Raw genomic sequence first — 57,671 nt, 5'->3', positions numbered from 1 at the left:
AAGCTGATTACGCCGCAGCACTAAAAGGCGCCGGCCTGCCGGAAGGGTTCGCCGCCGCTATCGCATCGTGGGATGTGGGTGCGTCACAAGGTGGATTATATGAAGCGTCACATCAACTCTCCGCGCTGATTGGCTGCCCTACTACGCCGCTGTCCGTGTCGGTGGCATTAAAAGCGCTCTGATGTCACTCGTCCTGCCTTCTCGGCAGGACTGTTTGTGTAAACGACCGGCTATTCCAACGGGTTTTTCGCTGACTTCGGCGTCTGTTCCTGCAAAATGGCCGGTAAATTGACTTCTATCCAATCAGCCAGATCGCTTACCTTTTCCGCCGCTTCGCGCCCTAAGGGCGTCAGGGTGTACTCCACGTGAGGGGGAACGGTGTTATAAACGTGTCGATGCACCATGCCATCGACTTCCAGCCATTGCAGCGTTTGTGACAGCATCCGCTCGCTGATGCCCTCAATGCTGCGTCGTAATGCGCTAAAGCGCTGTGTACCCGGCAGTAACACAATCATCACCAACACACCCCAACGGCTGGTGAGATGCTTAAGCACCTCGCGTGAAGGGCAGTTTGCCGCCAAGACATCACCGCGATCGAGTTTCTCCGAGAGGGTGAGGGTTTGCCGATCGATATCGGCTTGTGGCACAGGAGATGTGGTCATTAAGCGCTTACCTGGGTGTTCGTACTAACTAAAAGTAATTGAATGCTACGCCAGTCTCTCCCCAAACGTCAATCTGACCAGAATCGGTTCAGATGCGTTTATACTGCATCACCGATCAATGCGTTTTTGACCGACAAAAGAAACTCATCCGACAATGCATCTCCGGCAGTAGCCCGCGCCAGTGTCAACGCCCCCAACAGTAGGGATAATTGCACCAACACGTGCTGTCTGCACTGTTCAGCATCCTGGATATCGGAAACAGACGCCAACCTTTCCAGCATTGCCTTAACGCCATCAATATAGACGTCGCGCACCGGTTTAGCTTCCCCCTCGCGGGCAACATCGCTGGCTAGCGCGGTTATTGGGCATCCATCCTTCGCCGCGTCGCGGTGTGTTGTGGAAAGATAGGCCTCCACCAACGTGCGAAGATCATCATGGTGGTGTGACTGATGCCTGACCTCCCGCCAGCGGGAGTCGGAGTCATCAAGCGCCTTACGGCTGGCAATCGCGGCCAGTTCATCCTTAGAGGAAAAATGCCCATAAAAACCACCGTGCGTTAATCCCGCTTCCGCCATCAGATCGTTCACACTGACCCCATTCAGACCGCGTTCACGAAAAAGCTGCGAGGAAACCTGAATAATCGCCTCTCGATTACGCGCCATCTGCTGTTTTGATACACGGGCCATGATGTTCTCCTTTTCAGTCAGGCATCATCTTAGGTGATGGAAAAATAAGACTCAATATACCCGTCATACTTCAAGTTGCAGGTGTGTTGGCTGCGTTCGCTCACCCGAATCACTTACCTGAGTAAGCTCATCGGGATTCACTCACTTGCCGCCTTCCTGCAACTCGAATTATTTAGGGTATAGATGATGCCTTTCATCAATAACCCGATCAGGCGCGTGGTGACCACGGCGTGTTATAGTGAGTGCCCTCACCGCCTTGCGCCCGAGGCCGCGTACCGGCAATCTGCTCATGTGGTGTACCCAAAGCGATTGCACTGACCTCATCCAACCGTGCGGCTTGCTCGTCGCTCAACGTGATATCCAAAGCCAGTAGCGTGTCGTTCAGTTGCGCCAGTGTGCGCGAACCTAGAATAGGAATCAGGCTGGTGCTGGAACGAGCCGCTTTATAGTGCAGCCAGGCGATGGCAACCTGTACCGGGATCGCGTTCAATTCTTGAGCAATGGCAAAGGCCGTATCCAACAAGGCGGTATCCTGCTCGACATGTATCAATCTTCCGCCAAACCCCTTCAGCCTCCCTTCTGCGCTTTGGCGGTATTTCCCCGTCAGAAGCCCCCCTCCCAGCGGTGACCACGGCGTAATCGCCAGCCCCAGCGCTTCTGCCATGGGCAGCAATTCCCGCTCTGCGGTGCGTTGTACCAGGCTGTATTCCACCTGAACGCCAGCAATACGAGACCAGCCCCGCAGCTCTGCTAGGGTGTCAACACGAGCAATGTGCCACGCAGGGAAGTTGGATAATCCGGCATACTGTATTTTCCCGCTCGGATAAGATCGTCGAAAGCACGAACGATCTCTTCGATAGGCGTCAGTTGATCGTCGAAGTGGGCCCACAGTAGATCAATACGATCGGTGCGCAGCCGTTTGAGGCTGTTTTCAACCGATAACATCATATTTTTACGGCTGTTACCGGTGCGAGAGGTACCTGCATTGGGCAAAGCGCTCAGGGTGTATTTTGTTGCTACGACGAAATGATCGCGATCAGCAGCGATAAACTCACCGACCATTTGTTCAGATTCGCCAAACTGGTAGGCATCCGCATAGCGATCGAAAACCTGTTTCGCTTGCTCTTTTTCAGAACCGTACCCCCACCCCGTGCCGAAGTTACCTGTGCCAAGCGCCAACTCAGAGACGCGTAAACCTGTGTTACGTCCAAACGTGGTGTATTGCATAAGGATGCCTCATTTAAATGTCGATTGACATTTAAAATATATATCATGCATCATCTATAATGCAAGCATGATATTCATCCTCTATTTATCAGACACGAGAGCACATTTATGAACACAGACCTTTCCGTTCTCATCACCGGTGCCTCATCTGGCATTGGCGCAACCTATGCTGAACGTTTCGCCCGTCGCGGACACAACCTGGTGTTGGTCGCCCGCGATCGTGTGCGCCTGGAAACCTTAGTCACCCGACTGCGGCAAGAGTATGGCGTTACCGTCGATATTCTACCCGCCGACCTCACCCAACCAGACGACCTCGCCGCCGTCGAAGCGCGACTGCGCGATGATGACCGCATCGGGATTCTGGTAAACAACGCCGGTATGAGTATCGCGGGTAGCTTTGTGGAACAGACAACCGACGGTATAGCAAGGCTGGTCACACTCAACACTACCGCCCTCGTTCGCCTTGCCAGCGCGATCGCTCCGCGACTGACGACAGTTGGCACAGAAGCAATCATTAATCTTGGATCGGTGGTTGGATTAGCGCCGGAGTTCGGGTTAACCGTATACGGTGCCACCAAGGCATTTGTGCTGTTTTTGTCTCAGGGGCTTAGCCTCGAACTGTCTCCGAAAGGGGTCTATGTTCAGGCCGTGCTTCCCGCCGCTACGCGTACGGAAATCTGGGAGCGTTCCGGTACTGACATCAATACGCTCCCTGCCGTAATGGAAGTCGATGAATTAGTCGATGCGGCGCTAATCGGTTTCGATCGTCGGGAACCAGTGACGATCCCACCGCTGCATCACGTTGAACAGTGGGAAGCCTATCAGGCGGCACGCGGGGCAATGCTGTCAGGCTTTGCGCAACAGCATGCCGCTGAACTTTATCGGGCCGTTCCCCACGCGGAATAAGGCATAAAGAAAAGTCGTCATCCTCGGCGTAGGCCGGGGAGCTTTGGCAGGATAAACGTGTCTCGCTTCGCTCGGCTCGAACCTGCGACCAATTGATTAAAAGTCAACTGCTCTATCGACTGAGCTAACGACCCATCATGGTGCTACTTCGGCGTTTTCACCTTGCCTTGGCAACGGCGGCATATATTACTAACTTATCCGCTCAGTGCAACCTATTTTCCTGAAAAACGGTTCAACTGCTTAATCATCAAACGACAAAGCACAAAAATCGCTCATGGCGCGCAATTTTTGTGCCTGGAAAGGGGTTAGAGCCCAGTCAGCCGTTTTTGTGCCTGCTTGGCGCTTTCGGTATTAGGATATTGTTTGATGACCTGCTGGTAGACAGCCTTCGCTTTATCCGTCTGCCCCTTTTCCTGCATGATCACCCCAACCTTGAGTAAGGCTTCGGAGCTTTTAGGGGACTTCGGGTAATTCTTGACCACATTCGCAAAATAGTAAGCGGCGTCGTCTTTCTTACCTTTGTTGTAGTTCAACTGACCCAGCCAATAGTTGGCATTCGGCTGGTAAGTTGAATCAGGATATTTTTTGACAAATGCCTGAAAAGCGGCAATAGCCTGATCGTACTGCTTTTTCTTTAGCACCAATGCCGCAGCAGCGTTGTAGTCGCTGTTGGCATCACCGGTACTGGCCGGTGCAGCAGCCACGCCCGCACCATTGCTGGCGGGGCTGGAGGTAGACGCCCCCGTATCCGTTGCTGGCGCAGAAGACGCCGACGGCGTTGACGACGAGGAGCCCATGCTATCCATTTGCTGATAGATTTGCTTCTGGCGTTCAATAACCTGATTCAACTGGTACTGATTTTCCTGAATCTGCCCACGTAAACTGTCAATATCGCGCTGCGTATCAGAGAGCTGCTGCTGAAGTTGAGTTAATAGCTGGCTATGAGCGTTAGAAATACGCTCCATTTGGGTGACACGGTCTTCCACCGAGCCAGAGCCGACATTACTGATTGGCGCTTGGGCAGTAGCGGCCCAAGGGACCGCTACGCCAACCAATAACGGCAGACCCACGAGATGACGTCTGAAGTTACTGTTCATGCAATGCTCTTAGTATACCAGGACCGCACGACGGTTTTTGGACCATGCAGCTTCATCATGACCCAGAACCGCAGGTTTCTCTTTACCGTAAGAAACGATAGAGATCTGATCGGAAGAAACACCTTTGCCTTGCAGGTACATCTGAACAGCGTTAGCACGACGTTCACCCAGGGCGATGTTGTATTCCGGCGTACCGCGTTCATCCGCGTGACCTTCGATAGTCACTTTGTAGGACGGGTTGCTGCGCAGGAAGGAAGCGTGCGCGTCCAGCATCTGAGCGAAGTCAGAACGGATATCGTACTTGTCCAGACCGAAGTATACGATGTTGTTGCGTTGCAGTTCTTGCATTTGCAGGCAAGCCTGCTCAGAAGAAGACATATTGCCGTTTTCATAACCGCTGCCTGCAGTGCCAACGGTAGACTGGTCATTGCAGTCTTTCTTGTGTGAACTACATGCGGCGATAGACAGCACCGGCAGAGCCAACATCAGGCCTTTCAGTACTTTATTGAATTGCATCTCTTATGTCCTTTGAAAAAATTATTTATGTTTATAAATACGGCGACCAGGCAGGGAATTTAACCTGTCCATCAGTTGCCGGAAGACGCGCTTTGAAACGTCCGTCAGTAGACACCAGTTGCAGCACTGAGCCCAGCCCTTGTTTAGAGCTGTAAATCACCATCGTGCCGTTCGGTGCGATACTCGGCGTTTCGTCCAGATAAGTGCCCGTAATGACTTGAACGGCCCCCGTCACTAGATCTTGTGTAACAATATGCTGAGCGCCACCGTTGGAGCTCACCATCACTAGCATTTTGCCATCGTCACTGACTTCTGAGTCCTGATTCTGCGCACCTTCCCAGGTGATACGCTGCGGGGCCCCGCCATTGACGTTAATTTTGTAGACTTGCGGACGTCCAGCCTGATCCGAAGTATATGCCAAAGCTTGGCTGTCGGGGAACCAGGTTGGCTCAGTATTGTTGCTGCGACCATCCGTCACTTGACGGATCTGACCGGAGCCGATGTCCATGACATACAGGTTCAGGCTGCCGCTTTTGGAAAGTGCAAAGGCCAATTTGCTACCATCCGGGGAAAACGCCGGAGCACCGTTGTGACGCGGGAAAGACGCAACCTGGCGGATTGCACCATTGGCCAACGTTTGAATCACCAGCGCAGAACGACCGCTTTCAAAGGTAACGTATGCCACTTTGCTGCCATCCGGCGACCAGGCTGGTGACATCAGCGGTTCCGGAGAACGGTGCACTACAAACTGGTTGTAGCCATCGTAATCAGATACGCGCAGTTCGTAAGGGAACTGACCGCCGTTGGTCTGCACCACATAGGCGATACGGGTACGGAAGGCACCTTTGATACCGGTTAGCTTCTGGAACACTTCATCACTGGCAGTATGCGCGGCATAGCGCAGCCATTGCTTGGTGACTTTGAACTGGTTTTGCGCCAATACGCTGCCTGGGTTACCCGAGGTATCAACCAGTTGATAAGAGATCACGTAACTATCGTCCACACCGGGCTGAACCTGACCCACGATGACAGAGTCAATCCCCAGTGCCGTCCAGGCAGCAGGCGTGACTTCCGAGGCAGAACCCGGCTGCTGCGGCATACGGCTGGGATCGATCGGATTGAATTTACCGCTGTTGCGCAGATCCGCACCAACGATACCGCCAATATCTTCCGGCGCTGCACCACCGCCAGCCCACTTGAACGGAACCACTGCGATAGGACGTGCCGAGTCAACCCCTTGGGTAATCTCGATACGCACTTCGGCGTGCAGCGCTGTGACCCACAGCATTAAAAAACCTAGTGCAACTTTACATGCCTGCTTCATTTCATCTCCCTTATCCAGAGGTATCGCCTCGGATAAATTAGCAGAATTTTAACAAACCGGTATCACCAAAACACAATACCCGTGGGTGGTGCTATCATCCTTGTCCTAAAGGTGCCATGCGGCACCGTTAGCATCGTACTTCACGCCACGATTATTGCGGTTTGAAATCAATCGGTGCGTTTTTGAAAGCTTCATACACATCCGTGCTTGGCGGCTTCGGTATTCTTGCCTGCTTGGCTGCAGCAATCGCTGCCTGACACAGTGCCGGGTCGCCACTTTCCGCTTCAACGGAAACGAGCAGACCGTCCGGTGCCAGTTTGATGCGCAATGTACAGGTTTTACCCCGATAAAGCTGCCAGTCATAGAATTTACTCTGGATCGCCGCGCGCACCTGGCCGCCATAACTGTCCAGCGCGGCACCTGCTGGCGCACCGCCACCTGATTTAGGCGTGTTTTTCGACGACGCCAAACCACCGAGCAGATCGTCAACGGAATCAGACTGTGCAGCGGCTTCTGCGGAGGCTTTTTTATCCGCAGCAGCCTTGGCTTTTGCATCTGCTGCGGCTTTGGCTTTCGCATCAGCAGCCGCTTTCGCTTTGGCATCGGCTTCCGCTTTTGCCTTGGCGTCTGCTTCCGCCTTCGCTTCTGCGGCCTTCGCTTTAGCATCGGCTTCAGCTTTCGCCTTGGCTTCTGCATCCGCCTTGGCTTTCGCATCAGCTACCGCTTTGGCCTTCGCTTCTTCTTCAGCCTGCTTTTTCGCGGCAGCAGCAGCGGCTGCCTGTTTCTTCACTTCTTCTTCAGCTTTTTTCTTCGCGTCAGCGGCTGCTTTGGCTTGTTGTTCAGCTTCAGCTTTCGCCTTAGCGGCAGCGGCTTCCGCCTGCTTACGCTGCTCGGCCTGCTGCTTGGCGTCCTCTTGCGCTTGAAAGCGTTCTTTCTCAAGCTCTTTTAAACGCTGTTGCTCAGCAGCCTGCTTTTTACGCAACTGTTCCGCGCGTTTTGCATCACTCTGTTGTTGCTGCTGGCGGTTGTACTGCTCAACGACGGCATTGGGATCAACCATTACCGCATCGATTGCCGAGCCGCCACTGGCATCCATAGATGAGTGGAATGAGCTCCACACCAACAAAGCAATCAGTATGATGTGCAAAACGGCCGAGACAATAATGGCGCGTTTCAACTTATCAGGTTTTTCGGTGGCCTTTAGCACAAGCGGTTCCCAAATACTGTGTTGCCGTAATAAACGATTGCCAGAAAAAACATCACGCTTTGACTGCAACGCATTGATTATATAGGCTGAGTCATCAGACCTACTGATTTGACCCCAGCCTGGCGCAGCAAGTTCAGCGTTTTGATGATCTCATCATAAGGCACGTCTTTCGCACCCCCGATCAGAAACACCGACTTGGGGTTTTCAGCCATACGCGCCTGGGCTTCCGCCACAATCTGCTCAGCGGGAAGTTGTTCCATCCGCTTTTGTTCAATAACCAGACTGTACTGACCGACGCCAGACACTTCGACAATCACCGGCGGATTATCGTTGCTGGAGACGGTTTTGGAATCTGTCGCATCAGGCAAATCCACTTCCACGCTCTGTGTGATGATGGGGGTCGTTGCCATGAATATCAGCAACAACACCAGCAGCACGTCCAGCAATGGAACAATGTTAATTTCGGATTTTAGATCCCGGCGACCACGTGAACGAGCCATGCTGCCTCCTGATTACTTACTACTTTCAGTGAAGGCCTGACGATGCAGGACAGCGATGAACTCTTCCATGAAGTTGTCGTAGTTCTGCTCCAGTTTATTCACACGCTGATTCAGGCGGTTATAGGCCATTACCGCCGGGATCGCCGCAAACAGACCAATGGCGGTCGCAATCAGTGCTTCGGCAATACCCGGAGCAACCATTTGCAACGTGGCCTGCTTAACCGCCCCCAACGCGATAAAAGCGTGCATGATCCCCCATACCGTACCGAACAGGCCGATATACGGACTGATAGAGCCGACAGTACCCAAAAACGTGATGTGGGTTTCCAGCATTTCCAGTTCGCGGTTCAGGGAAATGCGCATGGCACGAGAAGCGCCCTCTACCACCGCCTCTGGCGCATGGCTGTTAGCCCGATGCAAGCGGGCAAATTCTTTGAAGCCGGAATAGAAGATCTGCTCTGAACCTGCCAGCGAATCGCGGCGCGTCTGGCTTTCCTGATACAGTCGGGAGAGTTCAATGCCTGACCAGAATTTATCTTCAAAGGCTTCAGCTTCACGCGTGGCGTTGTTCAAAATACGCGTGCGTTGGATGATGATCGCCCAAGAGGCGATAGAAAAACCAATCAAAACCAGCATGATAAGTTTCACTAAAAGACTGGCTTTCAGGAACAAATCAAGGATATTCATGTCAGTCACTGCTTAAACTCCGCGACAATAGACTTAGGAAGCGCGATGGGCTTCATGTGATGTGGATCGATACAAGCGATCAATACGTCGGCCTGACTCAACAGATCGCCGTGAGAATTGAGAATACGCTGAGCAAACGTGAGAGAAGCACCGCGTATCACTGTGATTTCACTCTCTACGTTCAATAAATCATCCAGACGCGCCGGAGAAAAATACTGGACCGCCATACGGCGCACAGCGAAAGCCACATGCTCTTCCAGCAAGGCGAACTGATGAAAGCCGTGCTGGCGTAACATTTCTGTCCGCGCACGCTCATAGAAGGCGATATAACGGGCGTGTACACCACGCCACCGGCGTCTGTGTCTTCATAGTAGACACGTACAGGCCAACGAAACAACGTATTGCTCACTCTACATCCCGGTAATACAACGAAACACCGCTACTATACGCAAGAGAAATGAGGTTTGGAATGGGTTGTTTATAGGGAAATAAAATAATTATGGGTTGCAAGCAACCCATAACCAAACGGAATAGAAAGTAATACTAGCGAAAGAAGTAAATAAGCCCTGCGAGCAGGATCACAAAGCCAGGAAAAGGCGCAAAAATCACGCGCCACAGCAAGCGTTGCTGGCGAAACCCTACCCCGTATATCACACCGGTACAAACGGCCCATACCAGCAACGGGCCTTGCCACACTTCCAACGCGCTGGTGCGTGCAGCAAAGCGTGTCGGGTCCCACATCACACAGCCCGCCATCAGCAACGCCATGAGCAGGGCAAGAACCCGTAACGGGCCCTTGTCCATCAGTTGGTAGAGTTTATCAACCAGACTGCTCATTGCGCGTTGTCTTCTGCCGCTTTCGCTTTAGTTGCTTCACTCTGCTCTAGCGCCAGAGCGGTAATAATACCTAGCGAGCAAGCAAGAAGCGTTCCGAGTATCCAGGCAAAATACCACATCATTAAGCTCCTTACTTAGTACAGAGAGTGGGTGTTCTGTTCAATATGCTCTTTGGTAATGCGACCGAACATTTTGTAGTAACACCATGCCGTATAAGAGAGCACGATGGGTACAAAAATAATGGCGACGATCGTCATCACTTTCAGCGTGTACAGGCTTGAGGTGGCATTCCACATGGTCAGACTCACGTTCGGTTGCGTGATGGAAGGCATCACAAACGGGAACATGGCAACCCCAGCGGTCAGGATAACGCAGGCGATAGTCAGCGAGCTGAACAGGAAAGCCAGGCCGCCCTTGTTCGCACGTGCCTTCGCAATGGTCAGCAGCGGCAGCACAAAGCCTAGCAACGGGATAGCCCACAGTACCGAATGCGCAGTGAAGTTAGCCAACCAGGCCCCGTCCTGATGCACCACTTCTTTGTGCAGCGGGTTAGACTCAGCCGCCTTGTCCAACACGGAGGTAATGGTAAAACCATCAATACCGTAGATCACCCACACACCGGCCAACGCAAAGGTCACCATCATCACTAACGCCGACAGTTGAGCCGCACCTTTGGAGCGCACATACAGATCGCCATTGGTACGCATCATCAGGTAGGTAGCACCTTGCGCCAGAATCATGGTCAGGCTGACAACGCCTGCCAACAGGCCAAACGGGTTCAGCAGTTGGAAGAAGTTACCGGTGTAGAACAGGCGCGCATTGGCATCGATATGGAACGGTACGCCCTGCAACAGGTTACCGAACGCCACACCAATCACCACTGGCGGCACAAAGCTACCAATGAAGATGCCCCAGTCCCACATATTGCGCCAGCGCGCGTCTTCCAGTTTGGAGCGGTAGTCAAAACCGATCGGACGGAAGAACAGCGATGCCAGCACCAGGATCATTGCGATATAGAAACCGGAGAATGCGGCGGCATACACCATCGGCCAGGCAGCAAATAGCGCCCCGCCCGCGGTGATCAGCCACACCTGGTTACCGTCCCAGTGCGGAGCGATACTGTTAATCATGATACGGCGTTCTACATCATTACGCCCCATCACGCGCACCAACACGCCAACCCCCATATCGAAGCCGTCAGTGATAGCGAAACCGATCATCAGCACGCCAATCAACAGCCACCAGATAAAACGTAATACTTCATATTCAAACATAGTGGACTCCTGTTTACCGTGCGTCCTGAGCCAGCGTCAACGGCTGTTCAAAGTGGTAACGCCCTGTTTTCAGGCTGCTTGGGCCGAGGCGAGCGAATTTGAACATCAGATACATTTCGGCGACCAGGAACAGCGTATACAAACCGCAGATCAAACCCATCGATAGCAGGATGTCACCCGCCGTCAGCGAAGAGTTCGCTACCGCCGTGGGCAGCACTTCACCGATAGCCCACGGTTGGCGACCGTACTCGGCAACAAACCAACCAGCTTCAACCGCAATCCACGGTAATGGAATACCGAACAAGGCAGCACGCAATAACAGCTTGTTTTTACCGATACGGTTTCTGATAACGCTCCAGAACGACAGGCCGATAATCAGCAGCATCAGCACGCCACAGGTCACCATGATGCGGAACGAGAAGTAGAGCGGTGCAACGCGAGGAATAGAGTCCTTAGTTGCCTGCTGAATTTGTGCTTCAGTCGCATTAGCAACGTCCGAGGTGTAACGTTTGAGCAGCATGCCGTAACCCAGATCCTGTTTGGACTGGTTAAAGGCTTCACGCACAGCCGGATCGGTATTACCCGCGCGCAACTGCTCCAGCAACTCATACGCTTTCATGCCGTTGCGAATACGTACCTGGTGACCATCCATCAGTTCACGCAGCCCCAGTACCACGCCGTCCGTCGAACGCGTGGCAATAAGCCCCAGCATAAACGGAATGCGCACAGCGAACTGGTTCTCCATTCTCTCCTGATTGGGAATGGCGAACAGCGTAAAGCTGGCAGGTGCCGGTTGGGTTTCCCACTCGGCTTCAATCGCGGCCAGTTTGGTTTTTTGTACGTCGCCCATTTCATAACCGGATTCATCACCCAGTACGATAACGGACAGCACAGCCGCGGTGCCGAAGCTGGCAGCAATGGCAAATGAGCGTTTGGCAAAGGCCAAATCACGGCCCTTAAGCAGATAGTAAGCACTGATGCCCAGAATGAACATGGCACCCGTGGTGTAACCGGCAGCGACGGTATGAACGAACTTCACCTGCGCAACCGGGTTCAACACCAGTTGTGAGAAGCTCACCATTTCCATACGCATGGTTTCAAAATTGAATTCAGAAGCGATGGGGTTTTGCATCCAGCCGTTTGCAACCAGAATCCACAGCGCGGAGAAGTTAGACCCCAACGCCACCAACCAAGTCACGGCCATGTGTTGCACTTTGCCCAGGCGATCCCAGCCAAAGAAGAACAAGCCAACAAACGTTGATTCGAGGAAGAACGCCATCAGGCCTTCGATAGCCAGCGGCGCGCCGAAAATGTCCCCGACATAGTGGGAGAAATAGGACCAGTTAGTACCGAACTGGAACTCCATGGTCAGCCCGGTGGCCACGCCCAGCGCAAAGTTGATACCAAACAACTTGCCCCAGAACTTGGTCATATCCTTGTAGATTTGTTTGCCCGTCAACACATAGACCGTTTCCATGATCGCCAACAAAAACGCCATCCCCAGCGTTAATGGTACGAAAAGGAAATGGTACATCGCGGTTAAGGCAAACTGTAAACGTGACAGTTCGACTATTATATCAAACATCTTGACTCCTTGCTCCTCGCAGGAAGGTTTTAGCTTGTAAATGCAAACAAGCCGCTAAACACTCAAAAAGAACACAATAGAAAATTGCTTCAGAACCGGCTTTTATAAACAGCGAGAGTTCACCGTTAAACCAATAACACGCCAAAGAAAACACGTTAAAAATAGCTAAAAAAGATACCACAAACAGGGTAGCGGCTATATTACGCCTGTAATCCCCTACAATAAATAGGTTTTTACGTGACACAGATTGTGTTTTTGGTTTCAAATCAACTTTCCCCTTTCGGCGCACCTTTGGTGAAAATTGATGTGGCGCAATTTAAGCGTATTTCCCCACTGATAGCCAGCTTAAGATTTTGATCTGACGCAAATAGCATGCTCAATGTTAATTTCTGGTTTACCAGGTTTTCGCCATACGATTACTTGTTAAATAAATGTATAAATAGACTTAACAATAACATCAATTAGCAAACCAATTTTAGACTTGCTCGCGCAGATTTAATTTAACGCACTATCAAGCGTAGATGATTTAATCATAACCACATTGTTTAAATTGTTAATTTAATGTTGCTATTGTTAATATATTGAGCGATGAGTTAATAACGGTTCTTAATTATTTTTTGTTTTCATCTTTTATTACTGTACCGGAAATAAAAAAGGGCCATCCAAAGATGGCCCATGTTGCTATGAGTACAGCACGCACTTATGGCTAGGAACTAACGGGCCAACACAACTTTCACGGCATCGCCGATATCCGCCAGGCTGCGCACCGTTTTCACGCCAGCCGCTTCCAGCGCCGCGAATTTATCATCCGCCGTACCTTTACCACCCGCAATGATGGCACCTGCATGGCCCATGCGCTTGCCCTTCGGTGCCGTCACACCGGCGATGTATCCTACCACCGGTTTGGTGACATGCGCTTTGATATAGGCTGCCGCTTCCTCTTCCGACGTACCACCGATTTCACCGATCATCACGATGGCCTCGGTTTGTGGATCCTGTTCGAACAACGCCAGAATATCGATAAAGTTGGAACCCGGAATCGGGTCACCGCCGATACCGACACAGCTTGACTGACCAAGCCCGGTGTCGGTGGTCTGTTTCACCGCTTCGTAGGTCAGCGTTCCTGAACGAGAAACGATCCCCACCTTGCCCGGTTTGTGAATATGGCCGGGCATAATGCCAATTTTGCACTCACCGGGGGTGATAACACCCGGACAGTTAGGCCCAATCATCCGCACGCCGCTTTGTTCCAGCTTCACCTTCACGGTCAACATATCCAGCATCGGGATACCTTCAGTGATGCAGATGACCAGTTCAATTCCCACATCAATCGCTTCCAGAATCGAGTCTTTGCAAAACGGTGCCGGGACGTAAATCACCGAAGCCGTCGCGCAGGTCGCTTCCACCGCTTCGCGCACGGTATTGAACACCGGTAAGCCCAAATGTTCTGTGCCGCCCTTACCGGGCGTCACCCCGCCCACGAGCTTGGTACCGTAAGCAAGTGCTTGCTCAGAGTGGAAGGTGCCTTGGCTGCCGGTGAATCCCTGGCAAATGACTTTAGTGTGCTTATCAATCAGAATAGACATTATTTACCCTCCGCTGCCTTCACAACCTGCTGAGCTGCATATGTCAAACTGGTGGCGGCGATGATATTCAGGCCGCTGTCTGCCAGTTTCTTGGCACCGAGTTCCGCATTGTTTCCTTCCAGGCGCACCACCACAGGTACGTTAACGCCCACTTCGGCTACCGCACCGATGATGCCGTCAGCAATCAGATCACAGCGCACGATACCGCCAAAGATATTGACCAGTACCGCTTTCACGTTGTCGTCGGAGAGAATGATTTTAAAGGCTTCGGTCACACGCTCTTTGGTTGCACCACCCCCCACATCCAGGAAGTTGGCCGGCGCACCGCCATGCAGCTTGACGATGTCCATGGTGCCCATGGCGAGACCCGCACCGTTCACCATGCAACCAATGTTGCCATCGAGCGCCACATAGTTCAGTTCCCACTGTGCGGCATGCGCTTCGCGAGAATCTTCCTGGCTCGGATCGCGCATTTCGCGCAGCTCCGGCTGGCGGAACAGCGCATTGCCGTCAGCGCCGAGTTTCCCGTCCAAACAGACCAGATCGCCCTGCTTGGTGATCACCAGCGGGTTAATCTCCACCAGTGCCAGATCGCGTTCGAGGAACAGGGTCGCCAGCCCCATGAAAATCTTGGTGAACTGCACCACTTGCTTGCCTCTCAGCCCCAGTTTAAAGGCCAACTCACGCCCCTGATAAGGCTGTGGGCCGGTCAATGGGTCGAGCGCGGCTTTATGAATCAGTTCCGGCGTCTCTTCCGCCACTTTTTCAATTTCAACCCCACCTTCGGTCGAGGCCATAAACACCACACGACGCGTAGCGCGATCGACCACGGCACCGAGGTAGAGTTCTTGATCGATGTCGGTTGCAGCTTCCACCAGAATCTGATGCACAGGCTGGCCTTGCGCATCCGTTTGGTAGGTAACCAAACGTTTGCCCAGCCAATTTTCCGCAAACGCGCGGATATCTTCTTTGCTGCTCACCACTTTTACGCCGCCCGCTTTACCGCGGCCACCCGCATGTACCTGGCATTTCACTACCCACGGACCGGCACCAATTTTCGAGGCGGCCTCTTCTGCTTCGCGCGGCGTGGCGCAGGCATAACCGGTCGGCACCGGCAGGCCATATCGAGCAAAGAGTTGTTTTGCCTGAAATTCATGTAAATTCATGATGTTCTATCCATCTCGGTTTGAAGATAAGTCGCATGACTTTCTTGATATTATTGGATAACGCCGCCAAGGGCGGCTGCATAGCACAAAGTAAACCAATACCTTTACCGTATGACCACCGCTCGGCAGGCGGCGGCGGTCTACGCCATCACGCGCTATACATCAAGCAGCAGGCGTGTTGGATCTTCCAGCATCTCTTTTACCGTGACCAAAAAGCCCACGGATTCACGACCATCGATCAACCGGTGATCGTAAGAAAGCGCCAGATACATCATCGGCAGAATCACCACCTGACCATCCACGGCCATCGGTCTGTCTTTAATGGCATGCATGCCCAGAATCGCACTCTGTGGCGGGTTGATGATGGGGGTGGACATCAGGGAGCCGAACACACCACCGTTGGTAATAGTAAAATTACCGCCGGTCAGTTCTTCTACCGTCAGCTTGCCATCGCGCCCTTTTACTGCGAGATCTTTGATTTTCTTCTCAACGTCAGCCATGCCTAACGCATCAACATCGCGTAGCACTGGCATAACCAGACCGCGCGGCGTGGAGACGGCGATACTGACATCAAAATAGTTGTGGTACACCACATCTTCGCCGTCGATGGAGGCGTTCACCTCAGGGTAGCGTTTCAGCGCTTCGACCACGGCTTTGATGTAGAACGACATAAAGCCCAGACGCACGCCGTGGCGTTTTTCAAACGCTTCGCCGTACTGCTGACGCAAATCCATAATCGGTTTCATGTTGACTTCGTTAAAGGTCGTCAACATGGCGGTACTGTTTTTCGCTTCGAGCAGGCGTTCAGCAACCCGCTTACGCAGGCGCGTCATTGGCACGCGTTTTTCGCTGCGATGAGCCAACGCCGGTGCAGCATCTGCGGCTTTCTCTGCTTTTTTGTCGCTGCCGCTGGCAGCCTGCGCTGCCAGATGTTTTTCGACATCTTCACGCGTGATACGGCCACCCACGCCACTGCCTTTAATCGCAGCCGCATCCAGACCGTGCTCACCGATCAGGCGACGAATCGCCGGACTGAGCGCGTCGCTGTTCTCTTCGGTCAACCCTGCAGTATGGCGCTGGGCAGGGGTAGACTCTTTGCTCTGCGCTTTTTCGCTGGTTTCCTTGCCGGAGCTATCGCCACGGCGCAGACGCCCAAGAATTTGGCGCGATGTCACCGTAGCGCCTTCGTTTTCCAGCACGGCATCCAGCACACCCGCTTCTGGTGCAGGCACTTCCAGCACCACTTTATCCGTTTCAATTTCGACCAGCACTTCATCACGCTGGACGCTGTCACCCGGCTTTTTGTGCCAGGTCGCCACGGAAGCATCAGCTACCGATTCGGGAAGGTCAGGGACAAGAATATCTACGCTACTCATTATCTATCCTTTTATTTAATCAACGTTCAGCGTGTCGTTAACCAGATCTTGCTGTTGTTTCTGATGCACAGACATATAACCGACCGCTGGAGAGGCGGAGGCCGGGCGTCCGGCGTAACGCAAAGACGCTCCAAAGGGAATCACTTCGCGGAAATGGTGCTGGCTGCAATACCATGCCCCCTGATTGAGCGGCTCTTCCTGACACCAGACAAAATCATGTACGTGCGCAAACGGCGCTAACGCCGCCTGCACCGCCTGCTGCGGGAACGGGTAGAGTTGTTCGATGCGCACTATCGCCACGTTGTTCTGTTCATTCTTACGACGCTGTTCCAATAAATCATAGTAGACCTTGCCGGAACAGAGCACGACGCGCTTCACTCCTTGCGGATCAAGTTCGTCAATTTCACCGATAGCCGGCTGGAACGCGCCGTTTGCCAACTCTTCCAGCGAAGAGATCGCCAGCGGATGGCGCAACAGCGATTTCGGTGACATCACCACCAGCGGACGACGCATACCGCGTAGCGCCTGACGACGCAACATATTGTAAACCTGCGCCGGAGTGGACGGAATGCACACCTGCATGTTTTGCTCGGCACACAGTTGCAGATAACGTTCGAGGCGCGCTGAGGAGTGCTCGGGCCCTTGGCCTTCATAGCCATGCGGCAGCAGCATCACCAGGCCGCACATGCGTCCCCACTTCTGCTCACCGGAGCTGATGAACTGATCGATCACCACTTGAGCACCGTTGGCGAAATCACCGAACTGTGCTTCCCAAATGGTCAACGTGCGTGGCTCTGCCGTGGCGTAGCCGTATTCAAACGCCAGAATCGCCTCTTCGGACAACACCGAGTCCCACACGTTAAAGGTGCCCTGCGCATTATGCACATGTTCCAGCGGCGTGTAGCTCGAGCCATTCTTTTGGTTATGCACCACGGCATGGCGGTGGAAGAAGGTGCCACGACCACTGTCTTCACCAGAAATACGAATAGGAATGCCATCATCCACCAGCGTGGCGTAGGCCAGGGTTTCCGCGCCACCCCAATCGAAGGGTTTGTTACCCAGCGCCATTTCGGCACGATCGGCGTACACCTTGACGACGCGCGGATGCATTTCAATGGATTTCGGCACTTCACTGATGCGTTTTGCCAATTCTTGCAGGCGTTTCATCTCCACCTTGTGCGGATAAGGCTCATCCCACTCGTGGTTCAGGTAAGGCGTCCAGGTGAAGGATTGCATGTCCATTTCACGCCACTCTTCCACCACGCATTCTCCTGCATCCAGCGCGTCGCGATACAGGTTAACCTGCTCGGTGGCGTCCTCTAGCGTGATGCTTTTTTCCAGTTCCAGGCGATCGGCATACACTTTGCGCTGCGTCGGGTGTTTTTTGATCTTCTGGTACATCATCGGCTGCGTAGCACTTGGCTCATCCGCTTCGTTATGACCATGACGGCGATAGCAAATCAGGTCAATAAACACATCGCGTTTGAATTCATTACGGAAATCCAACGCCAGGCGCGTCACATAAGCGACTGCTTCCGGATCGTCAGCGTTAACGTGGAAAATCGGTGCCTGCACCATCTTGCCAATGTCGGTGCAATATTCCGTAGAACGAATATCCAGCGGGTTGGAGGTGGTAAAACCGATGCGGTTGTTGATAACGATACGCAACGTACCGCCCACTTCATAGCCGCGCACGGTGGACATGTTCAGCAGTTCCTGCACCACACCCTGCCCGCTGATGGCCGCATCGCCGTGAATGGTCACCGGCAACACGCGCGGACCGCTCTCACTGCTGAGACGATCGAGGCGTGCACGCACGGAACCGGTCACCACCGGGCTGACAATCTCAAGGTGCGAGGGGTTAAACGCCAACGCCAAATGCACCAGACCGCCTTCGGTGGCAAATTCGGACGAAAAGCCCTGATGGTATTTCACATCACCGGTACCGAGATGCTCTTTATGCTTACCGGCAAATTCATCGAACAAATCCTGCGGCTTTTTCCCCAACACGTTAACCAGAACATTGAGGCGGCCACGGTGCGCCATGCCCAGCACCACTTCACGCGTGCCGTTGTTGCCCGCACGGCGGATCATCTCTTTGAGCATCGGCACCAGCGCATCGCCACCTTCCAGCGAGAAGCGTTTAGCACCCGGGTATTTGGCCCCTAAATAGCGCTCCAGCCCTTCCGCCGCCGTCAGCTCTTTCAGGAAGCGACGTTTCTCTTCCAAACTGAAAGAAGGCTGGCCGGTAATGGATTCGATACGCTGCTGAATCCAGCGTTTCTCATCGGTGCTGGTGATATGCATGTATTCGGCACCGATAGAGCCGCAGTAGGTGCGCTTCAAGGCGTCATACAATTCACCGAGCTTCATGGTCTCTTTGCCGATGGCGAAAGAGCCCACGTTATAGGTGTCCTGAAGGTCATCAGTCGTCAGGTTATGGTAAGCCAGATCCAGTTCTGCAACCGGCGCTTGCGGGCGTAAATCGATCGGGTCTAGCTTGGCTTGCTGATGTCCACGGAAACGAAACGCGTTTATCAGCTGCAATACTTTGACCTGCTTGGCGTCAATGTCAGGATCGGTCACAGAGGAGCTAAAGCGCGAAGCGTCTTTCGCCAGACGACGGAAATAGTCGCGCGTTTTGGAATGCAGTTGATCGGGTTTGACCCCCGCCGTAGGCAACTGCTGGAAGATAGACCGCCAGCTAAGATCGATAGAATCCGGATCGGTTAAAAAATCTTCATAGAGCTGTTCTATGTAGGACTGGTTCGCGCCCGCCAGATAGGAGGAATCCAGCCAGGCCTCCATTGCTCCGTTCTGCATTATGATCCCTTAAGCTAATAAGCTTCAGTTTTCGCCGTGGTTAACATGTCCTGTGCCGTAAAAAAATCAGGCACCGTAAACGGTTCATTCCCTGTCAGATTCGCAGGGCCAGGGTGTCCTTCCCCTTTAAGGAACCTTTAAAAACCGGTTTGGCGCACAAGCCCGTTTTTAAAGGTTTCCTATCATCCCCCCCGCAGCGAGCCAGGGGGATAATCATGTTACGTCTTACCACTGCACAATACGGCAGTTTTACCTCTGCGCCGCGCCGTAATTTCTCTGCGCGGCGGCGCTTACGCTGTTTCGCGGTGCGCCTTAGGCACTGCGTTGCAACAACATCGATTTGATGTGACCAATCGCCCGCGTTGGGTTAAGGCCTTTCGGGCAGACATTAACGCAGTTCATGATGCTGTGGCAGCGGAATACGCTGAATGCATCATCCAGCGAATCCAGGCGCGGCTTGGTTTCCGTATCACGGCTGTCGATCAGGAAACGGTAAGCTGCCAGCAGCCCCGCCGGGCCCACAAATTTATCCGGGTTCCACCAGAACGACGGACAAGACGTAGAACAGCAGGCGCACATGATGCACTCATACAATCCATCCAGCTTGGCACGCTGGTCCGGTGACTGCAAATGTTCGCGTGCCGGTGTATTCTGCCCATTATTCAACAAGTAAGGCTTTATTTTCTCATATTGGGCATAAAACTGTCCCATGTCCACCACCAAATCACGGATTACCGGCAATCCCGGCAGCGGACGGATAACAATTTTACCTTTGGCCCGTTGCAGCGCCGAGACTGGCGTGATGCAAGCCAGCCCGTTTTTGCCGTTCATGTTAAGGCCGTCAGAACCACGCACTCCTTCACGGCAAGAACGGCGGGCCAGCGTAGGATCTTGCTCTTTCAGTTGGATCAGCGCGTCAAGCAGCATCATGTCGCGCCCTTCTTCCGCCTCCAGGGTGTAATCCTGCATGTGCGGCGCATCATCGACATTCGGGTTATAGCGATAAATTGAAAATTCAAGTTTCATCGTGCCATCTCCGCGACATTAATAAGTACGTATTTTCGGCGGAAACGCCGGACGTAATTTAGGCTGCATGTTCACCTCACGGCGCGTCATGCTCTCGTGTTGCGGCAAATACAACGAATGACACAACCAGTTTTCATCATCGCGATCCGGATAATCGAAGCGGCTATGTGCTCCGCGACTTTCGGTGCGGTAATTGGCGAAGACGGCCGTGGCATAGGCCGTTTCCATCAGGTTATCCAACTCGAGACACTCAATGCGCTGGGTATTGAACTCCGTAGAAGTGTCATCAAGGCGCGCATTTTTCAGACGCTCGCGAATCACCTTCAGCTCTTCCAACCCTTTCGCCATTGCATCCCCTTCACGGAACACCGAGAAGTTGTTCTGCATGCAGGATTGCAATGCCTTGCGGATTTCCACCGGATCTTCTCCGGTACGGTTATTGTTCCAGCGATTCAGACGTTCCAGCGCAGCCTCGACATCGCTGTCACTGGCATCGCGCAGTTCACCCTGCTCTTGCAATGATTCTTGTAAATGCATGCCCGCAGAGCGGCCAAACACCACCAGGTCGAGCAACGAGTTACCACCCAGACGATTAGCACCGTGCACGGAAACGCAGGCAATTTCACCGACGGCGAACAGCCCCGGCACCACCACATCTTCGCCCTTTTCATTGACCGTCAACGCCTGGCCGCTCAGCTTGGTGGGAATGCCTCCCATCATATAGTGGCAGGTGGGGATGACCGGAATCGGTTCTTTCACTGCATCGACATGCGCAAAGGTGCGCGACAGTTCCAGGATGCCCGGCAGGCGTGATTCTAGCACCTCTTTACCCAGATGATCGAGTTTCAACTTGGCATGCGGGCCCCATGGACCGTCGCAGCCGCGCCCTTCACGGATTTCAATCATGATGGAACGCGCAACAACATCACGCCCAGCCAAATCTTTGGCGTTAGGCGCATAGCGCTCCATAAAACGCTCACCGTGCTTGTTGAGCAGATAGCCCCCTTCGCCACGGCAGCCTTCAGTGACAAGTACGCCCGCGCCCGCAATCCCGGTCGGGTGGAACTGCCACATTTCCATATCCTGCACCGGCACACCGGCGCGTAATGCAATGCCGACGCCGTCACCGGTATTGATGTGGGCATTGGTAGTAGATTGGTAAATTCGGCCTGCACCACCGGTAGCCAGTACCGACGCGCGTGCTTTGAAATAAACCACTTCGCCGGTTTCAATACAGATGGCGGTACAACCTAATACGGCACCATCCTGATTTTTAACCAGATCCAGCGCATACTATTCAGAAAAGATGGTGGTGTGGTTTTTCAGGTTTTGTTGATAGAGGGTATGCAGCAGGGCGTGTCCGGTACGGTCTGCCGCCGCTGCGGTACGCGCTGCCTGCTCACCCCCGAAATTCTTCGATTGCCCGCCGAACGGACGCTGATAGATGCGACCGTCATCCAGGCGAGAGAAAGGCAGCCCCATGTGCTCCAGTTCCAGAATGGCTTCCGGGCCGGTTTTGCACATGTATTCGATGGCATCCTGATCGCCAATATAGTCCGACCCTTTTACGGTATCGAACATGTGCCATTCCCAGTTATACTCATGGGTATTGCCCAGTGCCACGGTAATACCACCTTGAGCAGACACAGTGTGCGAACGCGTAGGGAACACCTTGGACAGCAGCGCACAGGAAAGGCCCATTTGGGAGATTTGCAACGCAGCGCGCATACCTGCGCCGCCTGCGCCGATAACAACGGCATCAAATTGCCAATTGGTAAATTCATCACGCACCCCACACCACAACGGTTCCATAAATAACGTACACCAGCAGCGCCACCACGATGGCTAGTTGCAATATCAGACGCAACGCCAGCGGCTTGATGTAGTCAGTCAGCACTTGCCACATCCCTATCCAAGCATGAACCAGGATGGCGAACAGCATCAGCAGCGTGAACACTTTGGTGAGGGGCATCGCGAAGAAACCGCGCCAGACGGGATAGGTGATATCCCCCGCCGTCGCGATAAACCCCACGAGATAAATCACGTAGAGCACGATAACAATGGCAGAAGTGCGAATGAGTAGCCAATCGTGAACGCCATTACGTCCTAATGCAGAAGCATTGCTTACCATACGAGGACTCCAGCCAGTAGTGAAAGCACGACGGTAATGATAAAAGAGAGCCTTGCGGAACGATTTCCCGACACGAGCTCTTCTTCCAGAAAGCCAAAATCCATCATCAGATGGCGTAATCCGCCAACAATGTGGTAGGCCAGCGCGGTGAGGATGCCCCACAGAATAAATTTAACAATCACGCTATCCAGAATGGCCGCGGCGTACAGGAACCCCTCTTCTGAAGCAAGAGAGTGCCCGAGCAGCCACAGCAGGATGCCGACGGCCACAAAGGTAATGACGCCAGAGACACGGTGAAGAATTGAGGCTATCGCAGTTACGGGAAACTGAATCGTTTGCAGATCCAGATTAACAGGCCTTTGTTTTTTTAAAGAATTTCCCCACACGCCTTTATTATTTTTCGTTCCTCCGGACCTGTAACTAGGTCAGACAGCGCGAAGAATGCAGCCACATGCTTCCGGGTGATACGTTGGCCTTAACGTCAACATCCCATGTTAAACGGCATATGACTTATTCACGCTGGGTGCTCCTACTTCAGGGGGTTCCGGAGACCTGACGCGAGTATAAGTACTTCACAATCTTATTACAATTAGCCCACAAATTGTTTAGTGACATTTCGGCTAAACAGTGAGTGAGATCACTTATTTCACATTTTATATAAAATTAACCAACTAATTTGACATATATTAAACAATTAAATTACAAATAGGGCTGTAATCTGAAAGTCGCCCGTTAAAGAATTCAAGATAGGCTTTCCCAAGCGACATAACTTGTGTAACAGTGGAAAGTCGAATTCCACGTAGAAAGTCATGTTAATGAATAGAGTAGACTAGAATTTAGAGAATCGTTACTAACCAGAAGAACACGGTTTTCCTTTGATGGGGTGGTGAGCCCGGCCACTGCCCGATGCTGTACCCTGATAGATGCAAATGACAAGACTTCGGCGTTTGGCCGAGTTTCTCTGTTCGGTGTACAGGCATAACGGTATTTCTTCGGTGATAAATTTTTAAAATTAAAGCGCTAAAGAGACTGTAAATGGCTGATAAGAAAGCGACTCTTACCCTAAATGGTAAAGAGCCCATCGAGCTTGATGTGTTGTCCGGCACGCTTGGGCAAGACGAAATCGATATCCGTAGCCTCGGTTCCAAAGGCTTTTTTACGTTCGATCCGGGATTTACTTCCACGGCGTCTTGCGAATCCAAAATCACCTACATTGACGGTGATAAAGGCGTGCTGCTGCATCGCGGCTTCCCTATCGACCAATTAGCAGAGAAACCTACTTATCTGGAAATCTGCTATATTCTGCTGTTCGGCGAAGCACCAACGGCCGAGCAGTATGACACCTTCAAAACCACAGTAACCCGTCACACCATGATCCACGAACAGATTACGCGTCTGTTCCACGGTTTTCGTCGCGACTCTCACCCGATGGCGGTGTTGTGCGGCGTAACCGGTGCATTGGCGGCGTTCTACCACGATTCACTGGATATCAGCATTGAGCGTCACCGCGAAATCGCCGCGTATCGCCTGCTGTCCAAAATGCCGACCGTGGCTGCCATGTGTTACAAATACTCCCTCGGTCAGCCGTTCGTTTACCCGCGCAACGACTTGTCCTACGCCGGCAACTTCCTGCATATGATGTTTGCTACGCCGTGCGAAGAGTATGTGGTGAATCCGGTACTGGAACGCGCAATGGATCGCATCCTGATCCTGCATGCCGATCATGAACAGAACGCGTCCACCTCGACGGTGCGTACCGCAGGTTCTTCCGGCGCAAACCCGTTTGCCTGTATCGCTGCGGGCATCGCGTCTCTGTGGGGACCGGCGCATGGCGGTGCCAACGAGGCCTGTCTGCGTATGCTGGAGGAGATCAACTCAGTTGAGCATATTCCTGAATTCGTCAGACGCGCCAAGGACAAGAACGACTCTTTCCGTCTGATGGGCTTCGGCCACCGGGTATATAAAAACTATGACCCGTGTGCCACCGTGATGCGTGAAACCTGCCATGAAGTGCTTAAAGAGCTGGGCATGAAAGATGACCTGCTGGAAGTGGCCATGGAGTTGGAGCACATTGCGCTCAACGATCCCTACTTTATCGAGAAGAAACTCTACCCCAACGTGAATTTCTACTCCGGTATCATCCTGAAAGCGATGGGCATTCCGTCTTCCATGTTCACCGTGATCTTCGCGATGGGACGTACCGTCGGCTGGATTGCTCACTGAAACGAAATGCACGACGACGGCTTGAAGATTGCACGTCCGCGCCAACTATATACCGGCTACGACAAACGCGACTTCACCTCTTCGCTCAACAATCGCTGAGCATCATCAGCGCAGCAAATACTCCGAAAGCCGGGATTTTTCCCGGCTTTTTTACGTCTCAATGCTGGCAATGTGGGCACCAGAAAAACGGGCGCGACGAGAGCATGGTGCGCACGATGGGATGCCCGCAGCGCTCACAGGGTTTTCCTTCACGGTCAAAAACGTTGAAACGGAACAATGCGCCGTGATGGTGATTGTCATCCACCGTTCCCCGCGTGTGATAGGAAAGGCGCGGCAGTGATAATAACGCGTCGCTCAGTGCGGCCAGTTGCCCCTCATCCAACGTCATCGCCGTGTGCTGCGGTGACAGCGCAGCGTGCCATAAAATCTCCGCGCGCAAATAGTTGCCCAGTCCTGCTAAAAAAGCCTGATCGAGCAACAAGCCACTCAGGCGACGGCGGCGAAACCGCTCGCTTAACAATCGGGTCTGTACCTGCTGCGGTGTGACGCGCATATCGAGCACATCAGGGCCAATACGCTGCAAGAAAGGATGTGTCTCAAGCGCATCCGGCGTGAGCATGGCAATATCTGAGGCGCTATACAACAGAATCGCACGGTGTTGCGTTTCCAGACGAACGCGCAAATCGCGTTTGGTATCGGGCACCACGCCCGTATCAACGACACGCCACAGGCCATAAAGCTGGTTATGAGTATAAAGAATCCGCCCAGTAGAAAAGTAGGTGAGCAGCGCTTTACCGCGCGTTTCCAGCTTTTCAATCCGCTGTCCTGTCAGCTCTGTTTCATAAGGTTTTAATTCAGGGAAAGCAAACCACACCCCGGTTAACGGGTCCCCTGCCACCGCCGCGGCTAATGCGTCGGCGGCACGGCGGATCTCTGGCCCCTCAGGCATCAATATCTCCTTTCCCGTCGCGGAATTTTCCCCGAAAGTTAATGCGTCGTACCGCCAGAAATCATCGCGTCTTGCTGCTGGGTCACGGCGACAGCAATCATGGCAACCAACGCCTCAGTTACCATAGCAATCGGCATTGATGGCTCCCCGGGATGGCGCGCCGCCTGCTGCGGTGCATAAGGGATATGAACAAACCCACCGCTGGCCGCACCGGGACGTAGTGCCAGCGCGTGCAATAAGCCGTACATCACATGGTTGCACACGAAGGTGCCTGCGGTGTGGGACACCGAGGCAGGAATACCCTGCTCGCGTAATGCGTTAACCATCAATTTGATCGGCAAGGTGGAGAAATAGGCGTCTGGGCCACCTGCAATTACGGGAGTATCAATCGGTTGCTTGCCGTGATTGTCAGGGATACACGCATCGTTGATATTGATGGCAACCCGCTCGACGGTGATCTCGGCGCGGCCTCCGGCTTGACCCACAGCAAGCACGCAATCAGGCTGGTGCTCAGCCAGCGCGGCGTTGAGCTGCTGCAAAGCAAGGTCGAACACGCAGGCTAACTGGCAGGTCATCACCCGCGCACCTGCAATCTCACGCCCTTGTAATACCTTTACCGCTTCCCAGGAAGGGTTAATGGCTTCGCCATCAAAGGGTTCAAACGCCGTCACCAATACGGTTTTCATGATTGATATTCACTCATTTTGCTTGGGCTGCGTAATTACGCAGCCCTGACCTGAATCTGGTGCTCATTGAAACATTAACGCAACTTGCGCGCAAACAGCAGCGCATGATCGCCGTCGCCATGAAGACAAACCGTATCGGCCTCTACATCAACCCAGGTACCATCACTGGCCCGCACCCGGCAACGTTTAATCATCTCCAGCGTTTGCGCCAGCGCCAACTCATCACTTTTGATCAATGCGGCAGGTTGGTCGCGCGGCACCAGCGTGCCATCCGGCAGGTAACTGCGATCGGCAAACACCTCCTGCCGAGTTGCCAATCCCAGACGCAGCCCCGCGTGAATCAGTTCACTTCCCGCTAGCCCTAACAACCGCAACGCCGGATTCACCGATTTGACTGCACGCGCAATCGCATCGGCCAGCATAGGATCGCGCGCAGCCTGGTTATACAGCATGCCGTGCGGTTTGACATGCGTCAGCCTGCCGCCTTCAACCGCCACAATCGCACTTAACGCACCGAGTTGATACACCACCTGCGCGAAGACCGTGTCTGCGGATACCGACATCGCTTTGCGGCCAAAGTTTTCCCGATCCAGAAAGCTGGGGTGGGCACCCAGTGCCACGCCGTAGCACATCCCCCAACGCACCGACTGGCGCATGGTTTGAGCATCTCCTGCATGAAACCCGCAGGCGATATTGGCAGACGTGACTAACTGTAATAGCGCTTCATCATTGCTGCCGCCTTCACCCAGATCGGCATTTAAATCAATAATCATTGAGCCTCCACGCCAGTTGTTCCAGATAACGCCGCTGCGCCTCTGACGCACGCAGGGCATCGTCCAGCGTGCAGGGAATGAAATGTATCGGTTCACCGAGCCGAATCTGCGCCAGATGGAATAAATCCGCTTCAATCACACAGGCAATGCAATGCGTGGGTAGCCACCGGTGGTCTGCGCATCTGCCAGCAACAAGATCGGTTGACCACTGTGCGGCACCTGAATCACCCCCGGCAGTACGCCATGAGAAAAAAGCTCTCGCGGCGTTATGCGTGTCAACGCAGGTCCCTGTAGCCGATACCCCATACGGTTACTCTGCGGACTCAGTTGCCACCCTGTTCGCCAGAACGTGTCGCGCGCTTCTTCACTGAATTCATGATATTCCGGCCCGGGAAGCACCCGTACCCGATTACTGAACAGAATCTGCTTGATGCCCACAGGCTTATGCGGCTTGCGGTAGGCGGCCTTTTTCAGTGGAAGCGTATCACCATCCTGAAGCGGGCGACCAAGATAACCACCAAACCCGGCTTTCAAATCGGTACAGAGTGACCCAAGTACGTCTGGCAGTCCCAGGCCACCAGAAATAGCCAGATAACTGCTCATGCCCCGGCGCGGCATGCGCATCCTGAGCGTTTGACCCGCTTTCACATGAAAGCGCCAACCGGTCCAGACCGGTTTCCCGTCGAGCTCGGCGTGACAGTCAGCTCCCGTCAACGCAATCCAGCAGGGAGACGTAAAGGTCGCCGCGAGTTTTCCGAGCGTAATTTCCAGCCCAGCTTCGAACATCGCGTTACCCACCAACAAATTAGCGATGCTTAGCGCTGGTGTGTCCAACGCACCAGACTGACTGATGCCCAGATGCCGCAGATGATGACGCCCGGCATCCTGCACCGAAGTATGCAGCCCGGCATGAATGATCTTTAGCATAGGCCCTCCGGTTGCGGCACAAAGCGCACATTATCACCCGGGCGCAGCAACGTGGGTGGCTCCGCGCTCGGATCGAACAGCGCAACTGACGTTCGGCCAATCAACTGCCACCCTCCGGGGGTTGCCAACGGGTAAATACCGGTTTGTCGACCACCGATACCGACACTGCCAGCGGGCACACTCAGGCGCGGCTCTGCACGCCGTGGAGTATGAAGGTGCTCTGGCAACCCCGCCAGATAAGGAAATCCCGGTTGAAAACCCAGAAAGTACACCACGTAATGCGCCGCAGCATGCGCCTCCACCACCTGACGAGGAGAAAGCTGGCAATGCTCCGCCACCTGCAACAAATCCGGGCCAGCGTCGCCGCCATACACCACCGGAATCGTGATATCCCTCGCTTCGATCGTTACCGATTCACTCTCTTCCCACCAGCGCTGCAAACGTTCGATAGCATCGCGTGCCGCCTGCTGCAGGTGGGTTAACACCACCGTCAGGTTATTCATCCCAGGGATCGCCGCCTCAACCGCTTCATACTGTTGAAGACGTTCAGCCAGCCCCCAGATACGCTGTTGGCTTTGCAGTGACAGCGGACGCTCCAACTCCAGCACCACGGCCCGCTCGCCCAATAAGTAGCACCGCGCTCGTTGCACGCTCTTCTCCCCATCGCGGTAGGGCATTGCCATGCCGCCTTGATTCGCACCTCGCCCGACACTCTCTGGCGATAAGGTTTCTTAATAGACAAGCAAGAAAGATGCCACTTATTTCCCACTAAACTTTTTATATTATTTTTTAAAAAAATAGTGGGTTGATAAACACTAGGCGGGATTGGGGATATCAACAAAGGTCACATCAAACCCATGCTGCTGTGCCAACCACTCCCCTAGTGCCTTAATACCGCCACGCTCCGTTGCGTGATGGCCTGCCGCATAGAAATGCAGCCCCATCTCGCGCGCGATATGAATCGTCTGTTCAGATACTTCCCCGGTGATGAACGCCTCCACGCCAAAGCGCGCAGCTTGCTCAATAAAGCCCTGGCCACCACCAGAGCACCAGGCCAAGCGTGTTATCTGCGACGGTGCATTATCCCCACAATGCAGCACGGAACGCCCCAATCGCGTTTCCAGACGCTCACGTAACGCCTCACCACTCACAGGCTGAGACAGCTCGCCATAAGGCAGCAGTTGCTCAATCTCACCCAACACGGTGATGTCTAGCAACGCCGCCAGACAGGCGTTATTGCCTAGCTCGGGGTGCGCGTCCAACGGCAAATGATAGCCATACAGGTTGATATCGTTCGCCAGCAATGTTTTCAAGCGGCGCCGCTTCATGCCGGAAATAACCGGAGACTCGTTTTTCCAAAAATAACCGTGGTGTACCAGCACGGCATCGGCCTGTTGAGCAACGGCCACATCCAGCAATGCCTGCGAGGCCGTTACCCCGGTGATAATCCGTTGCACGTTTTCACGCCCTTCAACCTGCAACCCGTTAGGCGCATAATCCTGAAATGCAGCCACATTCAGTTGCTGATTGATCACTGTTTCCAATTCGCTGTTGCGCATAACGCTCCTTAATATGCCTGATACTGGCCTTTTTCCTGCGACGCTTTCGCAGCTTCAAAAGCCTCCAACGTCATTTGTCTGGCCTGCTTATGATCGACCATCGGCGTGGGATAATCCAAGGTCCGCCCTTGCCGCTCGGCCCAGCGATGCGGCTGGTGAATATCGCTGTCTGGCACCTCTGCCAGTTCAGGCACCCATTGGCGGATAAACGCCCCTTGCGGATCGAAACGCTCACCCTGAGTGGTCGGATTAAAAATACGAAAATAGGGCGCAGCGTCCGTACCCGTAGAGGCCGCCCACTGCCACCCGCCATTGTTCGCCGCCAAATCACCGTCCAGCAGTTGAGAAATAAAATAGCGCTCCCCTGCCCGCCAGTCGATAAGCAAATCTTTTACCAGAAAACTGGCGCAGACCATGCGTAACCGATTATGCATCCATCCGGTGCCGTTCAGTTGACGCATCGCGGCATCGACAATCGGAAAGCCAGTTTTACCCTGTTGCCAGGCTGTCAGCGCTTTTTCGTCTTGTCGCCATTGCACCTGCTGCGTCCACTCCACAAACGGGTAGTGTTTACACAAACGCGGCCAGGCAACCAGCAGATGGCGATAAAACTCACGCCACACCAGCTCGCTCAACCAGGTAAATGCCCCGCCGTCAGACTGCTCTAACAGAGTGGGATGCTCTGCACGCAGGCGATTAAAGCACTGGCGCGAGGAAAGGACGCCCAATGCCAGATAAGGCGAAAGCAGGCTGGTGCCTTGCTGTGCGGGATAATCACGCTGTTGGTCATAATCCGCCACGGTAGATTGGCAAAACTGGCGTAATCGTGCCAACGCGGCCTGTTCGCCCGCCGGAAACAGCGTCTCGTCAACCGCCTGTTGAGGGTAATCGAAGGGGGTCAACGCAGCCAATTTCCCTATGTCTACATTGGCGCGCTTTTTCGGCGCAGGGAAGCAGGTAACCTCCATCTCCAGCAAACGCTGAATAAACGCTTTGCGAAACGGTGTAAAGACTTTGTACATCTCCTGTTTTCCCGTCACCAGACTGCCTGGCGCTAGCAGTACGCTGTCATCAAACCCCTGACACACCACCTGCCCGCACAGTTTGGCTTCCAGCGCGCGATCCCGTTCACGTTCATTGATTTCGTACTGGTAATGATAAAACAGATGCGAAACATGCTGCTTTTTACAAAACGCATCAACGGCTTCAACTGCCTGATGAAAGTCGTCACATTGTTGATAAAACAGGGGAATGCTTTTATCTGCCAACGACTGTTGTAATGCCTGGAGATTCTGTAGCAAAAACGTCGCCTGTCGCGGAGCCATGCCGTGCGCTTGCCATTGGCCTGGCGTGGCAATATAGAGCGCGATGGCCTTGGCATCGGGGCTCTGACAGGCCGCATGCAGCGCGGAATGATCGGTAATCCGTAAATCATGGCGAAACCAGACCAGATGCGTGGTCATAATTGATCCTTACTGGAAAACATTAGTGGCCATAGCGTAAACGCAAAGCTTCGGGATAGGGGTCAAAGTAGCGCTGCTGCGCCAGATAATCATCAGGGTATTCGGTCATGTAATGACGCAACAGCGTCATCGGTGCCAGCAGCGGTTGCACACCTTGCCGATAACGATCGATTAAGTTGGCCAGCTCCTGACATTGTTGGGAGGTAAGGTGGGGACGAAAATAACCCTGAACGTGCATCAATACATTGGTATGGTTGCGACGCGATGCGGGATGCGATAACAAGCGCATAAAACGCAGCCGGTATTCCGTGGCAAAAGCTTCCAGCGTCGGCCATTGCGCCATGCCTGCGACAAAGGGTCCCAGTTCTCGATATTCGGGCTGCGAGTGCGCCAGTAACAACAATTTATAACGACTATGGAACGCCATCAGTGCACCACGCGACAACCCCTGCTGCCAGATCTGCTGCAATTCATGCAAGGCATAAACCCGGGCAATAAAGTTTTCTCGCAGTACAGGATCGCTCAAGCGCCCATTCTCCTCTAACGGCAACCACGGCATATGCCGTTTCAGCTCCTGCACAAACAGCCCTTCTCCACTTTTTCGGGCATTTTTTCCCTGACAGTCATAGACCTTTACCCGTTCCATTCCGCAACTGGGGGATTTGGCACACAGGATAAAACCGCATAGTTCGCTCAACGATGCCATTTTTTGCTCGGAAAACGCGAGCATCTCATCGGTGATATCGATGCCAGAACCGTTGCTGGCACAGAGCCGAATACCCTGCTTACCCGCGTTAACCAGTCGCAGCGTGGGGCGTGGTACCGGTAATCCGACCGCCATTTCGGGGCATACTGGCTGAAAATGGCAATAAGGCGCTAATTGATCAACAGCGAAGTCAAAGCGCTTATGCCCTCCGTCAAACCGCACTGGCGCACCGAGCAAACATGCACTTATTCCAACAGGAATAGGAGCTGACATCATAAACGCTCTCCCGTTCGTCAACATTCCCTCAGCATAGCGGATTTCAAGCGGCTACGGAGCACAACGACGAAGATCGAGCGAAAACAAAAATCAAGGCGTATCAGAGGGAAAAGGAAAGGGAACAAAAAACAGAGCTACTGACCGAGGGGATTTAGAGGTCAGTAGCGCACAATGATGTTTTTTACTTAATCGCAGCGCAGCTTAGAAAAAATCATCGGCTGCCGCTTCTGATTGCGCCATCCAGACTGGCTGATCGCTGGTTTTCAACCAAACACGGTGCAGATAGCTGTAAAAGCGGGCGCGATCGGTACGAAACAGAATCACAGGCAACGCCAGTAAACCGAAAGCAACAACAGCAACGCGACGCAGGAGAACGCGATACAAGGGATAAGCAGTATAAATCGACATAGCGATCCTCCTTCATCAGTGAGCAGCCACTGCAACGACCTTGCTCACAAAATCAGCATAACGATGAATAACTGCTCAAAATAGTACCGCTTTTGCTGAAACTTCACTACTCATCGGACCAGAAAAAGATCGTGTTTTCGTCATTTTTCCCGAACATTCTGTTATAGAGTTACAAAACGGTTAATGAATTACATTTAATGTATAAAACAATATTGCGTTTATTAGCTTTCTATCCGTTCCTGCTGCCCTGATCGCTTCCCATCATCCGAAAGGCTTTTGTCGCAAACGCGTGGAAATATATGATAGCGTCATAAAGTATCATTTAACGTCGTGCAGACGGCTCAACACCCGCAGCAATGAGACAGAAAGAGTAGATGCCCTGCTATCTGCTAGCGTTTTGATCATAGAAGATGAAAGAGAGATCCAGCACTTTGTACGCAGCGCGCTGGAAAGCGAAGGGCTGCGCGTTTTTGATGCACAGACCTTGCAACGTGGCCTGCTGGAAACCGCTACCCGCAAGCCTGATCTGGTGATTCTCGATCTCGGATTACCTGACGGTGATGGCACCCTTTACCTCCGCGATGTTCGCCAGTGGAGCAGCGTGCCGATTATTGTGTTGTCCGCGCGCGGTGATGAACGGGATAAAATCGACGCTCTGGATGCAGGTGCTGACGATTATCTCGCCAAGCCGTTCGGGATTGGTGAGTTACTGGCCCGTGTGCGCGTTGCACTGCGCCGCCACGGTGCTAACGCGATGGAAAGCCCGGTGGTGACATTCGGCAGCATTACCTTTGATCTCAGCCAGCGTTTAGTCAGCCGAGACGGCAAAACACTGCATCTGACGCCTACGGAATTCAAATTGTTGGCACTGCTGCTGGCGAATGCGGGCAAAGTGCTAACGCAGCGCCAACTGCTGGTACATGTTTGGGGACCCAACGCAGTGGAAAGTAGTCATTATCTACGCATCTATATGGGAAACCTGCGACAAAAGCTGGAAAGCGACCCCACACGACCTCGTCACTTTATCACCGAAACCGCCGTGGGTTACCGTTTTATGCCTTGAGCGACCGTACTGAATTAACAGCGGATAACACTGGTTATCCCCCCTGAGCAGGCGTAACATCCCACGCTCATTCTGTTGATCTCCCTCCTGAATTTTAATGCTGAGGCTCATCATGAGTAGCTGGTTACTTTATGCATTGCTCTCCTCCCTGTGTGCCGCCGCAGTGGCTCTGTTTGGTAAAGTGGAATTGCAAAATCTTGACGCCAATACAGCAACTGCGGTTCGTGCCGTGGTGATGGCGCTGTTTTTGGTGGGCGTTGTGGTAGTGCAAGGAAAAACAACCATGATCGGTGAAGTGCTTGCCAACAAAAAAGCATTGACATTTATTCTGTTAAGCGGAGTTGCAGGAGCGCTTTCCTGGTTATTCTATTTTTTGGCATTGAAAAGTGGTAATGTGGCTCAGGTTGCTCCCATTGATAAACTTAGCGTTGTGTTTGCTGTTATTTTGGCAGCCGTGCTACTTGGAGAGAAATATCGCTATTAGGCGGCGTTGGCGTAGCCATGATATCCGTTGGTGCACTACTGGTTGCATTAGGTTGAGGGTTTCCCTCAGCTTATGCAGAGGGCTTGTAAAAAGAAGGAACAACAGACCGTTAGCAACAGGTTTAGATTAAGAAAATCTCATCGTATGACAACCGAGGTTCCTTCTCTTTTCATGTAAGCGACATATTGAATAAAATATAAATTGAGAATGCTGTTTATCCCTGCCAGTGAAATAAAAATAAAGATCATATTTATTTCTCAAGCAATTTATTTTTTCTTTATAAACATGCGTCATCATTAAATAAAAAGAATCACTCTTTCTTTTAGTATTGATTTTTTTCAACGAACGAACTGCACATGATTTATACTGAATAAAAAAATTTTTTCTGTCCATATCGCTGTCCCATGAGATAAGAATTAAAAAAGTACTCTGCGGTATAACAGACTAACACTGTCATATACCAGTTGATGTTACTTTTGCCTGCAATTGACCTTACGTTAGGGGGACGGGCCTCAACCAGTATGCTTGGTACACGAACGCTGCACTGTGTACCAAGCATACGCAGGGAAAAGCCTTCTCAATACTGAGAGCGTCGGTTTTACCGTTAATGGTTACAAATATGCGTAATGATAATATCCAATAAACGATAAACGAAAGGCAAACCAATAAAAAAACACGCCCTCCATTAGTAGCGATACTCGATAAAAACTGATCATCGACTGACTGAGCAAACGATTACCATTGAAAACCTCAATGAATACCTTTCACTTTTATCTCTTCAGAAAAAAAGACACATCATAGAACAAAAAAGATATAAATCTCAAAACCATTTTCATTTTAAGAAAATGATTACTATTCATATGTTTTGCTACGGATATCGCACGGTTACAATGAGTGTGATTTCAAAGGATAACAGTTACACAACGACTAAACAAAAAAAATGGACATTAGAGAAAACCATGATATTAGATATTAATACAAAACGCTGGAGACCAAGAGAGAGATTAATCCGCGAACATAAATTCTCATAAAACCAGATAATAAAATAAACACAAGGAAGTTTTTACATCAATCATTTATTAACTCACCATCGATGAATGTATTCACTCTACATAGAATCTAGGTGCATTTGCCCATGCAGACATTTTTTCGGGAACAACCGGTTAAATAGGTACTAGACGATGGAAAAAACTGTTGTGCTCCTTCATTTTGATCGCTATTTTACTGTCGGCCTTGGACACCTCATCCATCAATGGTTCCATACCCAAAAACTTGAGGCCAATATTCAACATACCACTGAGCAACTTGAACAAGCGGATATTATTTTCACCACAGCGACTCAGCACGCACCGCGCTGGTGGCGCCAATTTCGCCGCAAACGGCGTGCTACCTTACTTTTCTTGCTGGTAAAACAGAAGAACACGCTCTGCTGTGGTTATGAAGACGGACAGCTAGCGCTAGGCGATCCACCAGAAACGCTGTCCGCGTTGTTAAATACCTTCATTGCCAGCCCTTCATCGTCTGGGATTCCATCCCACGTACAGAGATATAATATCATGCAGTGCCTCAGTCCACGCGAACGGGAGGTATTATGGGGCTACAAACAGGGACTAAATAACAGTAAAATCAGTGAGATATCTGGAATATCCATTAAAGCCATCAGCGCGTACCGTAATCACGCGATGCAGAAGCTGATGCTGAAAAACCATGCAGATCTCCACGAGTGGTTACACAGTATTGCCGCCGAGAACCTTTCCTGCTATTTCAAGCAGAAAAGACAAAGGACGCACAGTGCGTCCTCAGTCTGATGGCAAAGTCACTTTTCCCCCTGTCATCCTCGGCAAAAGCCGGGAATGACGGTGAGTGTAGTGCTGTTTGTCAGCGCCCTCTAAAGGAACGCTTATTTCGCATTTGCCAGCACGGCGCTAACAATATCTACCGCTTCTTTCTCAATGCGCGCACGATGCTCCGCGCCCAGGAAACTTTCGCAGTAAATCTTGTAGGCTTCTTCCGTGCCCGACGGACGCGCCGCAAACCAGCCGTTATCCGTCATCACTTTCAATCCGCCAATAGAGGCACCGTTACCCGGTGCGGCTGTCAAACGTGCCGTGATCGGATCGCCGGCCAACGTACTGGCGGCAACCTGTTCAGGTGATAACCGCGACAGTGCCGCTTTTTGCGCGTGAGTCGCAGAGGCTTGAATACGGTTGTAACTCGGCGCACCAAAACGGGCCGCCAGCGCATCATAGTGTTGCTGCGGATTTTTACCGGTTACCGCAGTGATCTCAGCCGCCAGCAGACACATGATGATGCCATCTTTATCCGTTGACCATGGCGTGCCATCGAAGCGCAGGAAAGATGCGCCCGCACTCTCTTCGCCGCCAAAACCAAAGCTGCCATCGAATAAACCATCAACAAACCATTTAAACCCGACCGGCACTTCTACCAGTTTACGTCCAAGATCTGCCACTACACGGTCAATCATGGCGCTGGAAACCAACGTCTTGCCGACAGCAACAGATTGCCCCCACTGCGGACGATGACGGAACAGGTAGTCGATAATAACCGCCAGATAATGATTCGGGTTCATCAGACCAGCGGGCGTCACAATGCCGTGGCGGTCATAATCAGGATCGTTGGCAAAGGCCAGATCAAATTTATCACGCAGCGCCAGTAATCCCGCCATCGCTGACTCTGAGGAGCAGTCCATGCGGATAACGCCGTCATGATCCAAGGTCATAAAGCGGAACGTCTGATCGACCGCATCGTTGACCAAGCGTAAATTCAATTGGTAGTGCTCTGCGATGCGCTGCCAGTAGGCAATGCCTGAACCGCCCAACGGATCGACACCCAGTGTCAGCCCTGCCTTCTGAATAGCGGGGATATCCACGACCTCACGCAATCCCTCGACATAAGGTTGCACCAGATCTTGCTCATGCACATGACCACTCTGCCAGGCTTTATCCAGCGTCAGGCGTTTTACTGCTTTTAACCCATCGGCTAGAAGGGCGTTGGCACGTTTTTCGATAACGCTGGTGACATTGGTATCAGCAGGCCCGCCATTGGGCGGATTATATTTGATACCGCCATCTTCCGGTGGATTGTGAGACGGAGTAATCACAATCCCATCGGCCTGCGCATTACCTTTGCGATTATGCACCAGAATGGCATTGGATATAGCAGGCGTCGGCGTAAAGCCATTGTCCTGCTGCACCACCACTTCAACGCCGTTCGCTGTCAACACTTCCAGCACTGAGATAAAAGCCGGTTCCGACAGCGCGTGGGGGTCTTTACCCACAAAACAGGGGCCGGTGATCCCTTGCTTTTTGCGTTCTTCAGCAATCGCCTGAGCGATAGCCAGAATGTGCGCCTCATTAAAACTGTGGCGCGCTGCGCTGCCGCGGTGACCAGATGTCCCGAACTTCACTGCATGTGCGGCGTTATCCACATCAGGGCGTAGTACATAATATTGTGACGTTAATTGCGCTACATTAATCAAATCACTTTGCCGGGTAGGTTGTCCGGCTCTGGGGTGATTAGCCATCGGCGTTCTCCCTGACGCTATTCGTTAAGACGCTATTTGCTAAATAGTACCGCACACTTTTTCGACAAGCTCCGTGGGGAACTGCATCGATTGCATGATTTGTTCAACCATGCTGCGTTTGCGATCCGTATTGGTATTGGTGATGACCCAGTAAGGCGTGCCCTGAATATGCTTGGGTTTGGTATGGACGCCATGCTGAAGCAGTGTGTGTTCGTCGCCGGCAAAATAAACGCGCGTGCGGCCATGAAGCTGCTCGGTTGCCGCAGAAAAAGCGCTCGGTTCGAGGCAATATAAGGTGGAGAGCACCAGCATAAAGCGATTGATGGCTTTACTTTGTGCGGCGTATTCATCGGACAACAACAGTTCACGCACCGCCCTTACACCATCACGCGGTTTTGTGGCTACGCTCGCTGGTGCCTGCGCTTTCGTTGTGGCCGTTTCAGAAGCGGCGACAACCTGTCCTGCCCGGAAATTCAACATGCGACGCAGAATATCCGAGGCGCTTTCACCAATGTGCTGCGTGTGGCTGGCAATATAACGATACAGCTCTTCGTCGACCTCAATAGTTTTCATCTTTATCCAGTACTGTTTTTACTCTAATTAATCGGCAAGAAGTATATAGGCTAATCAATACCACCGAACAGCGGCATTACACAAACAATATCGAAAGTCAGACGATCCCCCATCTGCTCCCTCGCCCCATTACCTGTAACCTGCAAAAAGCATAGTCTTCATTTTCCACAGGGCAACATCATCGGCAGCAGTCATGATACCCTAAGCGCCTGTGTCTCTGAATGAACTTCACCATGAAATTGAATTATTGCTTGCAAAATGCGCAACAACCCACGCATGCACTGCCTATCGTATTGATTCACTTTCTGTTTGGTAATCTGGATAACCTGGGCATTCTGGCGCGAGACCTGCAAAAGCAGCACGATGTCATTCAGGTCGACTTACGCAACCACGGATTATCTCCGCGTGCGCCGGAAATGAACTACTCGGCCATGGCAGGCGATGTGAAAGCATTACTGGATGCATTAACCATCGATAACGCCATTATCATCGGGCATTCCATGGGAGGAAAAACCGCCATGGCGTTAAGTGCACAGATCCCTGACCGTATTGAGAAGATCGTCGCCATCGATATTGCGCCAGTGGATTACCAACTGCGTCGCCACGATGACGTTTTTGCAGCACTGCGTGCGGTTACAGCGGCAGGTGTCACCACGCGCACCGAAGCCGCTGCCATCATGCGTCATCACCTTAAGGAAGAAGGCGTGGTGCAATTTCTACTGAAATCCTTTCAGCAGGAAGAGTGGCGCTTTAACGTCCCGATACTGTGGGAGCAGTATGAGCACATCGTCGGCTGAGAAACCGTACCCGTATGGCGCAAACCTATCCTTTTCATTCGCAGTGCGGCATCCCCTTATCTGGACGACCGCTATCGGGAAACGCTTTTGCAGCAGTTTCCCAATGCCAAAGCACATGTGATAGCAGGCTGCGGCCACTGGGTTTATGCAGAAAAACCCGATGCAGTTCTACGCGCTATTCACCGTTTCCTTGAAGAGCCACCCGCATAATCCGTAGCGATCGGCGGCAGTTACCCATTTTCGCCGCCAGCCTCGCTGGTGTATGATGGCGCCCGCAGTAGAGGGACGGCTGAATCAGCCTTATGCACAGTAACCACATCATCAAAATGTCACGCTTAACCGAGACGTGCATTTTGGTCAGACTTCCTTGCAGCAGCACTACCTATGGCAAAAGAACAAACGGACCGTACCACTTTGGATCTGTTCGCGGATGAACGTCGGCCTGGTCGTCCCAAAACCAACCCGCTTTCACGCGACGAACAGCTTCGCATTAACAAGCGCAATCAATTGCGTCGTGACAAGGTGCGGGGCTTGCGTCGCATCGAATTGAAAATTAATGAGGAAGCCGTGGAAGCACTCAATAGCCTGGCTGAAATGCAGAACATCAGCCGTAGTGAACTCATTGAACGCATGTTGCTAGCGCAACTGGCGGGCAAAGACCTTTCATCCTGATACCTTGATTTCCGGCGTCATCCATGACGCCCTGTTTCCCCTCCCTGGTAACGACATTGATGGGTAGACCGATCGGTTAAAATTGTTCCCAGTTATCGTTTCCCGGTGGCAACGCTTTTTTTGTTGCTGTGCCACTGCCAGCACGCGCCAAGGCGGCAACTGGCGCCGCAGCAGCAGGGGCGGCCACGGGCACGACAGATTCAGACAGTTGGAACACCGCCACAGTCCGGTTCAGCACTGCAGCCTGCTCTTCCAACGACAGTGCTGTCGCAGACGCCTGCTCCACCAGTGCCGCATTCTGCTGCGTCACACTGTCCATTTCCGCCACAGCTTGTCCAACCTGTGCAATCCCCTTGCTTTGCTCACCGGAAGCCGAGGCAATTTCCCCCATGATGTCCGTCACATTGGTCACGGCACGCACAATGTCACTCATGGTAACACCCGCATCTTCAACCAGCTGAGAGCCAGTGCCCACACAGTGTGCGGATTCGGCGATCAATCCCTCTATTTCTTTTGCCGCCTGCGCACTTCACCGGCAACCACTGTAAAACCACGCCCTTGCTCACCGGCTCGCGCTGCTTCAACAGCGGCGTTAAGCGCCAGAATGTTAGTCTGGAACGCAATACCATTGATCACCGTGGTGATCTCGGCTATACGTTTTGAGCTTCCCGAAATCTCCGCCATGGTTTTCACCACGTTATCGACGATCTCACCCCCTTTTCGCGCCGTATTAGACGCTTGTAATGCCAACTGGCTCGCGTGATTGGCGTTTTCTGCATTCTGCTTAACGGTTGCCGTCAACTGCTCCATGCTGGCCGCTGTCTCTTCCAGTGCAGAAGCCTGATGTTCAGTACGCGATGAGAGGTCGTTATTACCGGAAGCGATCTCGGAGGCGCCAAGATAGATGGCATCCGTGCTGGAGCGAATCGTACTGACTGTCGTCGCCAGACTGGTTTGCATATCCCGTAATAGAGGTAACAAACGCCCCACGCAGTTACGACCAAAATCATGAATCGGTTTGCCGAGTTGTCCGGAGGCGATAGCACTGAAGTGTTCGCGCAACGTATCGAGTGGTTTAACCAAACAGGCCACGAGATAGCGATCGGTGAAAAACAGCAGCAGCAACCCGGCGACCACTCCCGTCAGCAAAATATTTTGGCCAATGGCGGTAATTTGCTGAAAGCGTGCGCCCGCTGCGGCTAATTTATCAGAGCCTGCCTTGTTAAAAGCTTTGACTGAGGCTCCGAATTGACGACTGAGCGCTGGCACCGTTTCCTTGGCATAGCGTTGATATTCATCCAAGGCATTGGCCTGCGCCTTTTGAAACATCGGATCAACGCCCTGGGTAATCAGGTTGCCCCAATCGCGCACCACCGCTTCAGCCAGCGCGGTATCCAACCACGCGTAATCGATGCTACTAAAGGTGGCCAGATCGGATTTCAGATTATTGAATGCCGTCAATGCTGACGCCTGTTCTTTATCCACCAGTGTGTTTTCACCACTACGACGCCAATCCACTGCCCGCGCCAAACGGGTTACAATGCGAAAATATTGATCGTTGCCCTGATTGACTAAATTCATGTTATGAACCAGTAAGTTACTGGTCTGTGAAGTAGTGGTCATCTCTTTGAAGGAAAAAATGGTGTAGACGGAAACACCACCCCAAAGTACACAGAAAACCCCTAAGACCCATAACATTGCCGTTCTGATGGTGATGTTTCTCAAAAATTGCATAAGCAAGCTCCAGATATAAAATAACGAGCGGTAGGGTTATTATTTTTAAAAAAATCATCAGGTTTGAAACAATCCCCAAAAGGGGAAAACGCGCGATGCTTTACGCCTCCAAGCACACGGCGAACCTGCTACTTTCATCGTCAATATTAAAAGAATATTTAGTAGTTTCTCTCCGTGATCTACAGCACACCGTCACTAAAAATTAGTAATTAATTATACTTTTCAAAAAGATATGGAGATAAGTGCTAACAATGCCGCCGCTAAAGTAATTAAAAAACTGGCGAAATGATGAAAATGAACTGCTGGATAAATACCCTTATTTAATAGCGGTTATTTCCGCTTTGCGCCAGGGAAAAGATACAAGTTTCTCCCACCCCCAGCGTCTGATATTATTACTTGATATGTAGGTGATAAACCGCACCATACCATTAAGAATAAAGAGGTTATTTTATCCATGGCACTCATAGGAATTTTCTTTGGCAGTGACACCGGCAATACCGAAAACATTGCCAAGACAATCCAACAGCAACTGGGCAGTGATGTTGCAGAGGTTCATGACATCGCCAAGAGCAGCAAAGAAGATATCGAAGCGTTTGATATCCTGCTGCTTGGTATTCCGACCTGGTACTATGGTGAGGCCCAGTGTGATTGGGACGATTTTTTTCCAACATTGGAAGAAATTGATTTTAATGGAAAAATCGTTGCCTTATTTGGCTGTGGCGACCAAGAAGATTACGCAGAATACTTTTGTGACGCGATGGGAACGCTGCGCGACATTATTGAACCGCGCGGGGCAACGATTGTCGGCAACTGGTCAACCAAAGGTTACTATTTCGAAGCGTCTAAAGGGCTGGCAGACGATAACCACTTCATCGGTCTGGCCATTGATGAAGATCGTCAACCTGAACTGACCAGTGAACGCGTGAGTGCCTGGGTCAAACAAATCAGCGAAGAGCTCAACCTGAAAGCGCTGGTAGGTTAATCGCCCCTGTTTTACACAGAAGCCCTGATAGCAATGTCAGGGCTTTATTAATAGATAAAATCGATTAAATTAATAGAAACATTTTTTTAACTTCCCGGTCTAAGCCTGTACAATAGTACCCATCGGTTTTGTACTTTTATCAATTTTCTCCATTTTACAACAAGAGATTGCGCGCGAATGCACACTTTCTTTATGGAGACGGTATTGTTAACATCCCATGGTTTTCATTTTTAATGCGCGGTTCTATAATTGAGACGCCATTACAATTTTTGAGCCAACCGATGTCATAGGCTTAATTGCCCCCATCGACGAGCAAGTAACAGGACTAAACCCGCATGATTGACAATAACACCGCATTAAAGAAGGCCGGCTTGAAAGTCACTCTGCCAAGACTGAAGATTCTGGAAGTGTTGCAGGATCCGGAGTGTCATCACGTCAGCGCGGAAGATTTGTATAAAAAACTGATAGATATGGGCGAAGAGATCGGTCTCGCGACCGTTTATCGCGTGTTTAACCAGTTTGATGATGCCGGTATTGTCACCCGTCATAATTTTGAAGGTGGTAAGTCAGTGTTCGAACTGACACAACAACACCACCATGACCATCTTATTTGCTTGGATTGCGGACGCGTTATTGAATTCCGTGATGAATCTATCGAAGCCCGTCAGCGCGAAATCGCAGACAGACACGGTATTAAACTGACTAACCACAGTTTGTACTTGTATGGCCATTGCAGTACGGGCGACTGCCGTGAAGAAGAAACGCTCCACGATCCGAAATAAGCCAGGCTTTTTTTGATTGATACCATAAAAAAACCGCCCGCAGGCGGTTTTTTTATGGTATCAATCAAACACCCGTTTTAACCAACCCACGTATCACGCAGACCTACCGTACGATTAAACACCAGATATGTTTCGCTTGAATAACGGCGATCGGCACAAAAGTACCCTTCGCGTTCAAACTGATAGGCTTTTTCCACTTCAGCCTTTACCAAACTCGGTTCAACAAAGCCCTGAACCACTTTTAGCGAATCGGGGTTAATCGTTGCAAGGAAGTCATCCGCAGCACCTAGGTTTGGCACGCTGAACAGGCGATCGTAAAGGCGGAATTCAGCCGGCAGCGCATGTGCGGCAGAGACCCAATGGATAACACCCTTTACTTTACGCCCGTCAGCCGGATCTTTACTCAAGGTTTCAGCATCATAGGTGCAATACACTGCGGTGATAACGCCCTGCTCATCTTTCTCAACGCGTTCCGCCTTGATGACATACGCATTGCGCAAGCGCACTTCTTTACCCAGCACCAGACGCTTGTACTGTTTGTTAGCTTCTTCACGGAAATCGGCACGATCGATATAAATCTCGCGGCTGAATGGCACCTGCCGCGTCCCCATTTCCGGGTTATTCGGATGATTCGGCATGGAAACCCACTCTTCGTGGCCTTCTGGCAGATTCTCGATAATCACTTTTACCGGATCCAACACTGCCATGGCGCGCGGCGCATGCTCATTAAGATCGTCACGAATACAGGATTCCAACGCCGCCATTTCGACATTATTGTCCTGTTTGGTCACACCGATACGACGACAAAATTCGCGCACGGAAGCGGCAGTGTAGCCACGGCGACGCAGGCCGGAGATGGTTGGCATCCGGGGATCGTCCCACCCTTCAACCACTTTCTCCGTCACCAACTGATTCAGTTTGCGTTTGGACATCACCGCATATTCCAGGTTCAAGCGTGAGAATTCATACTGGCGCGGATGGCAAAGAATGGTGATGTTGTCCAACACCCAATCGTACAGGCGACGGTTATCCTGAAACTCCAGCGTACACAGTGAGTGCGTAATCCCTTCCAACGCATCGGAAATACAATGCGTGAAATCGTACATAGGATAGATGCACCACTTTTTCCCGGTCTGGTGATGTTCGGCGAATTTAATACGGTACAGCACTGGATCGCGCATCACTATGAACAGTGATGCCATGTCTATCTTGGCGCGCAGACACGCAGTACTCTCAGCAAATCCACCATTACGCATTTTTTCAAACAGGTTCAGGTTTTCCTGAACGCTGCGATCGCGGTAAGGACTGTTTTTACCGGGGGAAGTCAGCGTGCCACGGTATTCGCGGATCTGCTCGGGAGAGAGTTCATCCACATAGGCAAGCCCTTTGCCGATCAGTTCGACCGCATACAGATGCAACTGGTCAAAATAATCAGAAGAATAGCGAATCTCTCCGCTCCAGGAGAACCCCAACCATTGCACATCCTGCTTGATGGACTCGACGTACTCGATATCCTCTTTCACCGGGTCGGTATCATCAAAACGCAGATTACACTGACCGTTGTAATCTTTCGCCACCCCGAAATTGAGGCAAATGGACTTGGCATGACCGATATGCAAGTAACCATTGGGTTCCGGCGGAAAACGGGTTTGTACCAGGCTGTGTTTTCCAGACGCCAGATCTTCATCAATGATCTGGCGGATAAAATTGGTTGGGCGGACTTCTGCCTCACTCATGCTTGATTCCTCGATGCAAAACGACACATAACCTGCAATGATACAACAAGCTACGGCAGGACACAACTGTTACTTGCACTAAATCTTATGAAATACACAGAAAGAAGAAAAACTGCTGACGATTACGCATGAGGTAACCGAAAGTAGGCGTCCTTTAGTACCAACGGCGAAAAAAATACGGCGTGAGGAATTCCCCACGCCGCACCATTTAACACTAACAATACAGTGATTACTGCTCGTTTTGGATTTGCTTTAAGGCAGAAGCGATCGCTTCTGCCTGCGTCCCCACGACAATTTGTACATTCTGTTTATTCAAACGGATAACCCCCGCCGCTCCCAAGCGTTTTGCCAGAGCCTCATCCACTTGCGCAGAATCCACCACATTCAGCCGCAGACGTGTGATACACGCATCGATCCCGACCAGATTGGCTTTACCGCCCAGCGCCACCAAATATCCCTGAGCCAGAGACGTCGTATCATTCACCTTCTTTTCGACAACGCTTTGATTTAACGTAAAACCATCCGCCTCGCTGCCGTCAACCGACTGTTCGCACCCCGGCGTCAGCAAGTTGAAACGTTTGATGGTAAAACGGAACGTCGCATAGTAAATAACAAAGAACACCAGCCATTGCGGAATCAGCATATACCACTGGGTTGCCAACGAGTTACGCGAGGAGAGCGCCATATCGACCAACCCAGCGCTAAAACCGAAGCCCGCAATCCAATGCATACTTGCGGCAATAAACACCGAGATCCCGGTCAACACGGCATACAACACATACAGCACGGGCGCTACGAACATAAACGAAAACTCAAGCGGCTCGGTGATCCCGGTAAAGAAAGCGGCAAACGCGGCGGCCATCATAATCCCAGCCACTTTGCTTTTGTTTTCCGGAAGCGAGCAGTGATAAATCGCTAATGCCGCACCGGGTAAACCAAACATCATGATGGGGAAGAACCCGCCTGATAGCGCCCCGTGATACCAACAACCGCTTTACCCGCATCAATGGACTGCTGCCCGCCGAGGAAGTTTGGATATCGTTAATACCCGCTACATCAAACCAAAATACCGAGTTCAACGCGTGGTGCAACCCAACAGGAATAAGCAGGCGGTTGAAGAACGCGTACACGCCCACCGAACCCAACTGCTGGATATGCTCGCCCAGCGTGACCAATGCACTAAAAATCACTGGCCATACATACATAAAAATAAAGGCAACAACGATCATCAAAAACGAGGTCAAGATCGCTACCAGCCGACGCCCGCTAAAAAACGAGAATGCTTCGGGCAATTTGACATGGCTGTAACGGTTGTAGAGTTCAGCTGAAATAATACCGACCAGAATACCAATAAACTGGTTTTGGATTTTGCTGAATGCCGCAGGCACTTCCGCCAGCGGGATATGCTGGATCATCGAAACCGCTGCGGGAGAACACAACGTGGTCAGCACCAGAAAACCGACGAACCCGGTTAACACTGCCGCCCCATCTTTATCCTTGGACATACCATAAGCGATGCCTACCGCAAACAGCACGCCCATGTTTTCAATGATTGCGGCACCGGATTTGATCAGCAACGCTGCCAGCGCACTCTCACTCCCCCAACCATTGGGATCGATCCAGTACCCTATCCCCATGAGAATCGTTGCGGCTGGCAACGTCGCCACTGGCACCATCAGCGCTCGGCCTACCCTTTGCAAATAGCTAAGAACACTCACATTATCCTCTCTCTTCCGCCAGAGGATACCAAACTGCCCGTTAAACTCATTCACAGCAGCCATCCCATACCAGGCGGCTTGTGCTTGAGGTGTAAAAAAATAATTCGCCACGCAAATTAAACCCTAACATTTTGTGAAATAACGCGCAAAACACCCGCATATTAAATCATTATACCTATCGATCGCCCGATCTTATTTCAAGATAAAAAAACAGACTAGACTAACTAATAACCTATCTTTATCATCCAGACAGTAGCAAATCGGTTCACTGGTTTTGGAACGCTTATCCGGAGATTTATGTATGAGACTTATTCCCGTAACCACATCAGAGCAGGTAGGCAAATGGGCGGCGCGACACATTGTGCAGCGCATCAATGCGTTTAATCCCAGCGCTGAGCACCCATTTGTGTTAGGCCTGCCAACAGGCAGCTCACCGCTAGAAGCCTATAAAGCGCTTATCGTGATGCACAACGCGGGGCTGGCCAGTTTTAAGCACGTGGTGACATTTAATATGGATGAATATGTCGGTCTGCCGGCCGCACATCCGCAAGGTTATCACACGTTCATGTATGAGAATTTCTTCAATCACGTTGATATTCCGCAGGAAAATATTAACCTGTTGAACGGTAACGCTCCAGATGTGGTGGCCGAATGCCAACGCTATGAAGATAAAATGGCCTCCTATGGCAAGATTCACCTGTTTATGGGGGGGGTAGGTAATGACGGGCATATTGCGTTTAATGAACCAGCCTCATCCTTAGCCTCCCGAACGCGGATCAAGACGTTGACCGAAGAGACCCGCACCGCTAATTCCCGTTTCTTCGAGGGTGATGTGTCTCAGGTTCCCAAATATGCGCTTACCGTCGGAGTCGGCACCCTGTTAGATGCTGAGGAAGTAATGATTTTGGTGTCTGGCCGTAACAAGGCACAAGCGTTACAGACAGCCGTAGAGGGCAATGTAAATCACATGTGGACCATAAGTTGTCTGCAACTGCATGCCAAGGCAATCATTGTTTGCGATGAGCCCTCTACCATGGAGTTGAAAGTAAAAACCGTGAAATACTTCCACGAGTTGGAAGCTGAAAGCATTATCGGTCTTTAATCTGTAAGCTGGGAGTTCAAGATGTATGCGTTAACCAATTGTCGTATCTATACCGGGCACCAAATACTGGATGACCATGCTATCATTATTAACGATGACACGATCGAAAGCGTGTGTCCCGAATCCGATCTTCCCGACACCCTGCCGCGCCACGATTTGAATGGTGCTTCGGTGGCCCCCGGCTTTATCGATTTACAGCTTAACGGCTGCGGTGGCGTCCAGTTTAATGACAGCCTTGATGCCATTTCCATTGCCACGCTGGAAACCATGCAGCAGGCCAACCAACTCTCTGGCTGCACCAGCTTTCTCCCTACGCTTATCACCTCCAGTGACGCCTTCATCAAGCACGCGGTTGAAACCCTGCGCGCTTATCTCGCGTTACACGCCAATCAGGCACTCGGCCTGCACATTGAAGGACCGTGGCTGAATGTAATAAAAAAAGGGACGCACGATGCCTGCCTAATCCGTGCGCCAGAGCAACAACTGATTGACTATCTTTGTGCCAATGCGGATGTGATTGGTCAAATCACGCTGGCACCGGAAAAGGTGCCACCCGCTATGATTCGACAGCTTAGCCAGGCGGGGATCGTGGTTTCGGCCGGGCATTCCAATGCCACCTGGCAGGAAGCGAAGCGCGGATTTGCTGCCGGTATTCGCTTTGCCGCACACCTGTTTAATGCCATGCCGTATATTAGAGGACGCGAACCGGGCTTGGTGGGCGCTATTTATGACGCCCCAGAGATCTACTGCGGCATCATTGCCGACGGCATGCACGTTGATTGGGCCAATATCCGCAACAGCAAACGGATCAAAGGCGAGAAACTCGTGCTGGTCACCGATGCCACGGCCCCGGCAGGTGCTGATATCGATAGGTTCACTTTTGCCGGTAAAACCATATACTACCGTGATGGGTTGTGCGTGGATGATAACGGCACGCTGAGCGGTTCAGCACTGACCATGATCGATGCCGTCAAGAACAGCGTGAAACATGTCGGTATTGCGCTAGATGAAGCGCTGCGCATGGCAACCCTTTACCCAGCGCGCGCCATGCATCTGGACGATCGGTTAGGCAGTATCGAAAGTGGAAAAATCGCCAACCTGACAGTATTTGATGATGGGTACCACGTCCTTCATACCTTCGTGAATGGCAATAGCGTCTATACGCGATAACACGTGTAGCAAACGCTTAGGCTATCTAAGGTAGGGGGGATATAAAACGAGGCCGAAAAGATAAGCGAGCGTTCAAGAATGACGACAGGCGGACAAGCACAAATAGGGAATGTTGATCTGGTCAAGCAGTTAAATAGTGCCGTTGTCTATCGTCTGATTGATCAACAGGGCCCCATTTCCCGCATTCAGATAGCCGAATTCAGTCAGTTGGCCCCTGCCAGCGTCACGAAAATCACGCGTCAGTTGTTGGAACGCGGGTTGATAAAAGAAGTTGACCAACAGGCCTCTACCGGCGGACGACGTGCCATTTCCATCATTTGTGAAACGCGGCCTTTTCACGCGATCGCCGTGCGTCTGGGCCGCCATGGTGCCACGATTGCACTCTACGATCTTCAGGGTAAATCGCTCAGCGATGCCCACTACCCGTTGACAGAAAGTACACAGGATACACTGGAAGCCTCGCTGTTTGACGCGATCAGCGACTTTATCGCCATCAATCAACTCCGTATTCGGGAACTGATCGCTATCTCGGTCGTGCTCCCCGGCTTGGTCGATCCCTCGGCGGGAATTGTGCATTACATGTCGCATATCAGCGTCGATAACTGGCCGCTGGTACAGTTGCTACAACAGCGCTTCAAGGTCACGTGCTTTGTCGGCCATGATATTCGCAGCCTGGCGCTGGCTGAACACTATTTTGGTGCAACTCACGACTACCCAGACTCAATCCTGGTCCGCGTTCACCGTGGCACCGGTGCGGGCATTTTGGTCAACGGGCAAATATTCCTCGGTAGCAACGGCAACGTGGGCGAAATCGGGCATATTCAAATCGACCCCCTTGGCGAACGCTGCCACTGCGGCAACTTTGGCTGTCTGGAAACGGTGGTATCCAACGGTGCGATAGAGCAACGTGTCGCTCACCTTCTGTCGCAAGGGTTCAGCAGCAAACTGACACGCGAAGAGTGCACCATCACCGCCATCTGCAAAGCCGCTAACCGGGGTGATATGCTGGCGCAAGATGTGCTCGAGCATGCAGGTAAATATTTAGGCAAAGCGCTTGCCATCGCCATCAACCTGTTCAACCCGCAAAAGGTCGTGATTGCGGGCGAGATCACCGATGCCGAGAAAATTCTGCTGCCTGCTATTCAACGCTGCGTCAACACCCAGGTGCTGAAAGAATTTCGTCAGCACCTGCCGATTGAAGTCTCCACATTGAACCACCTCTCCCCCATTGGGGCTTTCGCGCTGGTAAAGCGCGCCATGCTTAACGGTGTGCTGTTGCAGCATTTACTGGAGCCCTCTTGATGGTGGACGTTTGCGGGATTATGAAATCTGCAAAAATTCGCCCTCAATAGCGACACTGATTATCATTTTTTCATAAACAAGCCTTTCACATTGAATAAAATACATGCCAAAGGCTTTTTTCATTAAATGATATTGAATTCAAGTGGCATTTTGATGCTAAATCATTATCATTGGTACAGCAGAAGGCAACGCGAACCGTTGTGGCATTGTCCCACTCAAGGTTGCTGACGCCCTAACCGTGTTATTTCACTTCAGACAGGTGAGCAAGAGGGAGTTCTTTATGTGTTCTATTTTTGGTGTGTTGGATATCAAAACCGATCCGGTTGAATTGCGTAAAAAAGCGCTGGAGTTGTCTCGACTGATGCGCCACCGCGGCCCGGACTGGTCTGGTATTTATGCCAATGAAAAAGCGATTTTGGCCCACGAACGTCTCTCCATCGTTGACGTCAACACAGGCGCACAACCGCTCTACAACCAGGCACACACCCATATTCTGGCTGTCAACGGTGAAATCTATAACCATCAAGCATTACGCCAGCAGTACGGCGACCGTTATGCCTTCCAGACCGGTTCTGACTGCGAAGTCATTCTGGCACTGTACCAGGAAAAAGGGCCGGAATTCTTAGATGACCTGCGCGGCATGTTCGCTTTTGCCCTGTATGACAGTGAAAAAGACGCTTACCTGATTGGTCGTGACCATTTGGGCATTATCCCGCTGTATATGGGTTACGACGAACACGGCAACCTGTACGTTGCCTCGGAAATGAAAGCGCTGGTGCCAGTATGCCGCACCACCAAGGAATTCCCGGCAGGCAGCTACCTGTGGAGCAAAGACAGCGAAATTCGCGAATACTACCGCCGTGACTGGTTCGACTACGATGCCGTCAAAGACAACGTAACCGACAAAGAAGCGCTGCGTGAAGCATTGGAAGAATCGGTGAAAAGCCACCTGATGTCCGATGTGCCTTACGGCGTACTGCTTTCTGGCGGTCTGGACTCTTCCGTCATTTCCGCGATCACCAAGAAATTTGCCGCACGCCGTGTGGAAGACGACGAGCGCAGCGAAGCCTGGTGGCCGCAACTGCACTCTTTCGCCGTTGGCCTGGAAGGTGCACCGGATCTGAAGGCCGCGCAAGAAGTGGCCGATCATTTGGGCACCGTGCACCACGAAATTCATTTCACCGTGCAAGAAGGGCTGGATGCCATTCGCGATGTGATTTATCACATCGAAACCTATGACGTAACCACCATTCGTGCGTCTACCCCGATGTATCTGATGTCACGTAAAATCAAAGCGATGGGCATCAAAATGGTGCTGTCCGGTGAAGGCTCTGATGAAGTGTTCGGTGGTTACCTATACTTCCACAAAGCGCCTAACGCCAAAGAGCTGCACGAAGAAACGGTACGTAAACTGCTCGCGCTGCACCAATACGATTGCGCGCGTGCCAACAAGGCCATGTCTGCCTGGGGCGTGGAAGCGCATGTGCCGTTCCTGGATAAAAAATTCCTGGATGTGGCAATGCGCATCAACCCTCAGGACAAAATGTGCGTCAACGGGAAAATGGAGAAACACATTCTGCGTGAATGTTTTGAATCTTACCTGCCACACAGCGTCGCCTGGCGTCAGAAAGAGCAGTTCTCTGATGGCGTGGGGTATAGCTGGATCGACACGTTGAAAGAGGTGGCGGCAAAACAGGTTTCTGACCAGCAACTGGAAACCGCCCACTTCCGTTTCCCGTACAACACGCCGACCTCCAAAGAAGGCTACCTGTACCGTGAAATCTTCGAAGAGCTGTTCCCGGTACCAAGCGCCGCAGAATGCGTGCCTGGAGGCCCTTCTGTTGCCTGTTCTTCGGCAAAAGCGATCGAATGGGACGAGTCCTTCAAAAAGATGGGCGATCCCTCAGGTCGTGCGGTTGGAGTTCACCAATCAGCGTACTGAGCGTAGCCGTTATAGAACATTGCCTTATGGTGATTGTCTCGAATAAAAACGGGCCCTTTATGGGCCCGTTTTTTTCCTTTTGTCGCAGGAAAACCTGTTTTATTGTCGCTTTTCTCATCATACTGTCTGTTCACAACCCAAACAAACGAACCGTCACAGGCGTTTTTAGGGAAAAAATGTGTTGACGCAATTCGGCCAACTACGCATAATGCGCCCCGCAACGCCGATGAAGGTGACGCGGAAAAGATGGCTACGTAGCTCAGCTGGTTAGAGCACAGCACTCATAATGCTGGGGTCACAGGTTCGATTCCCGTCGTAGCCACCATCTTTTCTTGCGGGAGTGGCGAAATTGGTAGACGCACCAGATTTAGGTTCTGGCGCCGCAAGGTGTGCGAGTTCAAGTCTCGCCTCCCGCACCATTCCTTCACGGTTGTTAAGCAACAAGGCATGTTAGGGTATTGGGGTATCGCCAAGCGGTAAGGCACCGGTTTTTGATACCGGCATTCCCTGGTTCGAATCCAGGTACCCCAGCCATGTAATTGAAGTTAAAAGTTTTTATTGAAAAGCAAAAAACCAAGATGTACTATTTGGCTACGTAGCTCAGCTGGTTAGAGCACAGCACTAATAATGCTGGGGTCACAGGTTCGATTCCCGTCGTAGCCACCACATTTTTGGGGTATCGCCAAGCGGTAAGGCAGTGGATTCTGATTCCACCATTCCGAGGTTCGAATCCTCGTACCCCAGCCAAAAAAACGCTGGTAACATAGCGAGAAACAGGGCGACAGTCGAAAGACGTCGCCCTGTTTGCTTTTATCCGTTATTCAATAAACGATTAAAGGCCACCGGGCGGTAACCCGGTGGCCTTAGTTACGTCTCCGGCATTATGTCAGGAAAATGCGGATCAGCGCTAATAACGCTAATAACGCCTTTAGAACGATGATGGCCGATTCTACAATCGCTCTCATACGTTTGCTCCGGTTGGGAGCACGATTCCCCTGATCGTTACCTTTACGCTGCCTGTCCGAGGGTTCCTTCAGTGTTAGTTGATAAGAGTCACGCTCCGGCTGAGGCACTAAATCGGCATCACCCGTATCCAGCCAGGACTTATCCATACAATCTCTTACGTAACGTCTTTACCAGCCGAAACACACTCAACTAACCGGCTGAATTATAGACAGGCAATTAGCAGAAACCATCAACGAACGATAAATGAAAAAGCCCAACGGGTGAGGTTGGGCTTTTTCATAAACTGACGGAATGTAGCATCTAGCTAAACAGTAAAAATACTGCCTCAGCAGCGCTGACTCTCATCAACTAACATCCACACTATATCGTTTGGTGAAAAAAACTCAACCCAACAGGGCAGAAGCGATATCAATGCGCCACCGACTTGGAAAACAGGTTAATCACAATCACGCCCAGGATAATCAGCAACATCCCCAGTATCGCAGGCAAATCGAGCTTCTGGCCGTAAAATAGCCAGCTCACCGTGGCAATCAGCACAATCCCAACCCCAGACCAGATGGCATAAATGATGCCAGTCGGCAGCGTGCGCATGGTCAGAGAGAGGCAATAGAACGACACGCCATAAAAGATCACAGTAATGATGCTGGGCATTAAACGACTAAAACCGTCCGAAAGTTTGAGCGCCGAGGTGGCGATCACTTCCGCCACAATGGCGAGAAAAAGAAACAGATACGTCATAAACAACCGCTACCTTAAAAAATTGCGCCTGAGCGCCTTAGAAATCGACAACCGTCACCACACTAACACCAACAGGTTACACACCGATGGCATATTTCAGCGCCAGCGTTTTAAGATGTCCTGCGCGCTCAGCAGCCAGCAATGCCATGTTTCGGGCAAAGGTCAATGGCGGTAAACGATTACTGAACGCGTTATAAAACAGGTCCATGCCATTTTGCATTAACAGATTATCAGCCTTACGCGGACGCTGATAACGCAGCAAAACGGCTTCACTGTACCAGCACTCCCCTGCATCCCGGGCGCCAGTGACAACATCAATCAACGCGTCCACGTCACGATAGCCGAGATTCACGCCCTGCCCGCCGAGTGGATTAATGGTATGGGCGGCATCCCCCACCAAGGCGACGCCTTCAGCCACATAGAGTTGTGCATGCCGACGCACCAGCGGGAACGCCCCAGCGGCAACAGACTTCACGGGCCCCAAACGCGCGGGGAAAGTTTCTGCAATCGCGTTATCCAACTGTGGCAACGGCAGTGATTGAAGCTGACGAATACGGCGCGGGCTGTCATACCACGCCAACGCGCCCCATGATCCAAACAGCGGCAAAAATGCGCGCGGCCCCTGAGGTGTAAACAGCTGCCAGGTACAATCCTGTTGAGGTTGCTGGGTATCCACGGCAATCAACATACACGATTGCCGATACTGCCATCCATTGATGCCAATACCGGCCCACTGGCGCACACGCGAGTTAGCCCCATCCGCGCCGAGAACCAAAGGCGCACTCAATGTCTCTCCGCTCTCCAGCGCGATCTGCCAGATCGCAGGCGTGCGAACCATGCTACGTATCTGCGCGGGGCAACGAATATCACACCGCTGCTGCTCAGCCAGGCATTGCCACAATGCCAGTTGCAATACCCGGTTTTCCACCATAAACCCCAATTCGGGCAGGTGCAGATCGGCGGCGCTAAACGCAACGCGCGCATCATCCCATTCCCAGGTTTCCAGCCGGCGATAAGGCGCACAGCGCATCTGCTCAACGCCCGACCATGCACCCAACGACTTTAGCAGTGAAACAGACGCATATCCCAGCGCTGAAACCCGAATATCCGGCGCACTGTCGTCCATAAAGGCGGCGGGAGCAGCCTGCTCCAACACCGCGACCTGAAAACCGTTGCGCGCGAGCCCGAGCGCGACTGCAGCACCGACCATCCCGCCACCGACCACGATGGCATCATACCATTGATTTATTCCGTTCATCGTGCCTAAACCGACTCAAACTGTGTGACTGATAGGCACAGTGTACTGCATTTTCGACAACCGCGTTGACTCTGCGAAAAAACGCTCAACAAATTTCGCGCTCTGGTCACAACCGCAGCAAAAGATTACAATACCTGCCCCGTCCGTATTTCCGGGCATCTATGATTTGGTAATACGCTTTTTCACCCGCACTGAGTAATGACAAGTCGATGACAAAGAAACTACACATTAAAACCTGGGGCTGTCAGATGAATGAATACGATTCATCCAAGATGGCTTACCTGCTGGAAAGTACACACGGTTATGAGCTGACCGAGGTGGCCGAAGAGGCTGACGTTCTGCTGCTGAATACCTGTTCTATCCGTGAAAAGGCACAGGAAAAAGTTTTCCATCAACTTGGCCGCTGGAGAGCGCTGAAAGAGAACAATTCCGATCTGATTATTGGTGTGGGCGGTTGTGTTGCTTCTCAGGAAGGTGAGCATATTCGTGAACGCGCCAGCTATGTCGATCTGATTTTTGGCCCGCAAACGCTGCACCGCCTGCCAGAAATGATTAACCACGTTCAGGGCACACATAGCCCGGTGGTGGATATCAGCTTCCCGGAAGTCGAAAAATTTGACCGGCTGCCGGAACCTCGCGCCGAAGGGCCAACAGCGTTTGTTTCCATCATGGAAGGGTGCAACAAATACTGCTCATTTTGCGTGGTGCCCTATACGCGCGGTGAAGAAGTCAGCCGCCCCTGTGACGACGTCTTATACGAAATTGCGCAGTTGGCCACACAAGGGGTACGCGAAATTAACCTGTTGGGTCAAAACGTCAACGCCTATCGTGGTGAAAATTTTGATGGCAGTATCTGCTCGTTTGCCGATTTGCTGCGCCTGGTAGCCGCAATAGACGGTATCGACCGTCTCCGCTTTATCACCAGTCACCCGATTGAGTTTACTGACGATATCATCAGCGTCTACGAAGATACGCCTGAACTGGTGAGCTTCCTTCATCTGCCAGTGCAGAGCGGCTCCGATCGTATTCTGACCATGATGAAGCGCCGCCATACCGCGCTGGAATACAAAGCAATCATTCGTAAACTGCGCAGCGCACGACCAGATATTCATATCAGTTCCGACTTTATTATCGGCTTCCCCGGTGAAACCCAGGAAGATTTCGAACAAACCATGAAACTGATTGGTGAAGTCAATTTTGATATGAGCTTTAGCTTTATCTACTCTGCGCGTCCAGGGACACCCGCCGCAGACATGGTTGATGATGTCAGCGAAAAAGAGAAAAAGCAGCGCCTGTATATTCTGCAAGAACGTATCAGCCAGCAAGCGATGCAGTTCAGCCGCCGTATGTTAGGCAGTATCCAACGCATTCTCGTGGAAGGTACATCGCGCAAAAGCGTGATGGAACTGTCAGGCCGCACAGAAAATAACCGTGTGGTTAACTTCGAAGGTACCCCGGATATGATCGGTAAGTTCGTTGACGTTGAAATTGTCGACGTTCGTCCGAATTCACTGCGCGGAGTGGTTGTCAAAACCGAAGACCAGATGGGCCTGCGCATCAACGAATCTCCGGCTTCCGTTATTGCACGTACCCGCAAAGAGAACGATATCGGCGTTGGCCTCTACCTGCCTTGATGGATAAGCCTCACAGGCGATGCACTCGCACGTGCCCTTGCCCGCTATCATATACCCTAAATAATTCGAGTTGCAGGACAAAACGTTTACGTTTTGAACAGCGCTTGCGCTGGCCCTTTAGGACGAGGCTCATTTATGAGTCTCGTAATGCGGCAAGCGAATGAATCCCGATGAGCTTACTCAGGTAAGTGATTTGGGTGACAAATCTGCCGGGAGCAGATTTGAACGCCGCTTGCGGCGGCCTCGTTAGAGGTGAGGTCTAGGGATGGACCGAATAACGAGCGCAGCCAACGCATCTACAACTTGAAGTATGACGGGTATGAACATATTGCCACTTGCACCTTTCCCTATTCACGATAAATAATTCAATCATCATCTCGCACCTTATTGTTCTCATCACTCATGATGATGAGCGTTGATATACCAAGAGGAATAATTTGAACGTAACGATAAAAGAGATTGCCCTCGAACCTACTGATAATAAACGCCTGATCAATCTGCGCGGCCCCTTTGATAGTAATATCAAACAGTTGGAGCTCCGTCTCGGAATCGAAATCAACCGTCGAGACAATAAATTCAAACTGGTCGGAAAAGGCCTGTGCATTGAGGCAGCGGCAGATATTCTGCAACGTCTTTATGTTGATACCGCGCCTGTGCGTGGTGTGGAAGGGGATATTGATCCCGAGCAGATTCATCTGGCGATCAAAGAATCGGGCGTGCTGGAACAAAGCGCTGAGAGCGTTCCGGATTTTGGCAAGGCGATCAACATCCGCACCAAACGCGGCATCATCAAGCCACGCACGCCGAATCAGGAGCAGTATATCGCCAACATCCTCGACCATGATATCACCTTCGGCGTAGGCCCTGCGGGAACGGGGAAAACCTATC

The 57,671-nt window shown here is 51.9% G+C and carries 45 protein-coding genes, 5 tRNA genes and 11 pseudogenes (2 of these 61 cut by a window edge); 21 read left to right on the top strand and 40 right to left on the bottom strand.

Features of this window, described 5'->3' with window-relative positions; all coding sequences use genetic code 11:
* Positions 1 to 182 (top strand): annotated as a pseudogene (locus CS369_RS04830) (SDR family oxidoreductase); it begins 609 nt to the left of the window's first position.
* Positions 183 to 230: 48 nt separating this feature from the next.
* Here CS369_RS04830 and CS369_RS04825 read toward each other — a convergent pair.
* The 3 genes and pseudogenes from CS369_RS04825 to CS369_RS04815 form a co-directional block, all read right to left on the bottom strand.
* Positions 231 to 662, bottom strand: a complete 432-nt coding sequence (locus CS369_RS04825; RefSeq protein WP_196906211.1) for a helix-turn-helix domain-containing protein — start codon at positions 660 to 662, stop codon at positions 231 to 233.
* A gap of 98 nt (positions 663 to 760) precedes the next feature.
* Entirely contained in the window at positions 761 to 1,348 is a 588-nt protein-coding gene (locus CS369_RS04820; RefSeq protein WP_196906210.1) for a TetR/AcrR family transcriptional regulator, read from the bottom strand.
* Positions 1,349 to 1,556: 208 nt separating this feature from the next.
* A pseudogene (locus CS369_RS04815) lies at positions 1,557 to 2,575 on the bottom strand (aldo/keto reductase).
* 108 nt (positions 2,576 to 2,683) lie between these two features.
* Here CS369_RS04815 and CS369_RS04810 point away from each other — a divergent pair.
* A complete protein-coding gene (locus tag CS369_RS04810; RefSeq protein WP_196906209.1) occupies positions 2,684 to 3,481 on the top strand; it encodes an SDR family oxidoreductase in 798 nt (265 codons plus the stop codon).
* Positions 3,482 to 3,786: 305 nt separating this feature from the next.
* Here CS369_RS04810 and cpoB read toward each other — a convergent pair whose 3' ends face one another.
* The 20 genes and pseudogenes from cpoB to sdhC all read right to left on the bottom strand — a co-directional run bounded on the left by cpoB (position 3,787) and on the right by sdhC (position 23,002).
* Positions 3,787 to 4,578 (bottom strand): cell division protein CpoB, encoded by a 792-nt coding sequence (cpoB, locus tag CS369_RS04805; protein ID WP_196906208.1) that lies wholly within the window; start codon positions 4,576 to 4,578, stop codon positions 3,787 to 3,789.
* A 9-nt stretch (positions 4,579 to 4,587) separates the two neighbouring features.
* Complete coding sequence (gene pal, locus CS369_RS04800) at positions 4,588 to 5,094, bottom strand: peptidoglycan-associated lipoprotein Pal (protein WP_196906207.1); 507 nt, start codon at positions 5,092 to 5,094, stop codon at positions 4,588 to 4,590.
* A 31-nt stretch (positions 5,095 to 5,125) separates the two neighbouring features.
* Positions 5,126 to 6,418, bottom strand: coding sequence for a Tol-Pal system beta propeller repeat protein TolB (gene tolB, locus CS369_RS04795; protein ID WP_196906206.1), 1,293 nt, complete (start codon positions 6,416 to 6,418; stop codon positions 5,126 to 5,128).
* 151 nt (positions 6,419 to 6,569) lie between these two features.
* Complete coding sequence (gene tolA, locus CS369_RS04790) at positions 6,570 to 7,625, bottom strand: cell envelope integrity protein TolA (protein ID WP_196906205.1); 1,056 nt, start codon at positions 7,623 to 7,625, stop codon at positions 6,570 to 6,572.
* Positions 7,626 to 7,702: 77 nt separating this feature from the next.
* On the bottom strand, positions 7,703 to 8,125 hold the full coding sequence (gene tolR / locus CS369_RS04785) for a colicin uptake protein TolR (RefSeq protein WP_196906204.1): 423 nt from the start codon (positions 8,123 to 8,125) through the stop codon (positions 7,703 to 7,705).
* A 12-nt stretch (positions 8,126 to 8,137) separates the two neighbouring features.
* Positions 8,138 to 8,821, bottom strand: coding sequence for a Tol-Pal system protein TolQ (gene tolQ / locus CS369_RS04780; RefSeq protein WP_196906203.1), 684 nt, complete (start codon positions 8,819 to 8,821; stop codon positions 8,138 to 8,140).
* Positions 8,818 to 9,221 (bottom strand): annotated as a pseudogene (gene ybgC, locus CS369_RS04775) (tol-pal system-associated acyl-CoA thioesterase). Before ybgC ends, tolQ begins: the two are co-directional and overlap by 4 nt.
* A gap of 134 nt (positions 9,222 to 9,355) precedes the next feature.
* A complete protein-coding gene (ybgE, locus tag CS369_RS04770; protein ID WP_196906202.1) occupies positions 9,356 to 9,649 on the bottom strand; it encodes a cyd operon protein YbgE in 294 nt (97 codons plus the stop codon).
* Positions 9,646 to 9,768, bottom strand: a complete 123-nt coding sequence (cydX, locus tag CS369_RS04765; protein WP_195314819.1) for a cytochrome bd-I oxidase subunit CydX — start codon at positions 9,766 to 9,768, stop codon at positions 9,646 to 9,648. Before cydX ends, ybgE begins: the two co-directional genes overlap by 4 nt.
* Before the next feature lie 15 nt (positions 9,769 to 9,783).
* Positions 9,784 to 10,923: a cytochrome d ubiquinol oxidase subunit II gene (gene cydB, locus CS369_RS04760; RefSeq protein WP_196906201.1), complete on the bottom strand. Its 1,140-nt coding sequence runs from the start codon at positions 10,921 to 10,923 to the stop codon at positions 9,784 to 9,786.
* Positions 10,924 to 10,936: 13 nt separating this feature from the next.
* Positions 10,937 to 12,508 (bottom strand): cytochrome ubiquinol oxidase subunit I, encoded by a 1,572-nt coding sequence (cydA, locus tag CS369_RS04755; RefSeq protein ID WP_196906200.1) that lies wholly within the window; start codon positions 12,506 to 12,508, stop codon positions 10,937 to 10,939.
* Positions 12,501 to 12,773: a hypothetical protein gene (locus tag CS369_RS04750; RefSeq protein ID WP_196906199.1), complete on the bottom strand. Its 273-nt coding sequence runs from the start codon at positions 12,771 to 12,773 to the stop codon at positions 12,501 to 12,503. Before CS369_RS04750 ends, cydA begins: the two co-directional genes overlap by 8 nt.
* 448 nt (positions 12,774 to 13,221) lie before the next feature.
* The gene (gene sucD, locus CS369_RS04745) at positions 13,222 to 14,094 is read right to left on the bottom strand and encodes a succinate--CoA ligase subunit alpha (RefSeq protein ID WP_196906198.1); all 873 of its coding nucleotides are present in this window, start codon (positions 14,092 to 14,094) and stop codon (positions 13,222 to 13,224) included.
* Positions 14,094 to 15,260 carry an ADP-forming succinate--CoA ligase subunit beta gene (gene sucC / locus CS369_RS04740; protein WP_196906197.1) on the bottom strand — a complete coding sequence of 389 codons (1,167 nt, stop codon included), beginning with the start codon at positions 15,258 to 15,260 and terminating at the stop codon, positions 14,094 to 14,096. The genes sucD and sucC overlap by 1 nt, the downstream gene beginning before the upstream one ends.
* Before the next feature lie 155 nt (positions 15,261 to 15,415).
* Positions 15,416 to 16,636 carry a 2-oxoglutarate dehydrogenase complex dihydrolipoyllysine-residue succinyltransferase gene (gene odhB / locus CS369_RS04735; protein ID WP_196906196.1) on the bottom strand — a complete coding sequence of 407 codons (1,221 nt, stop codon included), beginning with the start codon at positions 16,634 to 16,636 and terminating at the stop codon, positions 15,416 to 15,418.
* A 15-nt stretch (positions 16,637 to 16,651) separates the two neighbouring features.
* Entirely contained in the window at positions 16,652 to 19,459 is a 2,808-nt protein-coding gene (gene sucA, locus CS369_RS04730) for a 2-oxoglutarate dehydrogenase E1 component (protein WP_196906195.1), read from the bottom strand.
* A 312-nt stretch (positions 19,460 to 19,771) separates the two neighbouring features.
* A complete protein-coding gene (locus tag CS369_RS04725; protein WP_196906194.1) occupies positions 19,772 to 20,485 on the bottom strand; it encodes a succinate dehydrogenase iron-sulfur subunit in 714 nt (237 codons plus the stop codon).
* 18 nt (positions 20,486 to 20,503) lie between these two features.
* Positions 20,504 to 22,269, bottom strand: a pseudogene (gene sdhA / locus CS369_RS04720) (succinate dehydrogenase flavoprotein subunit).
* The gene (sdhD, locus tag CS369_RS04715) at positions 22,269 to 22,616 is read right to left on the bottom strand and encodes a succinate dehydrogenase membrane anchor subunit (protein WP_196906193.1); all 348 of its coding nucleotides are present in this window, start codon (positions 22,614 to 22,616) and stop codon (positions 22,269 to 22,271) included. The pseudogene sdhA and the gene sdhD overlap by 1 nt, the downstream one beginning before the upstream one ends.
* Positions 22,610 to 23,002 carry a succinate dehydrogenase cytochrome b556 subunit gene (sdhC, locus tag CS369_RS04710; RefSeq protein WP_196906192.1) on the bottom strand — a complete coding sequence of 131 codons (393 nt, stop codon included), beginning with the start codon at positions 23,000 to 23,002 and terminating at the stop codon, positions 22,610 to 22,612. The genes sdhD and sdhC overlap by 7 nt, the downstream gene beginning before the upstream one ends.
* A gap of 649 nt (positions 23,003 to 23,651) precedes the next feature.
* On the opposite strand from sdhC, the pseudogene CS369_RS04705 reads away from it, so the two are divergent.
* Positions 23,652 to 24,938, top strand: a pseudogene (locus CS369_RS04705) (citrate synthase).
* A gap of 58 nt (positions 24,939 to 24,996) precedes the next feature.
* On the opposite strand, the gene nei reads toward CS369_RS04705, so the two are convergent.
* The 9 genes and pseudogenes from nei to CS369_RS04660 form a co-directional block, all read right to left on the bottom strand.
* Complete coding sequence (nei, locus tag CS369_RS04700) at positions 24,997 to 25,788, bottom strand: endonuclease VIII (RefSeq protein WP_196906191.1); 792 nt, start codon at positions 25,786 to 25,788, stop codon at positions 24,997 to 24,999.
* A 38-nt stretch (positions 25,789 to 25,826) separates the two neighbouring features.
* Positions 25,827 to 26,474 carry a pyroglutamyl-peptidase I gene (gene pcp, locus CS369_RS04695; protein ID WP_196906190.1) on the bottom strand — a complete coding sequence of 216 codons (648 nt, stop codon included), beginning with the start codon at positions 26,472 to 26,474 and terminating at the stop codon, positions 25,827 to 25,829.
* Positions 26,475 to 26,548: 74 nt separating this feature from the next.
* Positions 26,549 to 27,247 carry a 5-oxoprolinase subunit PxpA gene (gene pxpA, locus CS369_RS04690; RefSeq protein ID WP_196906189.1) on the bottom strand — a complete coding sequence of 233 codons (699 nt, stop codon included), beginning with the start codon at positions 27,245 to 27,247 and terminating at the stop codon, positions 26,549 to 26,551.
* A pseudogene (gene pxpC / locus CS369_RS04685) lies at positions 27,237 to 28,174 on the bottom strand (5-oxoprolinase subunit PxpC). Before pxpC ends, pxpA begins: the two are co-directional and overlap by 11 nt.
* The gene (gene pxpB, locus CS369_RS04680; RefSeq protein ID WP_196906227.1) at positions 28,168 to 28,824 is read right to left on the bottom strand and encodes a 5-oxoprolinase subunit PxpB; all 657 of its coding nucleotides are present in this window, start codon (positions 28,822 to 28,824) and stop codon (positions 28,168 to 28,170) included. Before pxpB ends, pxpC begins: the two are co-directional and overlap by 7 nt.
* A 165-nt stretch (positions 28,825 to 28,989) precedes the next feature.
* On the bottom strand, positions 28,990 to 29,733 hold the full coding sequence (locus tag CS369_RS04675; protein ID WP_196906188.1) for a type 2 GTP cyclohydrolase I: 744 nt from the start codon (positions 29,731 to 29,733) through the stop codon (positions 28,990 to 28,992).
* An 8-nt stretch (positions 29,734 to 29,741) separates the two neighbouring features.
* The gene (phrB, locus tag CS369_RS04670; RefSeq protein ID WP_196906187.1) at positions 29,742 to 31,196 is read right to left on the bottom strand and encodes a deoxyribodipyrimidine photo-lyase; all 1,455 of its coding nucleotides are present in this window, start codon (positions 31,194 to 31,196) and stop codon (positions 29,742 to 29,744) included.
* Between the two features lie 22 nt (positions 31,197 to 31,218).
* Positions 31,219 to 32,175, bottom strand: coding sequence for a DUF523 and DUF1722 domain-containing protein (locus tag CS369_RS04665; protein WP_196906226.1), 957 nt, complete (start codon positions 32,173 to 32,175; stop codon positions 31,219 to 31,221).
* A gap of 204 nt (positions 32,176 to 32,379) precedes the next feature.
* Entirely contained in the window at positions 32,380 to 32,586 is a 207-nt protein-coding gene (locus CS369_RS04660) for a YbfA family protein (RefSeq protein WP_196906186.1), read from the bottom strand.
* Positions 32,587 to 32,965: 379 nt separating this feature from the next.
* Between CS369_RS04660 and kdpE the strand changes: the two genes are divergently transcribed.
* The 3 genes and pseudogenes from kdpE (at position 32,966) to CS369_RS04645 (ending at position 35,941) form a co-directional block, all read left to right on the top strand.
* A complete protein-coding gene (kdpE, locus tag CS369_RS04655) occupies positions 32,966 to 33,649 on the top strand; it encodes a two-component system response regulator KdpE (protein WP_196906225.1) in 684 nt (227 codons plus the stop codon).
* A 112-nt stretch (positions 33,650 to 33,761) separates the two neighbouring features.
* Positions 33,762 to 34,189, top strand: a pseudogene (locus CS369_RS04650) (EamA family transporter).
* A gap of 1,125 nt (positions 34,190 to 35,314) precedes the next feature.
* Positions 35,315 to 35,941, top strand: coding sequence for a LuxR C-terminal-related transcriptional regulator (locus CS369_RS04645; protein WP_196906185.1), 627 nt, complete (start codon positions 35,315 to 35,317; stop codon positions 35,939 to 35,941).
* Positions 35,942 to 36,033: 92 nt separating this feature from the next.
* Here CS369_RS04645 and pgm read toward each other — a convergent pair whose 3' ends face one another.
* Entirely contained in the window at positions 36,034 to 37,677 is a 1,644-nt protein-coding gene (pgm, locus tag CS369_RS04640) for a phosphoglucomutase (alpha-D-glucose-1,6-bisphosphate-dependent) (protein WP_196906184.1), read from the bottom strand.
* A gap of 39 nt (positions 37,678 to 37,716) precedes the next feature.
* Positions 37,717 to 38,250 (bottom strand): replication initiation negative regulator SeqA, encoded by a 534-nt coding sequence (gene seqA, locus CS369_RS04635; protein WP_196906183.1) that lies wholly within the window; start codon positions 38,248 to 38,250, stop codon positions 37,717 to 37,719.
* 233 nt (positions 38,251 to 38,483) lie between these two features.
* On the opposite strand from seqA, the pseudogene ybfF reads away from it, so the two are divergent.
* Both ybfF and ybfE read left to right on the top strand, forming a co-directional pair.
* Positions 38,484 to 39,257 (top strand): annotated as a pseudogene (ybfF, locus tag CS369_RS04630) (esterase).
* Positions 39,258 to 39,431: 174 nt separating this feature from the next.
* Positions 39,432 to 39,719 (top strand): LexA regulated protein, encoded by a 288-nt coding sequence (gene ybfE, locus CS369_RS04625; RefSeq protein WP_196906182.1) that lies wholly within the window; start codon positions 39,432 to 39,434, stop codon positions 39,717 to 39,719.
* A gap of 76 nt (positions 39,720 to 39,795) precedes the next feature.
* Here ybfE and CS369_RS04620 read toward each other — a convergent pair.
* Positions 39,796 to 41,453, bottom strand: a pseudogene (locus tag CS369_RS04620) (methyl-accepting chemotaxis protein).
* Positions 41,454 to 41,907: 454 nt separating this feature from the next.
* On the opposite strand from CS369_RS04620, the gene fldA reads away from it, so the two are divergent.
* Both fldA and fur read left to right on the top strand, forming a co-directional pair.
* Positions 41,908 to 42,435: a flavodoxin FldA gene (gene fldA, locus CS369_RS04615; RefSeq protein ID WP_196906181.1), complete on the top strand. Its 528-nt coding sequence runs from the start codon at positions 41,908 to 41,910 to the stop codon at positions 42,433 to 42,435.
* Positions 42,436 to 42,770: 335 nt separating this feature from the next.
* Positions 42,771 to 43,217 (top strand): ferric iron uptake transcriptional regulator, encoded by a 447-nt coding sequence (gene fur / locus CS369_RS04610; protein ID WP_196906180.1) that lies wholly within the window; start codon positions 42,771 to 42,773, stop codon positions 43,215 to 43,217.
* A gap of 77 nt (positions 43,218 to 43,294) precedes the next feature.
* Here fur and glnS read toward each other — a convergent pair whose 3' ends face one another.
* Complete coding sequence (gene glnS, locus CS369_RS04605; RefSeq protein ID WP_196906179.1) at positions 43,295 to 44,953, bottom strand: glutamine--tRNA ligase; 1,659 nt, start codon at positions 44,951 to 44,953, stop codon at positions 43,295 to 43,297.
* 244 nt (positions 44,954 to 45,197) lie between these two features.
* Positions 45,198 to 46,629 (bottom strand): annotated as a pseudogene (gene nagE, locus CS369_RS24435) (N-acetylglucosamine-specific PTS transporter subunit IIBC); the annotation flags it as partial.
* A 343-nt stretch (positions 46,630 to 46,972) separates the two neighbouring features.
* On the opposite strand from nagE, the gene nagB reads away from it, so the two are divergent.
* The 9 genes from nagB (at position 46,973) to CS369_RS04555 (ending at position 52,934) form a co-directional block, all read left to right on the top strand.
* Positions 46,973 to 47,773, top strand: coding sequence for a glucosamine-6-phosphate deaminase (nagB, locus tag CS369_RS04595; protein WP_196906178.1), 801 nt, complete (start codon positions 46,973 to 46,975; stop codon positions 47,771 to 47,773).
* Positions 47,774 to 47,794: 21 nt separating this feature from the next.
* Entirely contained in the window at positions 47,795 to 48,943 is a 1,149-nt protein-coding gene (nagA, locus tag CS369_RS04590) for an N-acetylglucosamine-6-phosphate deacetylase (protein ID WP_196906177.1), read from the top strand.
* Positions 48,944 to 49,021: 78 nt separating this feature from the next.
* Entirely contained in the window at positions 49,022 to 50,245 is a 1,224-nt protein-coding gene (locus tag CS369_RS04585; protein WP_196906176.1) for an ROK family protein, read from the top strand.
* A 280-nt stretch (positions 50,246 to 50,525) separates the two neighbouring features.
* Complete coding sequence (asnB, locus tag CS369_RS04580; protein WP_196906175.1) at positions 50,526 to 52,187, top strand: asparagine synthase B; 1,662 nt, start codon at positions 50,526 to 50,528, stop codon at positions 52,185 to 52,187.
* A 248-nt stretch (positions 52,188 to 52,435) separates the two neighbouring features.
* Positions 52,436 to 52,512, top strand: a tRNA-Met gene (locus tag CS369_RS04575).
* A gap of 9 nt (positions 52,513 to 52,521) precedes the next feature.
* A tRNA-Leu gene (locus tag CS369_RS04570) sits at positions 52,522 to 52,606 on the top strand.
* 40 nt (positions 52,607 to 52,646) lie between these two features.
* A tRNA-Gln gene (locus CS369_RS04565) sits at positions 52,647 to 52,721 on the top strand.
* Between the two features lie 55 nt (positions 52,722 to 52,776).
* Positions 52,777 to 52,853, top strand: a tRNA-Ile gene (locus CS369_RS04560).
* A 6-nt stretch (positions 52,854 to 52,859) separates the two neighbouring features.
* A tRNA-Gln gene (locus tag CS369_RS04555) sits at positions 52,860 to 52,934 on the top strand.
* Between the two features lie 134 nt (positions 52,935 to 53,068).
* Here the strand turns inward: CS369_RS04555 and CS369_RS04550 are convergent.
* The 3 genes from CS369_RS04550 to ubiF all read right to left on the bottom strand — a co-directional run bounded on the left by CS369_RS04550 (position 53,069) and on the right by ubiF (position 55,149).
* Positions 53,069 to 53,299 (bottom strand): hypothetical protein, encoded by a 231-nt coding sequence (locus CS369_RS04550; RefSeq protein ID WP_196906174.1) that lies wholly within the window; start codon positions 53,297 to 53,299, stop codon positions 53,069 to 53,071.
* Between the two features lie 262 nt (positions 53,300 to 53,561).
* A complete protein-coding gene (locus tag CS369_RS04545) occupies positions 53,562 to 53,891 on the bottom strand; it encodes an SMR family transporter (RefSeq protein WP_196906173.1) in 330 nt (109 codons plus the stop codon).
* A gap of 76 nt (positions 53,892 to 53,967) precedes the next feature.
* Positions 53,968 to 55,149: a 3-demethoxyubiquinol 3-hydroxylase gene (gene ubiF, locus CS369_RS04540; RefSeq protein ID WP_196906172.1), complete on the bottom strand. Its 1,182-nt coding sequence runs from the start codon at positions 55,147 to 55,149 to the stop codon at positions 53,968 to 53,970.
* Positions 55,150 to 55,358: 209 nt separating this feature from the next.
* Between ubiF and miaB the strand changes: the two genes are divergently transcribed.
* Positions 55,359 to 56,783, top strand: coding sequence for a tRNA (N6-isopentenyl adenosine(37)-C2)-methylthiotransferase MiaB (gene miaB / locus CS369_RS04535; protein WP_196906171.1), 1,425 nt, complete (start codon positions 55,359 to 55,361; stop codon positions 56,781 to 56,783).
* Between the two features lie 437 nt (positions 56,784 to 57,220).
* Positions 57,221 to 57,671: pseudogene (locus CS369_RS04530) on the top strand (PhoH family protein); it runs 631 nt beyond the window's last position.

The organism is Candidatus Symbiopectobacterium sp. 'North America' (assembly GCF_015762685.1).
GTDB lineage: Bacteria > Pseudomonadota > Gammaproteobacteria > Enterobacterales > Enterobacteriaceae > Symbiopectobacterium.
Note: the sequence above shows the minus strand (reverse complement) of the source record. Positions and strands in the feature narration are given on the sequence as shown.

Bases quoted from the DNA above. Each gene is read 5' to 3' on its own strand.
- ybgE (WP_196906202.1), bottom strand. From the start codon at position 9,649: ATGAGCAGTCTGGTTGATAAACTCTACCAACTGATGGACAAGGGCCCG.
- CS369_RS04820 (WP_196906210.1), bottom strand. From the start codon at position 1,348: ATGGCCCGTGTATCAAAACAGCAGATGGCGCGTAATCGAGAGGCGATT.
- CS369_RS04675 (WP_196906188.1), bottom strand. From the start codon at position 29,733: ATGCGCAACAGCGAATTGGAAACAGTGATCAATCAGCAACTGAATGTG.
- phrB (WP_196906187.1), bottom strand. From the start codon at position 31,196: ATGACCACGCATCTGGTCTGGTTTCGCCATGATTTACGGATTACCGAT.
- CS369_RS04725 (WP_196906194.1), bottom strand. From the start codon at position 20,485: ATGAAACTTGAATTTTCAATTTATCGCTATAACCCGAATGTCGATGAT.
- pgm (WP_196906184.1), bottom strand. From the start codon at position 37,677: ATGGCTAATCACCCCAGAGCCGGACAACCTACCCGGCAAAGTGATTTG.
- glnS (WP_196906179.1), bottom strand. From the start codon at position 44,953: ATGAGTGAGGCAGAAGTCCGCCCAACCAATTTTATCCGCCAGATCATT.
- fur (WP_196906180.1), top strand. From the start codon at position 42,771: ATGATTGACAATAACACCGCATTAAAGAAGGCCGGCTTGAAAGTCACT.
- pxpA (WP_196906189.1), bottom strand. From the start codon at position 27,247: ATGATTATTGATTTAAATGCCGATCTGGGTGAAGGCGGCAGCAATGAT.
- CS369_RS04825 (WP_196906211.1), bottom strand. From the start codon at position 662: ATGACCACATCTCCTGTGCCACAAGCCGATATCGATCGGCAAACCCTC.
- sucD (WP_196906198.1), bottom strand. From the start codon at position 14,094: ATGTCTATTCTGATTGATAAGCACACTAAAGTCATTTGCCAGGGATTC.
- CS369_RS04545 (WP_196906173.1), bottom strand. From the start codon at position 53,891: ATGACGTATCTGTTTCTTTTTCTCGCCATTGTGGCGGAAGTGATCGCC.
- nagA (WP_196906177.1), top strand. From the start codon at position 47,795: ATGTATGCGTTAACCAATTGTCGTATCTATACCGGGCACCAAATACTG.
- pal (WP_196906207.1), bottom strand. From the start codon at position 5,094: ATGCAATTCAATAAAGTACTGAAAGGCCTGATGTTGGCTCTGCCGGTG.
- cydA (WP_196906200.1), bottom strand. From the start codon at position 12,508: ATGTTTGATATAATAGTCGAACTGTCACGTTTACAGTTTGCCTTAACC.
- CS369_RS04550 (WP_196906174.1), bottom strand. From the start codon at position 53,299: ATGGATAAGTCCTGGCTGGATACGGGTGATGCCGATTTAGTGCCTCAG.
- miaB (WP_196906171.1), top strand. From the start codon at position 55,359: ATGACAAAGAAACTACACATTAAAACCTGGGGCTGTCAGATGAATGAA.
- tolB (WP_196906206.1), bottom strand. From the start codon at position 6,418: ATGAAGCAGGCATGTAAAGTTGCACTAGGTTTTTTAATGCTGTGGGTC.
- CS369_RS04665 (WP_196906226.1), bottom strand. From the start codon at position 32,175: ATGTCAGCTCCTATTCCTGTTGGAATAAGTGCATGTTTGCTCGGTGCG.
- nagB (WP_196906178.1), top strand. From the start codon at position 46,973: ATGAGACTTATTCCCGTAACCACATCAGAGCAGGTAGGCAAATGGGCG.
- odhB (WP_196906196.1), bottom strand. From the start codon at position 16,636: ATGAGTAGCGTAGATATTCTTGTCCCTGACCTTCCCGAATCGGTAGCT.
- ybfE (WP_196906182.1), top strand. From the start codon at position 39,432: ATGGCAAAAGAACAAACGGACCGTACCACTTTGGATCTGTTCGCGGAT.
- tolR (WP_196906204.1), bottom strand. From the start codon at position 8,125: ATGGCTCGTTCACGTGGTCGCCGGGATCTAAAATCCGAAATTAACATT.
- CS369_RS04645 (WP_196906185.1), top strand. From the start codon at position 35,315: ATGGAAAAAACTGTTGTGCTCCTTCATTTTGATCGCTATTTTACTGTC.
- sucC (WP_196906197.1), bottom strand. From the start codon at position 15,260: ATGAATTTACATGAATTTCAGGCAAAACAACTCTTTGCTCGATATGGC.
- asnB (WP_196906175.1), top strand. From the start codon at position 50,526: ATGTGTTCTATTTTTGGTGTGTTGGATATCAAAACCGATCCGGTTGAA.
- seqA (WP_196906183.1), bottom strand. From the start codon at position 38,250: ATGAAAACTATTGAGGTCGACGAAGAGCTGTATCGTTATATTGCCAGC.
- CS369_RS04585 (WP_196906176.1), top strand. From the start codon at position 49,022: ATGACGACAGGCGGACAAGCACAAATAGGGAATGTTGATCTGGTCAAG.
- CS369_RS04810 (WP_196906209.1), top strand. From the start codon at position 2,684: ATGAACACAGACCTTTCCGTTCTCATCACCGGTGCCTCATCTGGCATT.
- cydX (WP_195314819.1), bottom strand. From the start codon at position 9,768: ATGTGGTATTTTGCCTGGATACTCGGAACGCTTCTTGCTTGCTCGCTA.
- sucA (WP_196906195.1), bottom strand. From the start codon at position 19,459: ATGCAGAACGGAGCAATGGAGGCCTGGCTGGATTCCTCCTATCTGGCG.
- fldA (WP_196906181.1), top strand. From the start codon at position 41,908: ATGGCACTCATAGGAATTTTCTTTGGCAGTGACACCGGCAATACCGAA.
- CS369_RS04660 (WP_196906186.1), bottom strand. From the start codon at position 32,586: ATGTCGATTTATACTGCTTATCCCTTGTATCGCGTTCTCCTGCGTCGC.
- cpoB (WP_196906208.1), bottom strand. From the start codon at position 4,578: ATGAACAGTAACTTCAGACGTCATCTCGTGGGTCTGCCGTTATTGGTT.
- cydB (WP_196906201.1), bottom strand. From the start codon at position 10,923: ATGTTTGAATATGAAGTATTACGTTTTATCTGGTGGCTGTTGATTGGC.
- nei (WP_196906191.1), bottom strand. From the start codon at position 25,788: ATGCCTGAGGGGCCAGAGATCCGCCGTGCCGCCGACGCATTAGCCGCG.
- sdhD (WP_196906193.1), bottom strand. From the start codon at position 22,616: ATGGTAAGCAATGCTTCTGCATTAGGACGTAATGGCGTTCACGATTGG.
- ubiF (WP_196906172.1), bottom strand. From the start codon at position 55,149: ATGAACGGAATAAATCAATGGTATGATGCCATCGTGGTCGGTGGCGGG.
- pcp (WP_196906190.1), bottom strand. From the start codon at position 26,474: ATGAAAACCGTATTGGTGACGGCGTTTGAACCCTTTGATGGCGAAGCC.